The organism is Mesobacillus boroniphilus JCM 21738, from assembly GCF_000517385.1.
Lineage (GTDB): Bacteria > Bacillota > Bacilli > Bacillales > Cytobacillaceae > Mesobacillus > Mesobacillus boroniphilus.
In genome coordinates this window covers 1-43,018 of sequence record NZ_BAUW01000026.1, presented here as the reverse complement: position 1 = coordinate 43,018, position 43,018 = coordinate 1, and the positions used below count along the sequence as shown (strand labels likewise).

The following is a 43,018-nucleotide window of genomic DNA, read 5'->3' as shown; positions in this document are numbered from 1 at the left end:
GTATCACTTCGGACAAAAGCACCTGCCCAACGCCCGGTTTTGTCCGACTAAGGTATAATATAATGACAACTTGTTAAAATATTTTAGAATAAATACAAGTATCCCTTAGTTCACCTTCAACTGAAACTGAATCATTCTTTAGTATGCCATCGAGAGCAAAGCCTAATTTTTTGGGAATTGCCTTACTTTTGGTATTCAGTGAATCACAGCGAATTTCGATTCTGCGGGCTTTAAGCTCCCGAACGGCAAAGTCTGTGATTCCCTGGACAGCCTCTGTCATATACCCTGCCCACAATATCGAGTGTCGATCCAATAACCGATTTCGAACTTGGGTACGTCCCAGTTAATTCTATGTAAACCAGATGAGGCGACAAATTCCCCGGTGTCTTTCTTGAATACAAGGAGCCTCAAGTCTGACCGATTTAAAAAATTCACATACCCTTGTCTGATCACTACTTCCGTTTCTTCAACCGATTGTTCTTTTTGGGCAAACGGCATCCAGGGCTGGAGTTCTTTTAATGATGCATTGATTGATTCACAAGTTACAGCACCATCACCGGGCAGCGGCATCCTGATCAAAAGCCGGTCCGTTTCAAATTCAGTTGGAAAATCCAATAAAATAGGATTCACCGTCCCTCTCCCCTTCCAACTTTATTTTATTCTCTTTAAATACTGATATCCCTCTTTTGGAAAAATAAAAATGTTAGCATCATAAATACTGCGTAATACACAGCAAGTATTGAAAGGGATATTGGCAATGTTATATCTTCAAGAATCCTATCCTGGAGAGCATAGACTGTCAAATCCAAATGCGGGAAAATCAATAATTTCGCCCAAGTATATTTGTCAGCAAGCATCAGGATAATCCCGCCTAGTGTCGATGAAAAGAACAGGACAAAGATACCTATTCCAACTGCAAGAGCCTGGCTTTTAAACAATGTTGACAGCATAAAAGCAATTGTCATGATGATGAGAAGGCTTGGAATGAAGTAAAGCATTTTCAACAAGAATTGTGTCCCGACAATTGCCACTTTTCTACCTTCCAGCGTGATTTCAAACATCTTCATATTGAAATCACCGCTGCCAAATAGGAGTAATCCAATTATATAGCCAGATACGATTAATGTCAGGACCAATAATAATGCATAAATGATGACAGCTATGTACTTTGACAGGAGGATTCGCCATCTTTGATGAGGACGGATCAAAAGCTGTTTGATCGTTCCATCAGAGAATTCTGCCGCAACATTGGCACTGCCTACAACTACCACGAACAAAGTGACAAGTGAACTGACACCTACAACAACATCATTCATAAAATGCCAGTTTGTTTTCTCATTTGGATTTATGTCCTGATCCAAAAATTGCTGGGTCTGCTCAATTTGGTTTTGAATCATTTTCTTTTCGTCACCGGAAGCAGATGCCATCTGGTTTTTAAGCATGGTAATTTCAGCTTGTGTATCCTGTTTCCAATTTAGGTTAGGGTCTGCGCTGAATTTGGAATAAATAATTCCTGCGATTAAAACTGCGAGTACAATAACAATCATGTATATCCAGCTTGCCATTTTGCCGAAAATTTTCATCAATTCATTTTGTATTAAAGGAATCATACCATTTCCTCCTTTTTGTCTTTATTTGTGATTTCCAAGAAGCGGTCTTCAAGCGTTGCTTTTACATTTAAGATTTCAAAAACATCTATATCATTTTCAACAAATAGCTTATTGATCATTGGAATTTGTTCTTTTCGCACGGATAAGGTCAGACGCGTGCCTTTACTAGAAGTCACATTCACATCGGCCATGTGTTCTGTTAAGAGCTTGGAAGCAAGTGTTGGATTTGATAGTTCCACTTCAATCGTTTTTGCCTTTTTAGCCTCTGAAGTTTCATTATCATGCATGGAAGATATATGGATCAGTTTTCCCGTTTCAATAATCGCAAACCGGTCGCACATTAGCTGCATTTCTGATAATAAGTGCGACGAGACTAACACAGATGTTCCATGGCTTGCCAGCAAGCGTAAATAATCTCGGAATTCACGGATGCCTTGAGGATCAAGTCCGTTTGTTGGCTCATCCAGTATGAGAATAGAAGGCTTATGTAAAATGGCTTGTGCAACCCCCAGGCGTTGGCGCATCCCTAAGGAATATGTACGAACTTTGTCATTTATTGCATTTTCAAGACCTACCAATTCGGTCACTTCCTTAATCCGCCCTTCAGTAATATCGCTTAATGCCATACGAGCGTAATGCCTGAGATTTTTATATCCACTAAGGTATTTATAGAATTCCGGGTTTTCCACAATAGCGCCTAATTCATTCATTGCTTCTGTAAAGGAATCATCCAAATCATATCCATTAATTAGCACAGTTCCTCCTGTGCGATTAATCAGACTAACAATCATTCGGATAATTGTTGTTTTCCCTGCACCATTAGGGCCCAGGAGTCCGAAAATTTCACCCCGTTCCACTTTAAAACTCACATCATCAACAATTGTTTTTTTACCAATTGTCTTTGTTAACGCCTTTACCTCAAGGGCAAATTGCGACATAGAATCTCCTCTTCTCTTTTAAAAATATTTGTATTCTAATTTGCTTTCTCGTAGGTTAATACGATGAATATTGTAAAAAGTTACAAAAAAAGCAAAAAAATTTAATTGCTCCACTCAAGTTCACTGATGTATATTGCTATTTGATAATACAAATGCTAATAGTGATGTTCTTACGAATATCAGACGTTTCAAAAATCCATCCCTGAGGTGATAGTATGAGTTACAAAGATCATTTGGATCCGCACTCAGAACTTTTCCACCACACTTGGACAAGGCGCAAGCGATTAAATTCTCAAGTGAATGGCCAGACTCAGGTCACGAAGAATACCATTCTTGCGAGAGGGAACGCAAAAGCCCACCGCTGGTAAAGGATATTTGTAAACGTAAAAAAGGAAAAGGCACTTAATGCCTTTTCCTTTTCAAACTAAAGAAATATAAAATAAATCAAAGCTGCCAATATGATTCGATAAATCGCAAAAGGCACCAATTTAATTTTGTTGATTAACCTCAAAAAGAATTTAATGAATATCAAAGCAAAGACAAACGCACTAAGGAAACCAACGGTGAAAAACGGCAGTGCGTCCATCGTGAAATATCCCCAATTTTTCAATAGGGAAATGCCGCTGGCGCCAAGCATGATTGGAACCGCCATGATGAAAGTGAAATCGGAAGCGGCCCGGTGGCTCATACCAAGAATAACTCCTCCAGCAATTGTTGAACCAGACCTTGAGAATCCTGGCCATAATCCGAGACACTGGAACAAACCTACTCCTAATGCTTGTTTATAGCTGATTTGATCAACATCTTCAGTCTTAAGTTGTTTTGGTTGAAAGCGGTCTGCGAGAATTAATAGAAATGCACCGACTACTAATCCGATTATGACTGTTTCTACCGAAAATAGGTATTCGTCAATATAGTCCTCAAATAAAACTCCTGTCAACCCGGCGGGAATCAAACCAACAATCACCTTAGGCAAGCTTAGCCTTCCTTTGGAATCTCCGATTGAAACACCTTTTTTCAGCGCCAATAGGTTAATGAATCTTTCCTTAAACACAATGACCACTGCTAATATAGATCCTAATTGAATGACTACTTTAAAGGTATTGGCAACAGGTTCTGTAAATAATTGTTTAGAATGCAATAAGAGGTCATCGACAATAATCATATGACCAGTAGACGAAACAGGCGCAAATTCAGTTAATCCTTCTACTAACCCTAGTATAAATGCCACAAATAATTCCCAAATGTTCATGAAGTGGTCTTGCTCCTTTTAAGTTAAAATTAAATATTGGGTACTTACCATGTTCCGAAAACCTTACAAAAAAAATACACTCATTCATTATTATCTTTATTCGGACACTTAGTCAAGCATTCCCAAAGTGCTAAGCATCCCAGACGGCCAAAAAGGGGTTAGGGCAAAAGCAAGTGCAGTCCCAATCCGAATCAGGCTTTGATCTTTACCATTAATAAAGTGGTCCTTCAAAACCCGGTACATTCCAAGAAAGGCGATAAACCTGGTGATTGCCTGGCTTATTCCATAGGCAATCATCGTTGGAAACCATACATATAACCACACAATCAGGCTGTACTCGGTTCCAAGTGCATTCCTTGGCAGCCCTTAATGATTTGAGGAATCCTGGATTGTAATGATCCGGCAATCTGTCCACTCTCAGCAAGTACCTTATACCATGCCAAATTCGAGTCTAGATTGTCATGAACACGGATATGGGCATCGTCTCCTAAAATAAAATAAGGGGATAGGAAGAGTGATTTCACAATCAGAGAAAACACGATGAATATCGGCTCTTTATCCTGAAAGTAATACAAATCACATTACACCTCAAATTTCATTTTTGCTTAAATAAAATTTACACCTTTTTTTGAAACAATTCCCTTAACTGCCAAACAATCAGCATGTGAGCTATTTACCTTCAAACAAGTTGGTAGATAAAGATCATTAAATAAAAAAAGACAAAGAATATCGAAAGAATAAACGCATTCAAAGGATTCTTACAGTGGAGCCTGAGCATGGTATACATTGTGCTGCAGAAAAATACTTCCCAGCCCATCGACCAGCCGTGTGCGAATTTGATAGCTCCCATTTTAAGTGCAATTGCCTCTATAATGACCGACAAAGAAATCCACTTTAAATAATACAAGAACCTTTTAGTTCTTTCTTCAGGAAAACCGCCCAGGAACAAAACAATCATGCTTGGTAAAAAAAACGTATATAATGTTTCCGTAACGAATAGACTCATGAAGTTCTCGTCAAATTCCCACAGATGTTTGTTTCCGATGTAGGAAATATACTCATAGAAACAGCTAAACAAGGCCCAGAAATAAAAAGCAGGTAAAAACTCCTTCCACCTTTGCCAATTCCCTCTTCCGACAGACAATGCGACCCCACCTGCAATCAATACAACATGGAACAAGCTCTTCCCTCCCTTTATTACACCTCGTCTAAATTCCTATGTTAATCCTGGATATCATCAAATCTATTTTCTGCCAATCATTTTGTTTTTTTGTATCTTGTCGGAAGATCCTAAGTTTTTCCCCCTATAAAAAATGCTGTACTGGATTTAAGCCAGTACAGCATTACTAACCTTCTTCTGTTAAGTTATTCTCTGCTTCAAGGATGAATAGATCTTTTTTTGACTGAAGGAATATGATTAAAGTCAGAGCAACAGCCAGCAAGAGCCCCAGTGCGGAGAATGCGATAGTGACTGTTTGCAGTTTCACTAATTCCGCTAAATAACCTAATAGCAACGTTAAGACGATTTGGATCATTGCCTGAAAGAAGGCAAACGCACTGCTGAACCTTCCCATTAAGTCAACCGGAACATTGTTTTGGAAAAAAGTTGTATATCCCGTAAAAGAAAATGGAGAAAAGAACCCAATAATTATAAAGCCAATGACAGCCAGAGGCACTGTGTCTGCAGAAGCAAGATAAAACAGCAAGTATCCTGTTACAGACAAAAAGGACCCCGCTCCCAGCAGCATTTTTATAGAAAGACGATTCGCCAGAGCTGACACTGCAAATGAACCAGCCACATAACCAGCTCCCGTAAGACTTACCAACAATCCATAATTCTGTTCTGATAAGCCGACAACCTGCTGAATGAAGGTTACCTCCTGTGAATCAAGTGCAAATGAGATTAATGTAATGAACTGAAAAACCAGGAAAACCACCATAAACCCTGCTGCTGTTTTCCCGAAATTGATTACAGCCTTCCAATCGGCAGCAATCATTTTCATCGTAATTCGATCCCTATACTGTTCATTCGCTGCACGTTCATCGACATCAGGCAGGAAGAAAATTGCTACAGCACATAAAAAGAAAGTTACTGCATTAATATAAATACTTGTACTTATGCTTCCATACATGATCAGCAGTCCAGACACACTCGGGCCAACCAGCATTGCCCCGGATGTTGCGAATGAAAAAATTGAATTGAAGCGTTTTCTCTTTTCAGGAGGTACAAGCTTCGTTATGTATGTTTCTGAAGTTGGGCCAAAAAATGCCCCAGCAATATTTGTTAAGAACATAATAATATAAATCGGAACTAAAGAAGTAAATAATGGAATGATCGCAATTAAAATACCCCGAAGAACATCAATGGAAATCATTAACCTTCTCTTATTGACCCAATCTATGACGCTGCCAGCCCAAGTATTAGTCAGGAGAATCGCCAACGGCCTGATGATGAATAATCCTGCAATCGCAGCGGCAGAGCCTGTTAATTTTAATACTAATAAATTTATAGCCACAAAATAAATCCAATTACCAATGTTTGAAACCCCAATTCCCAAAACCAAGAGTATGGGATTTTTCCAGCCCTTCAAAAAGACCCCTCCTGAGTACAGAATATAAATGTCAGAATATTACTTAAGTATTTCTCTCTCCATCCTATCTTTACCTTCCAAAAGTTTCAAGTAGCTATCGTGTTCTTACTTGTATTTTTTTCCATTTTAGATTAATGTCACAATTTGTCCACATGAATTTTCCCAACAACAAATACAGAAAAACATACTCAATACCCGTCATAGCAACATTTCTAAACATCAAGCCTATTAATTTCATTTATTTACCACTGCTAGTCGTACAATTTACCCATTCATAACGTTGATATATTACTTATAATGGTATTTAGAATTGAATTGATAAGGAGCTGAAACTATGAATTCAAATCCGAAGTTTGTTTCTAAGATCCTTCCGCTTTTTGCGGCGTTTATGGTTATAATTACGTTAACAGTGACATTTGTCGTTCAAAATACTGATGATAAAGTATCTGTTCCATTTTCTTCGCTTGTCAAGTCTATTGAGGGCCTGAATGGTGGCGAAGCAACACTTATTGAAAAAATGGATGGAACTCTCGTACTTGAGACAAATGATTCAACATTTGTTTCCCAAGTTCCTCCAGGCAGCCAGATGGTTGAGAAATTAGTAGAGAAATACAATATAAACTATGAGTATACGAACAACAGTAAGTATGGCGCTTGGATCCTTGGTGGAGTGTTATTGCTGTTGATGGCTACTGCGTTCGTGATCCAAAAGAAAACAGGAGGTATAGGCACAGGCAATAGAATGAAAAACAGTCTTTCAAAACCTACCCCCCTGCCTTCCATTACCTTAGCAGATGTAGGTGGATTGCAAGAAGAAATGAAAGAGGAAATCATACAGACTCTATCAATCTTGAAAAATCCAGAAAAATCATCCAAGATGGGCATTAAGCCTCCAAAGGGGATTCTGTTATACGGACCTCCAGGCACAGGTAAAACCCTGCTTGCTCAAGCTATTGCCCGTGAATTGAATGCCAATTTCTTCTCAGCCAGTGGATCTGCATTTAATGAGATGTTCATCGGTGTAGGTGCATCACGTGTCCGCAGCTTATTCCAAAGTGCCCGCAAGCAAGGCCCGGCTGTAATTTTCATCGATGAAGTCGATGCTCTTGCAGGCAAGCGTAAACCCCATGGCGGTGAAGAAGGTGAAAAGACACTGACAGAGCTTCTTGTCCAGCTTGACGGGGGACATTCTAACGATGGCATCCTATTCATTGCTGCTACAAACAGAAAAGACATGCTTGATGATGCATTCCTGCGCCCTGGACGTATCGATTTCTCATTTAACGTCCCTCTTCCAGATACGAAAGGGAGAAGAGAGATCATCGATATTCATATTAAAGGAAAAAACCTTGCTGACAATGTAGTCGCAGCATTGGATGACCTGGCAGAAAGCACTTCTGGATTCTCAGGCGCAGAGCTGCATTCATTGTTTGAAACTGCAAGCAGACGGGCGTTAAGGAATGGACAGGATTTCATTTCGAAGAGTGATATTGATTATGCTCTTGACCGAACAATACTCGGAAGCACGTCCCGCACCCTTCAGGATGCCGACACAAAGCGAAGGGTAGCAATCCATGAGGCAGGACATGCTCTGGTATCAGCTGTTACTAAACCTGGTTCAGTCCGTAAAGCAACGATCATTCCTCGTGGACAGGCACTCGGTTATGTTGCTCCAATTCCTAAAGAGCTTCAATTGTCTACTCACAGCGATTTGATCGACCGGATTGCCATGATTCTTGCTGGCGGTGTCGCTGAAAGGATGATTCTAGGTGAGCACAGTATTGGGGTAAGCGGAGATGTCCAACAGGCTAAACAGATCATTGAGCAAATGGTTGACACCGGATTGCTTCAGGAAGGTTTCTCACTTACATTTAGCAAAGGCTTAAAAGAAACAAAAATGCAGGAGCTTTTCGATAACGCTTTAGAAAAATCCGAAATGATCATAAATGCCAACCGGAATCAATTTGAACGACTAGTAGATGAATTGCTAAAGAAAGAAACACTCGAAGGTTCCGAAGTAGATGAGATTGTCCAGGATAAAAATGGATTTCGTGAGGATCAATATATAATGGCTTAACAAGTGTAAAAGGCTTTCCACACAGTGGAAAGCCTTTTTTACTTTTGCTCAAGAGCCTGGGCCAGGTTTGTTCGAACTTTTGTATCTTTAAAGGAAAGGCCTAGCTGTACGGCTGTCTGGGCAATTTCAGGCCGGATACCAGAAAGAGTTGTGTTCACGCCTATTAGTTTCAATGCATTTAAAAGCTGGAATAACTGGTGGGCAACCATTGTGTCTATCATCGCCACACCGGATAGATCGACAAACAAATGGTGTATCCCTCTTTGACTGCAATGTTTCAGTGTGTTTTCAAGGATCATTTTCGCCCTGGATGTATCAATATCTCCAATTAGAGGCAGCAAGCCTTGATGGTTGCTTAACGAGATAACAGGTGCACTTAATTCGTTGATTGTCTCCTGCTGGGCTTTCAAAACGGTTTGCGAGTATTTATATGTAGCTTCAACAAATCGTAAAATGACTTCATCCATTTCTTTAAGGATGACATCATACCAGACATCAACTTCTTTTCTTGTTATCTCTGGATGTACCTCAGCAAATTTTCGGAGATATTCAAAATACTGATTCCTGACGTTTTTAAATTCCCTGATCACATAATGGATAGGTGTATTAATATGTTCGATATCACTGGCAATTTCGTTAATCCAAGGTTCAAAGTCCTGGAAAAAATCTTTTTCCCCTTTATTAAATAATTCAATAAAATGCAGATGAAAATCATGGTTTTGCTCTTTTAAGGCTTTTATGACATCAGGTTCCTTTGACGCATAAACACCTGCTGTCTTAGTTCTATCAATATTTTGATACCATTCCTCAGTTAAATTGCGGGTGTTTTCTTTTAGATATATATATAACTCTTGATTTCTGTGCATTAAGCTTCCCCCCATCTGGAAATGCACCATTGTGGCTATAGGAAAAGTGCAAGATAGTCTTTTTTTTGAATTATATCAAATATATTCCCCTTTAAGAAATATTAACGTGGTGATCCATTTCAACCATGTAATATTGGATTTATCTATCTGATTTTAATCTAATCCATGTTTTTCCTTCAGCTCAGGAGAAGCCATTTTTATGATCTGTTGAAAAATGATAAGCAGCACGCCTACATCATCTACGATCTATCAGCGTCAAGAAGTCGGGGATGATATCAAACGGCAGGAGAAAATAGCCGATAATCAAACCAACTGAAATTACTTTTTGCTTTACTGGGACCATTTTAGAAGTAAAGAATTCTATTAAAAAAGGAACAAACCTTTTCACTTTAAATATAAGCCTAATTCTTTTGAAGAACTTCTTCATGAAAAAACCTCCTTCGTAATAGTAATACCCTCATTCACTTTTATGGAATCTATAAAAACCTAAACAGACGAAAAAACTGTAACGCTATATCTTTATACGCAGGAAATAGAGTTTTGTTTCAATCGACAATAAAAAAACAGCCAATATCAATTGGCTGCTTCCGAGCTTTATAAAATGATTTACTTTGCTTGCTGATCGCAATAGTAATGTATTGCTTCTTTAAAAAACGCTGCTAGTCCTTGTTGGTATTTGTCTATATTTTTCGTGAACCGTGGGTCATCGACATATAAATCCCCTAGCCCGCGAAATATATCCAGGGTGCAATCATAATAATGATCAGTAATAAACTGGCGCCAATCCGCTACTGCTCGCTGTACTCCTGGGTCTTCTGGACCGAGGTCCATTCCGGCAATGACTCGCTTATAAATTTCATCTGTCTTCTTCTGGATTTCACCCCAGTCTTCAGGAGAATATCCAATAGTTCTCTTCTCTACTTTTTCGACAGTCTCCTTACCGTATCTCTCCTTCGCTTCCTCACTATATTTTTTCTGATGTTCTTCGATTTCCTTCATATCAAAACCTTTGAACATATCATTATTCTTCATTTGATAACCTCCTTCTATTGAATCGATTGTCATTTCCACTGTCCGAATGATCTCATCAAGCCGCTTTTTTTTCGCTAAAAGCAATTCTTTATGCTTTTTAAGATTTTCTTTGCGGTTGAAATCTGGCCGATTAACAATGTCCTTGATTTCTTGAAGAGAAAAATCCATTTCCTTGAAAACTAAAATTTGCTGAAGGCGCTCCAGATTTTCATCTGAATAAAGCCGGTATCCAGAAGAGGACACCCTCTCCGGTTTGAGTAAACCAATACGATCATAGTGATGCAAAGTACGCACACTTACTCCAGTCGTCTCCGCAACTTCTTTTACTTTGTACATATCTCGATCACCTCCACATTTAGAGCGTAAACTATAACACTGCGTCAGAGTCAATATATTTTTGTTAATTTCATATTCAGAAAATCCATGTATAATAGAGAAAATTTTTAAGGAGACATGAAAATGTACACTTTTACTGAGGATTCCGTCGACAACAAAAATTTACGTATTTACACTCTTATACGATTGTTAAAAATTATCACATATGAAATGCTTATATAATAGAAGAAATAGAAATGATATTTTTTCCTGACAGATAAAAATGAAAAATAAAACAAGCCGATGATTATCAGCTTGTTCTAAAGTTTAACATTCGAATTGATACGCTTCCCTTTCAGCAACCTTGTTGGAATCAAACAGAACTTTCCCATCAATCATTGTTAATTCCACTTTCATTTCTTTAATTTTATTTTTCTCTCTTTTCATTATACTAGAATTCAGGACGACTAAATCTGGTATTTCAGAATTTTTAGCTTTTAAAGTTGCTCATTCAATCTAAATCATCGTCATCTGGTGTGCCTTTGCAACTTCTTCATAGACGATTTTTCCATTCAGGACATTGAGCCCTTTATGTAAGGCATCATTTTCTATAAAGGCTCGCTCGTATCCTTTATTGGCGATTTGTAAAATATAAGGAACTGTCACATTGGTCAGGGCTATTGTTGATGTCCTCGGAACTGCGCCCGGCATGTTTCCGACTGCATAGTGGACAACCCCATGTTTTACATAGGTTGGATTGGCATGGGTGGTAACATGGGTGGCAGTTTCAAAGATCCCTCCCTGGTCAATCGCCACATCGACAATCACAGAACCTTCCTGCATCAAGCACACCATTTCTTCCGTTACAAGCTTCGGTGCCTTCGCACCTGGAATAAGGACTGCCCCGATCACAAGGTCCGATTCAGCAACGGTATCCGCAATCGTATATGGGCTAGACATCAAGGTCGTTATGCTGTAGCCAAAAATATCATCGAGTTCCCTGAGCCGTTCAGGGCTTACATCAAGAATGGACACCTGCGCTCCCAGGCCAACTGCGACCTTCGCAGCATTCGTACCGACCACGCCTCCGCCAATAATCGTCACTTTCCCCCTATTGACACCTGGAACCCCGCCAAGCAAAACACCTTTTCCGCCGTGTGTTTTTTCAAGGAATGCTGCTCCAATCTGTGTCGCCATCCTTCCGGCCACCTCGCTCATTGGTGTGAGCAGCGGCAATGTCCGATTCGGGAGCTGAACAGTTTCATAGGCGACAGCCACGACATTCTTTTCAATTAAGGCTTCCGTTAACCGCCGGTCAGCAGCAAGGTGCAAATACGTAAATAAAATCAGGCCATCATAAAAATACTTGTACTCGTCTGGCGTTGGCTCCTTGACCTTGATAACCATCTCACTTTTCCAAACCTCTGAGGCCGTCTCGGCAATCACGGCTCCAGCTTCTATATAAAGCTCATCAATAAACCCGGAATTAACACCTGCTGCTTTTTCAATGACAACCTTATGCTGGTGCTGTGTCAGCTGCATCACCCCTGCTGGCGTGAGGCCAACCCTGTTCTCGTTGTTCTTGACTTCTTTAGGTACACCAATTCTCATCGTCCATCTACCTTTCAAGTAAAATAGTATGTGGAACAAAAAGCGCAAGCGCCTCGTTCAGCCCCGACAAGCGCTGGAGGGCCGACCAGTGAAGTCGTTCTTTGGCTTCATTGTGCGGACCGAAGCGACTCGAGGGGCTAGGCGCTGGAGCTGGATTAAGAAAACCTGGATAGTTATTCACATTGAAAATATTTTATAATTTCCTATTAAAGTACAAAACACCCGCAATTCCCTCTAGCTTCATGGATTACGAGTGTCCTAGATGGTGATTTTACTGAATTGCTTTCAGCTCTTCAGACAGTGTCTGGATGATGAAATCCAAATCTTCAAATTCAATGTTCAGAGGCGGAGCAAGCGTCAGGACATTGTTGTAGCCAGCTACAGTAGCCCCGTTCTTGCCAATGATCAGTCCCTTTTGTTTACACCCGCCAATGACTTTATTCACAAGATCCGTTCCCAGAGGATCCTTTGAAGTTTTATCTTTCACCAGCTCAATCCCGACAAGCAGACCCTTTCCTCTGACATCCCCTACAAAAGGAAGACCTTTAAGCTTTGACGACAGACCTTGCTTTAAATAATCCCCAAGCTCTCTTGAGCGATCAAATAGCTGCTCATTTTCCATGATCTCCAGATTCTTCAACGCCAGGGCACAGGCCGCAGGGTTTCCTCCAAACGTATTGACATGGCGGAAATAATCGTATTCCTCTGAACCTTTAAAAGCTTCGTAGATTTCCTTGCGAACGGCCGTTGCCGACAATGGGAGATAGGCGCTGGTTATTCCCTTGGCCATCGTGATGATATCCGGTTTGACATCGTAATTCATAAAGCCAAATGGCTTTCCTGTGCGACCGAATCCGCAAATAACCTCATCTGCAATCAAGAGGGCTCCATGTTTTTCACAAACCTCTTTTACACCCTTCATATATTGATCAGGAGGGACAATGACTCCACCGCCCGTGATGATCGGCTCCATGATGACACCGGCAATCGTCTCGCTCAGTTCCCAGGTCATCACGCGGTCGATATCCTTGACCGATTGCAGATCAGCACCATTCATATCGGCCTGATCGGCATCCCTGTATAAATCCGGCGGGGCCACATGCAGGAAGCCGGGAGCAAGCGGTTCATACTTGTATTTCCGCTGCGCCTGCCCTGTTGCCGCCAGCGCCCCCATTGAATTACCATGGTATGCCCGGTAGCGGGAAATAAATTTGTACCGTTCTGGCTCTCCGTTTTGCTGATGATATTGTCTTACCAGCTTGAAGGCCGTTTCGTTCGCTTCCGAACCGCTGTTCGAAAAGAAGATCACATAGTCGTCGCCAAGAAGTTCATTTAATTTTTCCGCAAGCTTGATCGCGGGAATGTGACTCTGGCTGAGCGGGAAATAAGCCATTTGCTTCAGCTGCTCATACGCTGCATCCGCAAGTTCAGTCCTTCCGTACCCAACATTCACACACCACAGTCCAGCCATGGCATCCAGATATCTTTTCCCTTTATGGTCTGTCACCCATGAGCCTTCCGCCTTTTCGGCAATCAATGTACTGTCAGGACTGTACGGCTTCATGGAATGCCAGATATAATCCCGGTCTTTTGTGAGGAAATCCTCACCTTGTTTAATTTTAGTCATACCTGCCTTCCTCCTAAGCTCTATTTCATGCTTAATACGTATATTTAATAATCGAAACGGGAAGTGATCATTTTTTTACGAGTAAAGAAATTGACCCCATCCTTGCCATTTACATGAAGGTCTCCATAGAAGGAGTCTTTCCAGCCGGAGAATGGGAAGAAAGCCATGGTTGCCGGTACGCCAACATTGACTCCCAGCATTCCTGCATCTGCTTCTTCTCTGAATTTTCGTATGGCCCTTGCATCCTTTGAATAGATGGTTGCACCATTTCCGAAACGGGATTTTCGAAGATACTCAAGTGCTTCATCCAAATCCTCCGCCCTCAGCAAGCTTAATACCGGTGCGAAAATTTCATCCTTCGCAATCGTCATTTCAGGGGTGACATCGTCAAAAATCGTCGGTCCCAGGAATGTACCTTCCTTCAATTCGTCGAGTGCATTTCGTCCATCCAGCAACAGCGTTGCACCTTCTTCCACACCTTTTTCAATGTAACCCAGCACCTTTTCACGATGTGATTCCCTGATGACCGGAGTCAGAAGAACCTCATCATCCAGACCATTACCAATCACAAGCTCGTCTGCCTTCTGCTTTAAGGCCTGGACGAACTGCTCACCTTCGCCAACAACAACGACAGCACTGCACGCCATGCATCGCTGACCGGCACTTCCATAAGCCGAACTGACAATATGTGTAACGGTCTTTTCCATATCCGCATCCGGCATGACAATGTGGTGATTTTTCGCTCCAGATAATGCCTGGACGCGTTTCCCTTGAGCGGCCGCTCTTTCATAGACATATTTGGCGACTGGCTGTGAGCCAACAAAAGAAATCGCCTTCACATCCTCATGGTCTAGCAGTCCATTCACGACATCATGGGCTCCATGAACGATATTCAAAACTCCCTTCGGCGCACCAGCTTCACTGAACAGCCCAACCAATTCATTCGCTAATAGCGGTGTTCGTTCAGATGGCTTAAGGACAAATGTATTTCCGCATGCAATTGCCAATGGGAACATCCACAGCGGCACCATCATCGGAAAGTTAAACGGCGTGATTCCGCCAACTACACCCAGCGGATAACGAAACATCTCAGAGTCGATATCCTCCGCTATATTTGACAGACTTTCTCCCATCATCAGCGTTGGCGCCCCAGCTGCAAATTCTACACACTCGATGCCCCTCTGCACTTCTCCATGTGCTTCCTTATAGGCTTTACCATTCTCCTGAACGATCAGCTTTGCCAGCTTTTCATGATTTTCTGTCAGAAGGTGATGGTACTTATATAAAATTCTCGCCCTTTTTGGCACCGGAGTATTTTTCCATGTTTTGAAGGCTTCATTCGCAGCGCTTATTGCTAGATCGACATCTGCTTTTGTGGATATCGGCACCCTCGCCAGCACTTCACCTGTTGCCGGATTTGGCACATCGAGCGCTTCTGTGCTTTGCGCATCCACCCATTCTCCATTGATGTAATTCTTCAAGACAGCTGTTTCATTTTTTATGACAGTCATTACTTCTTAACCTCCTTATTTTTTCGAAATATTTAAAAATCTTACCTTATAGTAAATTATCTTTTATTTGATCCATGCTTTCATTAGACATTATGTAAAATATGTAGCTTTAAAGATTGCACATAATGAAAAAAGCATGATCAGTAAATTACGACAATGATTCCTGTTCAACCGGTTTCCCCTGTTTTGACGAAAGCAGGAATTCATAGGAATGGAGCATGAATTCAATGGCAAGCCGTTTTTCATGATTCATAAAATCATCACCAAGCAGCTTTTCCAGCTTTTCAATCCGGTGGTATAAGGTTTGCCGCACGACAAAGAGCCGCTTCGCAGTTTCCTGCTTGGATCCATTACAGGCAAGATAAGTTTTCAATGTTTCCATCAGCTTGCCATTATACTTTTTGTCATAGCAGATAACTGGTTCGAGATATTCCAGGACAATTTCATTCAAATCCAAATGCCGGTTCAAATGCGAAATCAGCCTGTAAATATGAAGATCATCATAAAAATAGCTCATCACCTGCTGGCCGCAACGATTTTGGATCCGAATGGTTTCAATCGCGGTCTGATAACTGAGATTGAGGTTTGTCAAATCCTCTACGTATTTACCTACCCCCAGCTCCAGCTTGGATTTATGCTTGCCAACCTTAAAATCCTGCTGAACGAGCTTTTCAATCCCTTCACGTATCCGCTGCTTCCAGGTGGATGAATTTCTTTTATTCAGAAAGATAAAAATCAGCGAATCTCTTTTCAATTGAACAACGTAAAGCCTGCTGCTCAAAAATCGTCCTCGTGTAAAGCTTGAAATACGTTAAGTCGACGTTTGAATATTTATTGAATGGATCGAGCTTGCAGAGGCAAACGAATGCTCCCTTTGGTTTCATCCCCGGCATGTGATAAGCCAGGTACTCATGAATCGACTCCTCGCTGTATTCACCGTCAAGCCAGCTCATCAGCCATTCCGATTCCTCTGCCCGCTTTTTCTCCTCCACATAGTGCTTCCTTAGAAGAAACTGAGCAAGTGCGGTAGCAGTCCTGTCGAGAATCAGCTGATCAAAATCTGTTATAACCCTGTCTTTGCAATAGATAATCAGCTCGGCTTTGCTGTCTCCGAGAAGCTGAATCGGCATGCTTGCAACAGATGGCGAGGCAGGACCCATAGCGTGTTTTTCAATAATATTCATTAGTTCGTCCTGTTCCTTCTCATTTACTTTTGGGGTGAACTGTATTTCATGGTGACTAAAAATGGTGATGACCTGAATCTTTAGATATTGCTGGATAAAATGGAGGATGTCATTATGATCTTCAATCGTTAAAAGGTTCTTATTCAGCGCCTGAGAATAGCCTTCCAAGTCTGAGATCATTTGATATTGGTGATTGATTAGGAGAGTATGTATATCCTGTGTTATTTCAACAAAAGGCACTTCTTGTTTAAAAAAGTATTATTGGAAATTGCTGCTCGTTAGCCAGCTCAATGATTTCCTCAGGCAAAAAAGTTGTGTATGTACCGATTTCAATACATAGCCCTGAAGCTTGTGATTCGATCAGCTGCTCCACCACCGAAAGGAACATGGCCTTGTCCTCTTTCCAGGCAAGCCCTGTCGATAAAATCAATTCATTCCCGTTCAAAAGATTTCTGATCTTCGTCACATCGACCACATGAACCCATTTCACAAGTCTGGATAATCCTTCTTTGCCGGCAATGACTTCAATATTTTCAAAATGCTTTCTTTGCAAAAGATCTTTTACAGTAAGATAAGAATTCAAAGAAAAACCTCCTTTTCATAGGGTTATCCTTTACTATAAAATAATCTCACCGAAAAATGTGTCGTTTTCTGTTTTTTCAGTATATTCACCTATAAAAAAACAGCTAACCAACCCGAAATTCAGCTGATTAGCTGTTCTTGACTGCAAATTATACTAAATGAATGTCTCGTAATTCACTTAGCATTTCCTCAAATTGTGATTGATCGTAAAAGTCATCAATCTCCCAGTTGTCTAAAATCCAATGGACCACCTCAGTTGAAGAGTTGAACACCTCACCGCTTGAATCGTCTTTCTTAATCATATAACGTCCATTGTCTTCATCAATCGTCACTTCACAGGGAAAGGCATTCCCTCGGCACTTCAATAAATATTCCACTGTTCAACCCTCCTCCTTTTAAACACCTGTTTTTTGCTGTTTCAACAAAAGGACTGAAAAATATTTCCTTGCATCTGGAGTGAGGATTTGCAAGGTTTCACTCTCTCCTTCTTTGTTTTCTAATTCTACAAAGGCCCCACTTAAATTCTCGGTGATATTTTTGATGCTGTAGCCCTGCTGGATCATAAAATCCAGCCGGTCTCTTTCCTGTAAAAATTCCTGGTACTCTGACAATGATTTCACGCTCCCATTAAGTATTGATAGGGTTTGTCGCCTCTGGAACTACAACCGTCTCAACACCTTCTTCTATGCTCCAGTCGCGGCCAACTGTGATACCAAGGTACTTTTCGTCACTTGGATCCTCGATTTCCGCTTGCTTGTATTTCTCGAACCACCAGTATTTCGCCAGTACATAGTAGGCAATCGCGCCGACAGCAAATCCGACAATGAACGAGTAGGATGGCATCATATAAGCAGCCGCTCCGCCTAAGATCCATGCAATCATTCCTGCCATATTGAATCCATTCAAATACCTGAATTGTCCATGCTCCTCATACAGTTCCTGGACATTTACTCGCCTTTTGCGAAGAATATAGTAATCCGTGAAAAGGATGCCTACGATCGCTGATAAAATACCGCCAATGACAAGCAATGCAGGGATGATGATCCCGAACAGACTCCATGGCTGAACAATGATCCCAACGATACCCGCCATGATGACACCTACCAGAAAGGAACCTTTGGTCCGCCGACATTCGAGAAAATCGTTGCAGCCGGGATGACGTTTGCAGAAGTATTTGTTGACCATTGTGCTAATACGATCATTAGTAAAAGCACACCTAAAATAAATCCGTTTGCCGCCTGCTGAAGTCCAACAACAGGATCATAATTCAGGACGGCCACATAGGAGACCGCACCAATAATCACCATGAATGTATTGACGATCGGCATGGCAATGATGCTGCCCGCGATTTGCGCTTTATTTCTCTTGAGCCAATTCCGCTCGTTTTTAGGTGCCTTAAAAAATCTCGATAACGACGGCATATCAGCCGCCAGTGTTGCCCAGAATCCCATATTCGCCATGACAACAACCATGAACGCGGTGAACGCGGCACCGCCGGTCACTGGACTTTCCACCCACACCCAAATGTCTCTTCCCTCTGCCATCGCTTTATCAGACAGCGACACATACATCCAGGAAGAAATGATGATGATGATTGGAGCTGCCAGATCAGCAAAGCGCTCAACCGCTTTGATGCCAAGAGCAGTATTCACAAGCTGTACAGTTGCAAATAATGCGAAGCAGATGAACCAGTTATCAAAACCATACAATAAATTCAGGATTCCATTGATAGCAGTTGCGCCAAAGTAAGTGTTAATCCCAAACCAGCAGGATGCGGTTATTCCGCGCACTAGTGAAGGAATATGAGTCCCGAACGTTCCGAACGGCGCCCGCATATAGACCGGGAACGAGAGCCGTGTTCCACCCCGATATCACCGATAATCGTCATGAAAATCCCGATAGCGACGGAACCAACGAGCGTAGCAACAATCACCCAGCCTAAAGGCAAAGTTTGAATCCCAGATCCGCCAATCGCAAACGCAGCCAGGACTACAGCCATTCCGACCCAGATGACAGCAAAACCGAATGCACTGATTTTCCTGTCACCATGTGAAATTGGCAGTAAATCAGGCGATTTCAAGTAACTTCCTTTTTTACTCATTCAGACACCTCCAGGTAGAATAAACTTAATTTTCTGAATTCAAAAGACGGTAGGAAACAATGAGCACAGGCAAATTCCTAATACTCACCTCCAATAAGTTATCAAAATGAACAAGATTCAGCAGCAAGGGGAAATCCCCCTTGCTGTGGTAAATGGGATTCACTGTCTCGAATTCTTGAAATTGATTGCATGGTGTCCTGGATTTATAAAGTTAGAGTTTCCTTTGTCAGGTTTGCTTTTACCTCGCCATATTTAGCACGCTTGAGGAACTGGCCTGCACCTGGCTTTCCGACAAATGTTTTATCGCGAATGACAAACTCTCCTCGAGATAAAACGGAAACAGGCTCACCTGTGACCTTCATTCCTTCAAACACACTGTAATCAACCGCCATATGGTGGCTCTCCGCAGAAATCGTTCTTTCGACTGTAGGATCAAAAATGACAAGATCGGCATCTGCACCGACAGCGATCGTTCCTTTTTTCGGATATAACCCAAATAACTTGGCAGCCTTTGTGGAAGTAACATCGACAAATTGATTAAGCGAAATCCTTCCCTTTAGGACTCCCTCAGAGAAAAGAATCGAAACGCGGTCTTCAACAATTGGGCCTCCATTTGGAATCTTCGAGAAATCTCCTCGTCCCAGCTCCTTTTGCCCTTTAAAATCAAATGAACATTGGTCCGAGCCTACAGTTTGCAGCTGTCCAGTCTTTAAGGCATTCCACAATACTTCCTGATTCCACTTTTCACGGAGCGGAGGTGACCAGACATATTTTGCACCTTCAAAGTCTGGCTTTTCCAGGTAAGATTGGTCGAGCACCAGATACTGAGGGCAGGTTTCTCCCCACACATCAATGCCTTTATTCCTGGCTTCAGCAATTTTCCTTGCAGCGTCAGCGCAGGATACGTGGACGACATAAAGCTGGGAATTCGCAAGTCCTGTAAATGTCGATGCCCGTTCAGTCGCTTCTCCTTCGATTTCCGCCGGCCTCGTTAAGGCATGATAGATCGGATCCGTATTCCCCTGTGCCAGCGCCTGCTTTGTCAAATACTCAATGACATCGCCGTTTTCGGCATGGACCATGACAAGGGCGCCGAGATCCTTGGCGGCAATCAGTGTTTTGAATAATGTTTCATCATCCGCCTGCAGGACATTTTTATAGGCCATAAAGACCTTAAATGATGTGATCCCCTCCTCATTAATTACTGAAGGAAGCTGGCTGAGTACATCATCATTGATTTCACCGATCATCAAATGGAACCCATAGTCAATTACCGACTTCTCCTTCGACTTCGCATGCCAAGTGTCGATCGCATTTTTCAACGGAGCCCCTTTGTCCGTCAAGCAAAAGTCAATAACGGTCGTCGTCCCGCCAAACGCAGCAGCAATCGTCCCTGTTTCAAAATCATCCTTCGTGACCGTCCCGCCAAATGGCATCTCAAAATGAGTATGCGGGTCCACTCCCCCAGGGAAAAGATAGCAGCCTGTTGCATCCACGACCTCCGCTCCCTGATCGTTAAGATTATCGACAATCATGCTGATGACACCATTTTCAACCAACACATCTGCACGGAACGTATCTGTTGCCGTAACAATCGTTCCATTCTTAATCACTTTTTTCATGCATTCTCCTCCTTTAAAAAGCTGGAAATTTTAGTTCTTTCATTGCTTGCCTGTTCGCAACCGAAAAACAATCACTTAGGTACCGGGTCTACACCGCAAGCCAGGGCTCCAAGCGCTGCCTGGCGTTCATTCCATGTCATCGGCGGCAGCCCGCTCTTGACCTCGACCATATCAATCGCCCCATCAACCGGGCAGACAATCGAGCATAGATTACAGCCAACGCAATCCTCTTCCCTAACCTTCAAATAACTCTTTCCGCTATCATCCTTCAGCATATCGATACATTGGTGCGATGTGTCTTCACAGGCAATATGGCATTTATTGCAGTTAATGCAAGAATCATTATTAATCCGTGCCACAATCTTATAGTTGAGATCCAGGTCGCCCCAGTCAGAGTATTTCTGGACAGACTTGCCGACCAGATCCGAAACCGAAGCAATTCCTTTGGCATCAAGATAATTGTTCAGACCTTCTATCATATCTTCAACAATCCGGAAGCCATGGTGCATCGCGGCGGTACAAACCTGTACGCCTGTTGCGCCCATCAGCATAAATTCAACAGCATTCTGCCAGTTGGAGATGCCGCCAATACCGGAAATCGGTACATGGATTCGCGGATTTCTGGCACACTCGCCGACCATGTGCAGGGCAATCGGCTTCACCGCTGGGCCGCAATAACCGCCGTGTGCCCCTTTCCCGCCAACATGCGGCACGGTATCCCAAGTATCAATATCGACCGCCGCGAGGCTGTTAATCGTATTGATCATACTGATGGCATCCGCTCCGCCTTCGACCGCTGCCTCAGCCGTCAAAGTGATATCCGTGATATTCGGAGTCAACTTCACGATGACTGGAGTTTTGGCGACTTCCTTTACCCAGTAAGTCTGCTTTTGTACAAGCTCAGGCACCTGGCCGGATGCCGCACCCATTCCGCGTTCAGCCATACCGTGAGGACAGCCGAAATTCAATTCAAGTCCATCGACGCGACATCCTCCACACGCTTCACAATCTCATGCCACTTTTCCTGCTTCGGCTCGACCATCAGGGAAGCGATGATAGCATGATTTGGGAATTTCTTCTTTGTTTCATAAATTTCTTTTAAATTCACCTCGAGCGGCCGGTCGGTAATCAATTCAATATTATTGAAGCCAGCCACTTTCTGGCCGTTGAAACTGACAGCAGCAAAACGGGATGAGACATTCAAAATCGGATCGCCAAGCGTCTTCCAGACAGCGCCGCCCCATCCCGCTTCAAAGGCACGCTGAACCTGGTAGCCCGAGTTCGTTGGCGGAGCAGAAGCCAGCCAAAACGGATTCGGCGACTGGATTCCTGCCAAATTGATACGTAAATCTGCCATGCACTTACCTCCCTTTGTTTATTACGCTGTTTCTGGAACCGGCTTCGACGACAGCTGATGAATCGCGTAGGCAGTGTCCTTGCCCTGCTGAGCTGCAGAAACAACCATCGCTTCTCCCTGTCCTTTGCCAAAAATGACGTCGCCACACGCGAACACTTTCTGATTTGAGGTCTGATACGTTTCGGGATCAATCTTTACGACACCGCCCCGGTGCTCAAGTCCAAATGCTTCCAGCAATCCGACATATCGTGATTGGCCAATCGCCTTAATTACTGCATCAACTTCCAAAAGGAACTCTGAGCCATCCAACGGTACCGGTCGCCGGCGGCCATCCTCACCTGGTTCACCCAGCACCATCTTCACGCACTCAATCGCCTTGACCTTTCCGGTTTCATCCCCAATAATCCTCACAGGTGCCGTCAGCCAGCGGAATTCTACACCATCCTGCTTGGCAAAATCATATTCAAAATCGTAGGCCGTCATTTCTTCAACCGTGCGGCGATAGAGGATCTTAACGTTTTCTGCCCCAAGCCTTACAGAACATGTCGCACCATCAATCGCTGTATTCCCAGCTCCGATGACCACAACCTTTTTGCCTAACAATTGGTAGTCGATCGGTTTCGTTTTTGTCGCCTTGACAAATTCAATAGCGTCATAGACACCCTCTAGATCTTCCCCATCGATGCCAAGCTCTGGCACCTTTGACATCCCGACAGCCAAGATAACAATGTCATGCTGGTCCATGATTTCCTCAACGGATATATCGACTCCGACTCTTGTATTGGTACGGATTTTAACATCAAGGCTCTCAACCTGCTGTACTTCCCAGAAAGAGATGGCCTGCGGAAGCCGGAATGATACGATTCCGTAAGTATTCAGCCCGCCTGCCTTATCCTCCGCTTCGTAAATCGTTACATCATAACCGAGCAATGCAAGCTCCCTTGCTGCTGATAAACCAGCAGGGCCGCTGCCTACGATGCTACAGCCTTTCCATTCTTTTCGCCAGCATGGAAAAGGACCTGTTCATTCCTGATCGCCCAATCTGTTGCATAGCGCTGCAGATTTCCAATCATGATTGGCTTGGTTGAATGGTTCAGAACACACGCACCCTCACACAGCTCTTCAGTAGGACAGACACGCGAGCAGCTTGCCCCAATCGGATTTGCGGTCATGATCGTTTTCGCTGAGCCCTTCAGATTTCCAGAAGCAATCTTTTTTATAAAAGCAGGGATATCAATTCCCGTTGGACATGCCTGGATGCATGGCGCATCATAGCAGTACAGACAGCGATTGGATTCCTCGACTGCTTCCTGATTCGTCAGTCCTGGATGGACTTCCTGAAAGTTCACTTGCAGATCTTCATATGAAATTTTCGAGATATTCCCTTTACTCAAGCAAACAACCTCCCCTTTTTAAAAGAACGGACAGAAAGAGGCTTTACATCCGCCTACTGTAAAGCCTTCCTGGTCTGATGGTGGTTATGGTAAAAGTGCTGTCATATCTTCATACGTTTCCGGTCGTCTGTCACGATAGAACTGCCAAGTATCACGGACTTCCCTTATCAACTTCTTATTCATTTCACCGATAATGACTTCATCTTTATCACGCTTCCCATCGCAATAAAATTGCCGCGAGGATCAACCAGATAAGATTGGCCATAGAACTCGCCCATATTCCATGGACCTTCCACGCCAACGCGGTTGATAGCCCCAACATAATAGCCATTCGCGACAGCATGGGCAGGCTGCTCCAGCTTCCACAAGTATTCAGACAAACCGGCAACTGTTGCGGACGGATTCAATACAATCTCCGCTCCCTTTAATCCTAGTAATCTGGCACCTTCAGGGAAATGACGATCATAGCAAATATAAACACCTATCTTCGCAAAAGCCGTATCGAACACCGGATAACCGAGGTTGCCTGGTTTGAAATAGTATTTCTCCCAGAAGCCGCAGCCTGATCCCCCACACCAACATGCGGGATATGCTGCTTTCGGTATTTTCCTAGATACGACCCATCGGCATCAATTACCGCCGCAGTATTATAGTAGGTTGCAATCCCCTCTCTCTCATAAATAGGCAGTACAATGACAACGCCCAGTTCCTTCGCCAGCTCCTGGAACAGCTTCGTCGTCGGCCCATTCGGAATTTCCTCAGCGGCGTCATACCATTTTGGATTCTGTTCCGAGCAAAAATACGGACCATAGAAAATCTCCTGGAGGCAGATGACCTGTGCTCCTTTATCCTTCGTTTCTCTTACCAGCCTGATATGCTTCTCGATCGCCTTCTGCTTATGAACCTCCACCGGCTCATGACCATCTACATCATTAGATGCCTGGATCAGCCCTATTTTTACAGTATCCGACATTCTGATTCCCCCTGATATATAGTTTGTCGTCGCATTTTGTAAGCGTTTACACATTTCCTTAGTAAACGACAAATCTCTTGGTGTTTGACATGGTATGTACTACTATAACCCCCTCTTTTTGTTTTCAGAATAATTAGAAACTTATGTTCATTTTACAGTTTACCAATTTTGTTTGCACTATACATAATGTTAAAAGATGTACAGCGTGTACTGTTCATTTTGTAAGATACATAAGAAAATACCAGAAGGATTAGGTATCTTTCTGGTATTTTTGTTTATTCCATATTCAGAAAATTCATGTATAATAGAGAAAACTTTTAAGGAGACATGAAAATGTACACTTTTACCAAAGATTCCGTCGCTGGTTATAACAACCGGCCTGTACCATTTCAGCTTATCAAACAAAATAAGCAAACAGGTTCTCTAGCTGTGATGCTACCTGGTAGAGGATATACTGTCCAGGGTCCGCTATTCCATTATTCTACCGGAGTTTTTTTAAATAAAGGTTTTGATGTCCTTCATGTTAACTATGATTATAATACTGTTCAATCGGGATCTTTAACCTTGGAAGAAGAAATACAGCAAATAACCGAAGATGTCAATTCAGTTCTTGATCAAATTCTTAAGGACCAACCATACGGAGATTATACTTTGATTGGGAAATCATTAGGAACCATTGCACTGTCTTCAATAGTAAATCGAAAAGGTTTCGAAGACGCCAAGATAGTCTGGCTTACTCCGCTTTTGCAGTTGGATTATGTTATGGATAAGATGCTTTCATCCACACAAATTGGGTTATGCATCATCGGCGATGAAGATCCATATTTTATAGCTGAAAAATTTGAGAAACTTAAAGATAAGGTAAATATGCAGACACTATTAATACCTGGAACAGAGCACAGTCTCAACTATTCAAATCGGCCGGTTGATTCGATTGATGTACTGAAAAAGGTAATAACTGAAATTAGCAACTTTTAAAGAATAAGCAAAAAGACCAATAATGACAATTGGTCTTTTAACTATTCATATGGAATTTCTTCCTGATATGCCTTTTTGTATTTGTTCAGCATTTCTTCTTTATGTGCTTCACTTTCAATCATAATGTCTCCGTAAACCGGAACAACTGTATGCCAGTTCTGTTCCTCATTCTTCCCGGATACAAATAAATAGCTTTCTCCTTCTTCAAGCAACTGGTCATTCTCCACCAGTATCAAACTTTCCCCTTCATAGCCCCCCTGCTGATTGACTGTTACCTCACCTTGCAATTCACCCTTAATATTCTCAGCAACCTCCACTTTGAACTGTGTTTCTAGCATTCCATATTTATCTGAAGTTCCTGACATCTCAACTACTTTTCCAACGAACACATTGTCAGCCCATCCAACAAGCCTTTGAGGGTCAGTAACATCAAAAGTTTCCTGAACTACATCCAAGGCGTCATTCTGGTTTTTCACATATATAAAAGCCATTCTGTAAAGATCCTGCTCATATTGCTGGAAAAGCTCCAGAGAGGCTTTGTCATTTCCCTTCTGTGCTTTTTTAATTAATTTCAACAACATATGACCCCCTTGTGTGCGTTCTTAATCATTAGACGGAAGTTTCGCCAGTTTGGCTTTATTTTCCTTTGAAAATAAGAAACTTTTTTTATACAAAAAAATATCCTGCAATAAGCAGGATGGAACCCTATTTAACCGTAAAGCTTTTCCATACATCGGGCAGAAGAGACTGATATTTGCGCTGTAAATATCGATCATCTATTAATAAAATCGTGCCTGTATCTTCTTCTGACCGTATGAGTCTCCCGCCAGCCTGAAGCACTTTGTTCATGCCTGGATAAACATAGGCGTAATCATAGCCATTTTTGCCTGTAGAGGAAAAATGGTGCTTGATTAGATCGCGTTCAAAACCTATCTGGGGAAGACCTACACCCACGACAATTACTCCATTCAGTCGGTCACCCTTTAAATCTACTCCTTCTGAAAATACACCTCCGAGGACGGCAAACCCTACTAATGAACCTGATCCATCTGCTTTAAAGGAGTCCAGGAATGTTTCACGTTCGGCATCTGTCATTCCTGTACCCTGTACAATTGTAGGAATGCCGTGATTGCCAAGATTCCATTCTTCCAATACCGAATTAAGATATTGGTAGGATGGAAAGAAGATTAAATAGTTTCCTGGGTTAGTCTGAATTGTCTCAGACAGTGTTTTGACTATTGGCTTAATCGAGTTTTCTCTATCTTTGTATCTTGTCGATAAGGGCTGAATAATTACATTGGATTGATCACTTGAAAACGGGGAAGGAATACGGAGAACATAATCATCTTCGTCTCCACCCAACATATCCATGTAATAACCAATTGGACTCAAAGTCGCCGAAAAGTAGACACGGGACTTAAAGTTTTTACCTGCATTTTTGATGAGATATGAGGGATCAAGGCAAAATTGCTTTAATTTAACTTCATTCCTTTGAACCTCTGCATATAAAATGAACCTTTCGTCAAATAGCTTGCTGATTCTTTGCCAGTTCTGCGCCGCGAAATAGGTTTCAAGCAAAAGCTCCGAATCCCGTGGACTCTCTCTTAGCAATTCTTTTTCAGCATGGTCAATGAATTCCAACACTAACTGATTAAACTCCGAAAGTGATTCCTTGAACTCAACCGTTTTAGACGGTTCAGCCTGCTTTCTTATTCTAATAAAGAAATCGTTTAACTGCTTGCAATTTCCATGGATATTTTCGTTTCTCCCTTTGAACTCCCTTTTAAGCTGCAAAAACGGCGCCTTATCCAAAGTTGAGGAAAACATATCCCTGCCTCTGTCAACCAGGTTGTGGGCCTCATCGACAAGAAGCACAGTTTCCTTCTTGTGATCATCAAATAAACGTTTTAAAGATACTTTCGGGTCAAAGATATAATTATAATCACAAATGACTGTATCAGCCGCATATGCAAGGTCCAGAGAAAATTCGAATGGGCAGACTCTATGCTTGACGGCGTATTTTTCAATACAAAGCCTGTCTAAAGAGTTTTCATTATGCAGAATATCGAGTATTGCTTCGTTTATTCTGTCATAATAGCCATTTGCAAACTCACAATGCTCCTTGTTGCATATCCCTTGTTCAGTAAAACAGACTTTGTCCTTTGCCGTTATCGTTACTACATTCATATGAAGGCCTTTGCGGAACAGGTGACTGAAAGCTTCCTCTGCTGTTTGCCTTGTCGTTGTTTTGGCAGTCAAGTAAAAAAACTTTTTCAGGTGGTTTTTTCCGATTGCTTTGACGGACGGAAAAATTGTTGATATTGTCTTACCGATTCCTGTAGGAGCACTGGCGAAAATAGTCTTTTCTTCCTGGATTGTTTTATACACTGAACCAGCAAGCTGCCGCTGCCCCTTTCGGTATTGAGTAAAAGGGAATTCCAGATCTTTTATGCTCTGGTTTCTTTTCAATTCATGCCCTAAACGTAATTTAGCATAAGGAGCAAATACAGAAACCATGTTCATTATGGCTTCTTTTAGCTCACTATTGTTCCGGGTTCTTATGAATCTTTTCTTTTCGCCAGAGGATTTCTGTACATATGTAAGCTGGATATCGATACAATCAAGTTCATGTTCCTGCAGATACATATAGCCATAGCATTCTGCCTGGGCCCAGTGAGCAGGATTAGTATCCTCATCGATAAGGTCAAGGCTTAACGAGGTTGATTTTATTTCATCAATGGTAGTACGTCCGTCATTTGAAAGTACACCGTCACATCGTCCTTCTATAATAAAACATAGACCTTCATGCTCTATTTCAGTCTTTAAAAAACTTCACTTTGATCATGTTCGTTATATGTATTTTGGACCTCACGATGGATTCGTGAGCCTTCAGTAAAAGATGAAGCAGTCCTGAACCCAGATACGATACTCCCGCTTCTATGTACATACTCAGCCAAAGTTCTTACCGGTATCTTGATTTGATTCTTCATCCACTCACCTGGCCCATTAGTTAAATTATAATTTAATTATAGTACATACGTTCCTCTATATCCAATCATATAAAAATCCGCCCCAGTAAATCCTGGAACGGATTAATATCTTTTACCAATGGCGTGTATTTTCAAGTAAGCGGTCAATTTCAATTTGGTTCAGTGTAAAACTTAGTTCCGTTTCAGCAATTTCCGTTGTCTCATCCAATAGCTCGTCAATGTCCATGCTAATTGTTCCCATACCGAACCTCCTCATATATTTCAGCTAGACTGAATGTATGTCCGTCTTCGTGAAATAGTTCGTTTATTATATGAGGGTTCTGGGGGTAAATTAACATCATGAAAATTTTCCCAAGTTGTTGTTAATTTGAAAAGGACCACTTTTTATGGAATCATAAAAAGTTATAAAGTTCTTGTCATCATAATCTGCTATAAAAACAAAAAGGCCTAATTAGGCCTTTTTGTTAGCTACTCATGCTGGAGGTAAAATTGGTGGCATGCCCGCTACTAATACTCCTAGTGCCATAGCACTTGTCATTAATGCTGTTAAAATCTTTTTCATACGAATTTCCTCCTTAATTGATTTTTTCTATATATTTTACTGCTTGATCAAACCTTCCCATCTGTCGATAGTGATTTGATAGCATTTTGTAAAACCAAATTAATTCTTCACTTTTACCATCCATTTCTTCAAGAAATGGTATTACTTTGGTTTCTGAGTAGTCTAACGATTTTTCTGGAGAGTCCAAAGTCATTAAATAATAATTTGCTAACATTCTATACTTTCGGTTTTCTAGATTCTTAGATAATTCGTATACTTCCTCAAAGGATTCCCTTGCTTTTTCTTGATTTTGCAACTCGTATTGGATTTCTCCAATTGAATATAGAGTAATGAGATAGTGTTGTGTTCCTTTTGTTTGTAAAGATAGGCTTTTCTCAAAAAAGAAAATGGCTTCTCGATAGTTCTTAAGCTTTTTTTGAAGGTAACCCATATTGTGATATATTTCGGGTAATAATTTTTTTTCCTGTAATATCTCTGCGTTTCTGATGAGATTTTTATAGCAATCCTGCGCTTCTTCATAAATCTTAGAATTAGTATAGTTAATTCCAAGCAACATCAACACATGTAGGATTCTTTTAAAATTGTGGTGTTCCATAAATTCTTGCAGTGCCATCTTCCCATAATAAATGGCATAACCTAAATCTTCTGGAGAAGTTTTAGCCAAAGCACGATGATATAGTAATTCTCCATCGGGTATGTCGAACTTTGATCCCCTGCCAATGGTGTCTAAGATCTCATCTGCTTTCTTATACATTCTCTTCTTTAATAACATTACAGCATGAAGATAGGAAAATAAAGCCATTTGAGGTTGGGAAAATATTTTCTTTTGTTTCTTTAATAATTCATATTGTTCTTGGGCTTCGGTGAATTTGTGTTTGAAAATTAAATACCTAAATTTGGTAAGTTCATATGTATGTAGATTTGTAGTAAAAGGAATAATTCCTTCAAATTCTATTAGCATTTCCATTGCTTTATCTGCTTCTTCATCTTGGATAAAATCAATTTTTTCATTAAGTTCTTTAATAAGCTGCTTAATCTGCCCTTCATTTTCCGTGATGGATGAAAGGTTGACGCCGAGTCTCTCGAGCAACAGGCCCATTGTTTCTTCATTGGCTTCCTTCGAATTGCTCTCGATTTTGCTTAAATGGGGAACTGAACATATGCTATTAGCCAGTTCCTTTTGAGTTAAGCCTTTCTGGATCCTATAAAATTTTATGAGTGGTCCGAATTGCATACGTTCACCTACCGTTTTTCTTTTAATCTACCATCTTTTCTAACATTTTAAACAGACCAAAAGTACTATTTTCTAAAAATTCTATATTTTATAAATTGTTTCTTCTTATATTACAACAAATCATTAAATAAAGCCACCCGGATCAATCAACCCGGATGGCTGGCAAAGTTGTCAGCTTATATTATTTTACGCGTGGGAAACCGAAACCAGATGCATAATCATCTCCAGTTGCTGTTCCTGTTCCACCTTTGATGTCATAAAGCTTAGCGCGTCTTTGGATTTCAGAACGAAGTTGCGAGTTGCTCCAGTATTTGTTAGAAGACCAAAGCTTCGCTGCGAGACCTGCAATATGCGGAGTTGCCATTGAAGTACCACTCATTGTCGTGTAGTTTCCGTCAACTGCAGTTGAGTAAATGCCTCCGCCAGGAGCAGAAACTTCAACATCTTTTTCCTGGATAAAGTAGTCGCCGTCAGTGTTAGGGTTTCCGCGAGAAGAGAAATTGGATACTCGATGGGTACCGTTAACGAATGCGTTGTCAAGTGAAGCAACTGCGATGGCATTTGTCAATGCACCAGGGTAGCCAATTGTGTTTGCATATGGACCGCTGTTCCCAGCTGCTGCCACTACCAGTGCACCTTTGCTGTATGCATAGTCAACAGCGCTTGCAATCATTGAATCCTTTCCGCTTGATCCAAGTGACATATTGATGACTACTTTTGATCCAGTACGAACTCCCTCATCAGCCGCATGGCGAATTGCACCCGCGATGTCATCTGAGTAACCTGAACCGTTGTCGCCTAGAACTTTATAGCCCCAAAGTTCAGCTTGTGGTGCCACACCATAGATACCTGCTCCGTCATAACCGCCATTGGCGACAGCTGATCCGGCAACATGCGTTCCGTGTCCCTGACGGTCGGTACATGTTCCGTTAACCAAAGGTGAACTTTGTGTAAAGTCTTTACATTGTTCGACATTATCAGTTAAGTCAATGTGATTGCGATAAATGCCAGTATCAAGGACAGCAACCTTGATACCGTCTCCGCCGGTTGTGTACTGGATGTTATTGTCGTTATAGATTGCCTGGATTCCCCATGGTGTTTGGTCAGATGGGTAGGAAGCCTGAATTGTGTAATCTCCCTTGCCATTTCCTTTTCCATTGCTTTCAACACGGGCATCAATTGAGTGTTTTTCCACTTTTGATACCTTAAGGTTCTTGTTATTCAACAAAGCCTGGTACTGTTTGCCGTTAACTTCAGCAGTAAACCCTTGATTCCCGAAATCCCAACGCTTTCCATACTGATCTTGCACTTTCGCTTTCTCGGCACTCGGACCCTGAATCAAAACTCGATAAGTATCCTGGCTTTCTGATGTTGTGGCACCAAAAGCCCCTGTAGCAAACATGGAAACACCCATTGCCAAACTAAGTACTGCAGATCCGAGTATTCTCTTTTTCTTCTTCATTCTTTTGCTCCTCTCACCTTCGAAAAATTTTACAGCTTACCGGCTGCAAAAATAAGTATATTTTAAATTTTCAGCCAATATCAACTGTTAACAGAGCCATTCTGTTTGGGAAAAATGCGACACAAAAACAGAGAATTGGCGCTGATTTGGAAGTGCATTACCATTTGCATTTCCAATTCGAAAACACATTTCCTTCATGATAGCTAATTTCTGATCAATATGTTTCTTCTTTATATACATTTAAATTTAATCCGCTATACTATTACAAAATGACAAAAAATAACTGGTAAATCATGATCCAAACACATTGGGAAACCGCTTGCTTTAGAAAGCATTTATAGAAAAAAAGACCCATAAAACAAGCCCTAATTCAACTCATTTCTCGGTACAAAAATAAAAAACACTCCGATAATTTATCGAAGTGTAAATTCTGTTGATTTGTTAAATGCTTTGCTGAGACTAATTAGGAACGGAACATCCGGAACTGTTTTTGAATTATTAAGATAAAGTGCATGATTCGGCTTAATTCCAATAACACTCGCTGAAGGCCCATTAACTGCAGTTCCTTAACAAGTGCAACGAAAGCTTCTACTCCTTCGTTTGTTAAATCTCCGACACCATTAGAATCGAGCAGTACTTCTAGATAGTCCCCTTGCTGGGATTTTTCCATTACCCTTTTTTTATTTTGGCTGATCAGTTCCTCATCCAAATTTCCAAACAGAAGCACTAATGCCGAGCTTTTTGTTAACTTAATGAATGGGCAGGAAAGACTTTTAATCCCAATATTGTTTTCATTTTGCCTTGACTTTCCCAATCCACAAGGTCAGGGAACTTATCAACTATTAAAATAATCTCTGAGCTTATTTGGGAAAATCCAAGGATATTAAACTCACGATCTAATAAAAAATAAGGTTGTGGTAAATATTTCATTTCACCCTATTTCCTTTAAAAGACATAGTGCAATTATACATTTCAAGGAGTATCCAATCAATTTGACGACTTTCAATAGAAATAGTATTTCAATATTTATAAAAGGAAGCTCTATTGAATTTTTTCATGAATGGTGACCCTGAGGAATTTGGGTTTTATGAATAACGGTATGTGGACCATGTATAGATGATAAAAAAAGCTGGATGTGAGCCCATCCAGCTTTCGTCTTATTGTCTGGCTACCTTGGCGATTGCTTCGATTGCCTCCTGTATTTGATCTTCTGTTACATCATAATGGGTTACGAACCTAACAAAAGTGGGGCCAAATGTACCGGAGATGACTCCTTCAGAACGCAATCTCTCAACAAAGATGTCAGAAGTGATGTTCAAGCTTTCTACATCTGCGACAACTATATTTGTTTCCGGCTGCCTCGCAAGCTTCATTCCAGGGATTGATTCGATTGCTTCAGCCAAAACCCTCGCATTCCACTGATCTTCTCCAAGTCTATCTTTCATCTTAGTCAATGCAATCATTCCTGGTGCAGCTATGACACCTGCCTGTCTCATACCGCCACCAAGGCGCTTCCTCCATTTGCGTGCTGTTGTGATAAATTCAGCATTCCCAGCTATGATTGAGCCAACCGGAGCTCCTAGTCCCTTTGAAAGGCATATTTGAACAGTATCTGTGTATTTAGCGAATTCTTTCACATCGACACCTGCAGCTGCTGCAGCATTGAACAGTCTTGCCCCATCGAGATGAACAGGCACTTTATTGGCTTGTGCAATACCATAGATTGATTTCATATTTTCGACCGGAATGACTGCTCCTCCAGCGCGGTTGTGAGTATTTTCTAAACAAATCAGCCCTGTTTCAGGGTAATGGATATCCTCAGTTCGTATTGCATTTAAAACATCCTGTGGCTCCATTGCTCCTCTGAACCCTGGAATGGTCCTGGTCTGGACACCGGCAAGGGCAGCTACAGCACCTGATTCATAATAAAAAATATGAGATTCTTCCTCCAATAGCAATTCTTGTCCTGGTCGACAATGCGTTAGAACCGCTATTTGATTCCCTTGTGTACCACTTGTAACAAACAATGCCGCTTCCTTGCCTAATATTTCAGCTGCAGTTTCTTCCAAATCCCTGACTGTTGGATCCTCTTTATAGACATCATCGCCCACCTCAGCAGTGTACATAGCTTTACGCATTTCCTCAGTAGGTTTCGTTACAGTATCACTTCTTAAATCAATCATCACTTTCCCCTCGTTCCTATGTAAATTTCTGATTTACTCATATTTTAACAACTCAACCTGCAAAAAACTAACAGTTTCTGCTTGATATTCCGTGAAATAACCCGCCAGTAAAATCTGGCGGGTTATTTTTATTCAGAGATTTTTCTGAATTCCAGGCCCTTTTGCTTCATCAAATACTTTAAGGCTGCTTGAAAAGTTGAAAATGATTGCGATTCTAATTTTATTCCATCAAGGACCATCCGCTTGACCAACTCTGGATTCATTCCTACAAATAACGCTTTGACGCCCATCAATGAGATAGAAGAAGCCAATTCATGAAGCTCCCTGCCTATTTCTTCAAGGCACACATCTTCAATTCTTTCTCCACTTATATCAGTTAAGTCTATAATTGCCGTTTCTATGTCTTTATTATGGATAAAGTTAAGAACATTTCCACGTATTTTATCAAAACGCTCTGCTCGAATTAACCCTGTAATAGGTATCAGTATAGTCTGAGGAACAATAGAAGGTATGATTGGCGCAGACATTTCCGAAATAATCGTCTCATATTCCTGAATTTTTCTCTCTAGCTCCTCGATTCTATGTGTTTCCAAAATCCGAACCCCCCCCCCCGGTGACGTAGAATTCTTCTCCCTGCTTTTACAATGATACCCTTTCAGGATTTTTTTGTATAGAAAAAACTGCTTCTATTAGCGAAGCAGCAAGTTAAAGGTGACCATATTGATCCTCAGTTTATAACATTAATTAAATGCATGATATCTTCATAAATCTGCTCTTGATATTCATCATCACAACATCTTTTGTAATCATCAATCAAACGTCCGAGTTCTTTTAAAAAGATTAACTTTTCCTCTTCATTAATCATGGCAAAATTCTCCTTAACAGGACAAAAGTCATGTGTGTGGTCTAATTTATCATATTTAACTGATTACAACAACAATAACTTTTTCACAACTGCATTATTATATTTTGTATATGTGGAGATACTATGCATAATGCAGATCAAAAGTTTAGCTTTATTTAAGAAAGGAGCAACCATGTTACATAATATATTCAGGCTTGGTATGCTGTTAATATCTTGGTCAACATTATTGTTATACCCTAAACGTGCAATAAAGCGGTTTCTTCCTGTCACGATATTTGTTACAGCTTTAGTTTCAATTCTATTGGTATTATCACACCCATATAAACTATGGAAAGTCCCCGGAGATATCGGTACCCGACTTTTCAATGATCTTAGTTTTACTCTTGGCCCCTTTTTTGTTACTAACCTCTGGGTGTTCCGCCTGGCATACGGTAGCCTTTGGCAGTACTTAGGAATTAATCTTGTGATAGACTATTTATTAGCATTTCCCATCACAAAGCTTTTTAAGAAAATAGGCATATATCAATTAGAGAAACTGAAACCAATTCATTTTTTCAGTATCATTTATTCATTTGCTATTTTCGCGTACGGCTTTCAGTATTTTTTTCAAAAGTCAAAAAGGTAAATATTGCTCATTTCCGTTCGGCTAAATGATTGAATATCAAAATGCCCTTCCAACAAATTGATGAAAGGGTTTATTCGTCTATTCTTCATCTGTAGTGATATTCTCCATGACCAGTTCGACCCCTTGTGCATTCTCGATATAATTGATTACAGGGTCAATTTCGTTTCTAAGTTTAGGAGTCAAAGGCAATTCGATTTTTTTATCCTCATAAGTGAAAATCACTTTATCAGGTGTTAGCGTACCACCCTCTTTTTTGTTGATTTGTTTCATCTCCGTAATGTCATCCCAAGAATATTCGGTTTGTTCTAATTTCCAGAGCTCATCATAATATAAGCCATTCTTGTCCATATAATAATAATTATCAATACTCAAATAACCGCCTGCAGCCATGATTACCAGAGTAAAAGCGGAGGCAATAAAAACATTGAAAGTTCTCTTTTTGGATTCATCAGTTTTGAAAAGATAAATAGCCATGATAATCAGTAACACGGGTATAATCAAAAACACGGCGACCATCGTTATATAAGATGACATCGGGCTGTCAAAAAACCAGTGCGAACGGTCAAGGTAAACGGAATTATGAATAAAAGATACGATAAAAATCCCAATTGGTACAGATGCAAAGAGCAGGATAACAGCTACTGTTATCAGCAAACTCCCGGCACGGTCAGCATTATGTGCACTCAAAATCTTGTTCCCCTTTTCTATTCTCTATATTTATATAGTATATATTCAACCTCCAGTAAAAATTTCCCTTCTACAATCAGAAAAAAGACCACATTTTTTTGTAGTCTTTAACGAAATTAGTGCTTATCTTATATTTTTTTAAAACTGAATAAGGCTGTTCATGAATAAACGTACCTTTATCGATTAGAACCTTCCCGACTTTAATATAGAATAAATAATCCATAAAAACATTCCGAAAGCAATGATGAACCCTACTTCGATTGCCGGTACGCTTGTCAGTATAGTATTATTGCCAAATGTTGCTCCAACAATCAGACCTAGAACAACAATACTGAAGGCCAGCAGTGTCAAGCTGAAAGAAACCTGGTTGCTGATCCGGTCGAATTTATGCAGGATCCGATTGATTTCCGATAAACTGATTTCAAATTTCAAATCACCTTTGGAAGCTTGATCCAAAACATTTTCAACCTGATTCGGAATATTGGTGAACGTATCTGATAAGTCCTCAGCTTTATTCCAAAGACTTTTGCCCATTTTAATCGGATCGTACCTCTCCCTCATGATCTGTTCTCCATAAGGTTTAGCTAACTCAATCATATCAAGGCCTGGGTCGATCTCAGAAATGATACCTTCAATCGTGATTAGCGCTTTCCCCATCATTGTCATTTCCTTAGGCAGTATAATCCGATGTTCCTGTGCCGCAGCAAATAACTCCTTGACCGTCAAACCTAAACTTAGTCCTTCTTTCGACGACCTTTCAACCGTTTTCCTGATTCCATCTACTCGGTCATAAAAATGCTGTTCATCAATATCAGAAGGCACATAGGCCATCCTGAAAATAGACCTGACAATCTGATGGGTGTCTTCCTGCATGATTCCCATCATCATTGATGCAGAATCATATCTCAAGCTTGCTGACAGACGACCTACCTGCCCGAAGTCTATGAAAATCAGCTGTTGAGTTTCTGTATTATAAAGAATATTGCCAGGATGCGGGTCACCGTGAAAAAAACCTTCTTTTAAAATTTGGGTTATGAATGCACTTACCAATAGATCCGCTATCCTTTGTTTTTCCTTATTTTCAATGACAATAGTCTTCAGTTCGTTGAGCTTGATACCTTGAACCTTTTCCATGGTGAGAATCTGTGGAGTTGAGTATTCAGGAAAGATAACCGGCACTTTTATAGATTCAAAATCTTCAAACTGCATTTGGACCATATCCGTATTCCGGGCTTCCTCTGTGTAATCCAGCTCCCTGCGGATTGATTCAGACAGCTCTTCAACCATGTCAGTGATATTGTAATACCGAGCCCAGTCATATCGCTGCTCAATCAATCTCGCAATATCCCTTAAAATATCAAGGTCAGTAAAGACTGTCTGCTTAATTCCCGGTCGCTGGACCTTCACCATGACTGTCTCCCCTGTTGACAGTACTGCTTCATGAACCTGTCCAATCGACGCTGCTGCTACATAATCCTCATTAAAATAAGTGAATACTTCCTCAACAGGCCTGCCAAATTCGTGGTGAAGCTTGTTCTTTATTTCAGCAACAGGAACTGGGGGAACCTGGTCCTGAAGCAGTTCCAGTTCTTTAACAATTTCTTCAGGTAGCATATCACTCCTGATGCTGAAGAGCTGGCCGAGCTTTATAAAAGCGGGCCCCAATTCCTCCAACATGCACCTTATACGGTAACCAGTTTCCTTTGCATTTCCATTTTTCACGTCTGTAGCGATCCGGTCCTTCAATGACAGGACATGGAACAGCCCCACCTCTTCCAGCACATATCCAAATCCATATTTCACAAATGATGAAGCTATTTCTCTATATCTATTTAAACGTCTCAATCGACCCGTCAACATTCCATCACCCGCTGCTAATCAATGTCTTTTGAAAATCCAGGCAGAATATTCTCCATTCCGTTTTCCACCTGGTCGATCTCTTTATTTAATCCACTGTTTCGCAGTTGTGAGATTTCATCCTGCAGTAAAACAAGCTGCGCCTGCACAGTGTCTAATTCTTCCCTTGTTACAAAACCAAGCTCAGTCAGCTGGCTTCTAGCCATCTCCTTGAATTCTTTATTCCATTCCCCGCTCTTCGATTCTCCCTTTTTGAAAAAATCATCAAAGATGGTGTCTGCTTCAGCCTGGGTCATATTCCCTTTTTCAACCAGCTTCTTAATGGTTTCATCTGCTTTTTCCTTACCGGCAACCGCTGCTCCCAGTCCAAGCAGAAAGCCGCTCTTCAGAAAATTATTCATCTATGATCCTCCTCTTATAAATTAATTTACTTATTAATACCCCAAAATAACGAACAATCACCTTATTAAATAAAAAAAGCACCTGTTCCTATTAGAAAACAGATGCTTATAACATTAACTTTCAAAATAAATACAAAGGTGGGCAATTAATGAATAAATTCATAGTTTGATAACATCCACTTTATCCAAGTAAGCCCAGTTTTGCGGTGCTTTCAAACTAAGCTGCCAATAGGTTGCGCCATAAAGCTGATATAAATCGATCAATCTGTACTTTTCAATATAGCTTCGAATGTCCTCAAACCATACGATATGTTCTTCGGTGCCTTTCCAATACCTGAACCACGGTGACCTGGCTGCGGTATCATATTGGATGACCGCACCAGTAGAAATAGCAAGATTTTGTGCGTCCAGCACGGAGAGTGCCCGATATTGATTGGTCGAGACGACTTTATCGTGCCCGTAAAGCGGGAGACCGATTTGCAATTTCTCACGGGGAATCAAGGTAATTGAATACCTGACAACGAGTGCAATCCACCATAAAGGAGCAACAGGATCAGGTGGACCCCCGGGGTATCCGTAATCAATGGTCATAACGGCAACAATGTCAGCAATCTCCCCTATTGTTTTATAATCATACGCTCCGATTATTGGATTTGTCGGGATATCTTCTGTCTTTGCATGAACATTTACATGTAAAATTAGGTTTCCCATCGCCTCCTTCAGTTCACGGAGGAAAGCATTGAAATCTTCCCTCTGCGGCGGCGGAATAAATTCCAGGTCGACACTTATGCCGCCATAGCCTATTTGATTTGCTAAATTCACGAGACTGGCAACAAGGTTCCTTCGGTAAGTCGGCGAAGACAGTACATTGCCTGCCAGTTCTTTGCTGAATCCGGTTGCCGTGGTGTTTTGGATCATTAATAATGGGATGACATTCAATTCTTTGCTTTTACGAACAATAGGGACATCATTGCCTGCCACATAGGCATATCCTTCTGCTGTAAAGGTAAAGGCCGCAACAGCAACGAATGTAAGATTGGTGGCCATTCTTTCGAAATCAGTTAGAAAGGTTTGAGAGGCGCCAGGTACGATGAATCCAAGTGTGGAAAACTGTGCTTAACAGGTGAAGGAATATTTATATTCTGGCCAATATACAATCTGTTGGGATCCAGTCCCGGATTTGCACTGACAATGCTGCTGACACTCGTCCTGAACTGTAAAGCAAGCCTCCATAATGTATCGCCAGCCTTGATTTGATAATAGCGAATAATTGGCTGTTGATCTGGAATATAGAGTGCCAGCCCGGGAATGATTAAGCTAGTGGAAGGAAGTCCGTTGACATCGACAATACTTTTGATCGATACACCATATGTTTTGGCGATTGACCAAAGGTTCTCTCCTGACCTAACTACGTGGACAGCCATCTGATCACACCTTTTTATTTTTTCCTTCTATAATCATATGGGGATTGAGCTGTTATATACTTCTGTCGTAAGAAAAGCGCAAGCCCCTTGGTCAGCCCAGATAAGCGCTGGAGGGCTGACCAGTGAAGTCGTTCTTTGACTTCATTGGCAGGACCGAAATAGAAAAGTATAGCCGACTGTCCAGAAACGCAGAAACTGGACACTCCGACAAAGAAGCGTTTTTTGCTTCTGCCGGCGGAGTTGAAGTTTCGGAGTTTCTAGGAGGCGACACTGGACAAACGACTCGAGCTGCTCAAAGCTACCGCTTCTCGCAAGATACTCGGAGAAGCAATCTCTGGGATGAAAACTGGCTAGGCGCTGGAGCTGGACACTAATCGAAGTATAATACTTTCATATAAAATTAAAAGAAAGCAGAGCTTCCAAATGAAAGCCCTGCTTACAGTGGATTACCTCCAATGGTCTCTGTTGTCCACCTTTTTTCTGTTTCTGGCTGAATAGCAGGAATCACAAATCTGGTAAGGGGATTCAACATGGATCCCTTTTCCGCAATGCCTGCACTTCTTTTTATAATTTTTCACTTCTGACTTTAAAAATTCGTGAACATCGTCGCTTAAGCCTGTACGAACTCTTTCCCAGTAAACAGCCTCAGTTTTTCTTCCAAGCTTATATAAAAACAACAAATGCAGACCGATTGCTTTATAGGAAAGCTCCAGTTCCTCCAGGGAGGCAGTTTTGACTGGCGGCTCCGGAAGCTCTGCATCTGCGACAATTGCTCTGATTGTTTCAAGCCATTGTTCAATAAGGGCAGGTTCTCTTGATGAGAAAGGAAGATGAAGAAATCCATACAGCTCCATCATTGGGAGTCTTGCTTCAATTTCAGTATCCCTGATGTACTCATAAAGCTCTCTTTCTTCAGACAGTGAAGCTTTGTTCGTCCCTTTAGGGCTTTCGAACTTATCCCATAATTCAAAGAAAACAGCAAGTGAACGGTGGTAATTTTGGAACCTTTCAAAAATACCAGATGTCGGAGCAATGGAAAACGTCTCTACAGGTTTGTCCTCTTTCTCAAGAAGCTTTGTCATCAAGCTGATATCTGATGTGAACGCTACACGGCCGACATTGTAAATTCCTTTTCTGCCGGCACGCCCCGCAATTTGCTTTATCTCCTGAGAAGTAAGCCTTCTTCTCCTCGTACCATCAAATTTTTCATTTTCCAAAAAACAATTCTCCTGATTGGCAAATTCAACCCCATGCCAATAGCGTCGGTCGCCACTACCACACTTGTTTCTCCTTTGATGAATCGGTCGATTTGCTTTTTCCTCGTTTCTGGCGGCATGCTTCCATAAATCACGCTTACCTGGCGACCGTTATTCTGCAGTTTCGATGCATTCTCAAGCACTTGTTTTCTTGAGAAGCAAACAAGTGCATCGCCTTTCTTGGTATCCTTCAGGCTGAATTCTTTATTCTCTACCTGAAGAGGAATATCACGAGTATATTCATATATTTCCGCCACCCCATCATCCAGCAGGCCCATCATCATTTCCTTGATATTCTTGCTCCCGATGATGTGGACTTCCTCTGCATTTGCTTTTGTAATAGCTTTAAACCAGGAGAACCCTCTATCCTTATCAGCGATCATCTGTGATTCATCTATGACGACTACTTCATAAAATTCTTTTTCGTGAAACATTTCTACTGTACAGGAAATATGGTTTGCTCCTTCCACAGGCTTTTCTTCCTCGCCTGTTTTAAGCGAGCAAGGAACGCCCTCAGCATTGAGCTTTTCATAAACCTCAAGAGCCAACAGGCGAAGGGGAGCCAAATACAAACCAGTTCTAGCTTCCTTCATTCTTTCGAGAGCGTGGTGAGTTTTTCCTGTATTAGTTTCACCGATGTGCAGAATATATCTAACATTTCTTCTCAGTGAAGGATTGTATTCTCTTCCGAAAATGTCCTCAAGCATGCGAGCTTCTTCTTCCCTTTTCCTTTCAAGCTCGGCCAGCTCTTCTGCCTTTCTGCGCTCCCTCTCTGCAAGGTCTTTTTCATAGATCTTATGATGCGCCCGTTCTTCAAACTCTAATTCAGCTAGAGCTAATAAGTCTGTTACATACTCTTCCTGAAGCTTGAAAAGAAAACCATCTAAATAAACATCAGCCAAGTCGTTAATAATTCTTTTTATCTCGGCGACTGAAAGCTTGTCCGCGAATACTTCCTCATATTCGCTGAGAATATGCTGGTCAAGATGATTCATTACCTCTTCAGCTGCTATCACTGTAAAATACTTTAAAACACTGTTCTCAAAATAATACTGGTAGGTTTCATATTCAAAATAAAAACGCCCCCAGCTAGCGGTTTGATGGATCTGTCCCGTCAATTCATCAAAAAAGTCAGCCATGGTCCTGTAATCATCAGGGTTGAAAGAGCCAATAACGGTCAATCTTTCCTCCAGCATGTATGTGTCGATATCCTTGTATTTCTGATTTTCATTTAAAATTTTCTTTAATTCCTTTGCCATCTCATGCCGGATTCTTAGATATGCAGACTCCTGGAAGTCACTTAAAACAGAGTGGCCAACCTGGTAAATTTTCTCTTTTATGCCTGCCTTTTTCTCAAGGAGCTTGTCTTCCTCAGCTTTTTTGAGGAACTTCTTTCTCGCACGGTTATAATGTTCTTCCCAGTTGTACTCAACGATTTCAGACTTGATCCATTCCCTTGTATTAAAGGGTTTATAGTCTCTCATTTCATTCCTGAAAAGCTTATTGATTAACTTCCGGTCGACACCTTCTACAACATATCCCCGCTCACTCAAAAAAGCTTTTTATCACGTTTTGAGAAATCATTTGTAGACTTGGTCAGCCACACATTCAGCCAGATCTGCTGATATAAATGCTTCTTTTATCCAGGTACTCCTTGAATTCCGGAAGAGTTTCCAGTTCACCAAGAAAAGTCTCGATATCATCCATTATCTTTGTTTTTGTGTTCTCCACTGCCTGCTGATGGATCAATTCAATTTGTTTCATATCTGAACCCCTTAAAATCTGTAAAATATGAGTTTAAAAACTGAAAGCTGCTAAAGTTACAAAAAGAACCTGAACAAAAAGCGCAAG

At 41.3% G+C, this 43,018-nt stretch carries 34 protein-coding genes and 9 pseudogenes; 4 read left to right on the top strand and 39 right to left on the bottom strand.

Annotated elements, in window-relative coordinates:
* Positions 1-73: 73 nt before the first annotated feature.
* From JCM21738_RS09660 to JCM21738_RS09650, 3 genes and pseudogenes are all read right to left on the bottom strand, one after another.
* Positions 74-630, bottom strand: a pseudogene (locus JCM21738_RS09660) (GNAT family N-acetyltransferase).
* 35 nt (positions 631-665) lie between these two features.
* Positions 666-1,610, bottom strand: a complete 945-nt coding sequence (locus JCM21738_RS09655; RefSeq protein ID WP_023614043.1) for an ABC transporter permease — start codon at positions 1,608-1,610, stop codon at positions 666-668.
* Positions 1,607-2,548, bottom strand: coding sequence for an ABC transporter ATP-binding protein (locus JCM21738_RS09650; protein WP_023614042.1), 942 nt, complete (start codon positions 2,546-2,548; stop codon positions 1,607-1,609). Before JCM21738_RS09650 ends, JCM21738_RS09655 begins: the two co-directional genes overlap by 4 nt.
* Positions 2,549-2,763: 215 nt before the next feature.
* On the opposite strand from JCM21738_RS09650, the gene JCM21738_RS23255 reads away from it, so the two are divergent.
* On the top strand, positions 2,764-2,916 hold the full coding sequence (locus tag JCM21738_RS23255) for a YpzG family protein (RefSeq protein ID WP_081742094.1): 153 nt from the start codon (positions 2,764-2,766) through the stop codon (positions 2,914-2,916).
* A 56-nt stretch (positions 2,917-2,972) separates the two neighbouring features.
* On the opposite strand, the gene JCM21738_RS09645 is transcribed toward JCM21738_RS23255, so the two are convergent.
* From JCM21738_RS09645 to JCM21738_RS09625, 4 genes and pseudogenes are all read right to left on the bottom strand, one after another.
* Positions 2,973-3,800: an undecaprenyl-diphosphate phosphatase gene (locus tag JCM21738_RS09645; RefSeq protein ID WP_023614041.1), complete on the bottom strand. Its 828-nt coding sequence runs from the start codon at positions 3,798-3,800 to the stop codon at positions 2,973-2,975.
* Positions 3,801-3,920: 120 nt separating this feature from the next.
* A pseudogene (locus JCM21738_RS25695) lies at positions 3,921-4,375 on the bottom strand (DUF6044 family protein); the annotation flags it as partial.
* A gap of 104 nt (positions 4,376-4,479) precedes the next feature.
* A complete protein-coding gene (locus JCM21738_RS09630) occupies positions 4,480-4,980 on the bottom strand; it encodes a CBO0543 family protein (protein WP_023614038.1) in 501 nt (166 codons plus the stop codon).
* Between the two features lie 166 nt (positions 4,981-5,146).
* On the bottom strand, positions 5,147-6,391 hold the full coding sequence (locus tag JCM21738_RS09625; protein ID WP_035209271.1) for an MFS transporter: 1,245 nt from the start codon (positions 6,389-6,391) through the stop codon (positions 5,147-5,149).
* A 334-nt stretch (positions 6,392-6,725) separates the two neighbouring features.
* Between JCM21738_RS09625 and JCM21738_RS09620 the strand changes: the two genes are divergently transcribed.
* Positions 6,726-8,468 carry an AAA family ATPase gene (locus JCM21738_RS09620; protein WP_023614036.1) on the top strand — a complete coding sequence of 581 codons (1,743 nt, stop codon included), beginning with the start codon at positions 6,726-6,728 and terminating at the stop codon, positions 8,466-8,468.
* A 38-nt stretch (positions 8,469-8,506) separates the two neighbouring features.
* Here JCM21738_RS09620 and JCM21738_RS09615 read toward each other — a convergent pair whose 3' ends face one another.
* The 14 genes and pseudogenes from JCM21738_RS09615 to JCM21738_RS09550 form a co-directional block, all read right to left on the bottom strand.
* On the bottom strand, positions 8,507-9,334 hold the full coding sequence (locus JCM21738_RS09615; protein WP_023614035.1) for an STAS domain-containing protein: 828 nt from the start codon (positions 9,332-9,334) through the stop codon (positions 8,507-8,509).
* A gap of 153 nt (positions 9,335-9,487) precedes the next feature.
* Positions 9,488-9,761, bottom strand: a pseudogene (locus tag JCM21738_RS09610) (YkvA family protein).
* A gap of 179 nt (positions 9,762-9,940) precedes the next feature.
* Complete coding sequence (locus JCM21738_RS09605) at positions 9,941-10,702, bottom strand: MerR family transcriptional regulator (protein WP_023614033.1); 762 nt, start codon at positions 10,700-10,702, stop codon at positions 9,941-9,943.
* Between the two features lie 495 nt (positions 10,703-11,197).
* Positions 11,198-12,292, bottom strand: coding sequence for an alanine dehydrogenase (ald, locus tag JCM21738_RS09600; RefSeq protein WP_023614031.1), 1,095 nt, complete (start codon positions 12,290-12,292; stop codon positions 11,198-11,200).
* Positions 12,293-12,563: 271 nt separating this feature from the next.
* Entirely contained in the window at positions 12,564-13,919 is a 1,356-nt protein-coding gene (locus JCM21738_RS09595; protein ID WP_023614030.1) for an aspartate aminotransferase family protein, read from the bottom strand.
* Between the two features lie 44 nt (positions 13,920-13,963).
* Positions 13,964-15,430: a CoA-acylating methylmalonate-semialdehyde dehydrogenase gene (locus JCM21738_RS09590; RefSeq protein WP_023614029.1), complete on the bottom strand. Its 1,467-nt coding sequence runs from the start codon at positions 15,428-15,430 to the stop codon at positions 13,964-13,966.
* A 148-nt stretch (positions 15,431-15,578) separates the two neighbouring features.
* Positions 15,579-17,197 (bottom strand): annotated as a pseudogene (locus JCM21738_RS09585) (PucR family transcriptional regulator).
* A gap of 148 nt (positions 17,198-17,345) precedes the next feature.
* On the bottom strand, positions 17,346-17,573 hold the full coding sequence (locus JCM21738_RS09580; protein WP_023614027.1) for a hypothetical protein: 228 nt from the start codon (positions 17,571-17,573) through the stop codon (positions 17,346-17,348).
* Between the two features lie 18 nt (positions 17,574-17,591).
* Entirely contained in the window at positions 17,592-17,807 is a 216-nt protein-coding gene (locus tag JCM21738_RS09575) for a hypothetical protein (RefSeq protein WP_023614026.1), read from the bottom strand.
* A gap of 16 nt (positions 17,808-17,823) precedes the next feature.
* Positions 17,824-19,297 (bottom strand): annotated as a pseudogene (locus JCM21738_RS09570) (NCS1 family transporter).
* A gap of 203 nt (positions 19,298-19,500) precedes the next feature.
* Positions 19,501-20,919, bottom strand: coding sequence for a dihydropyrimidinase (gene hydA / locus JCM21738_RS09565; RefSeq protein WP_023614023.1), 1,419 nt, complete (start codon positions 20,917-20,919; stop codon positions 19,501-19,503).
* A gap of 71 nt (positions 20,920-20,990) precedes the next feature.
* Positions 20,991-22,276: pseudogene (gene preA, locus JCM21738_RS09560) on the bottom strand (NAD-dependent dihydropyrimidine dehydrogenase subunit PreA).
* Positions 22,277-22,297: 21 nt separating this feature from the next.
* Positions 22,298-23,646 (bottom strand): annotated as a pseudogene (locus JCM21738_RS09555) (NAD(P)-dependent oxidoreductase).
* 108 nt (positions 23,647-23,754) lie between these two features.
* Positions 23,755-24,643, bottom strand: a pseudogene (locus JCM21738_RS09550) (nitrilase-related carbon-nitrogen hydrolase).
* A gap of 327 nt (positions 24,644-24,970) precedes the next feature.
* On the opposite strand from JCM21738_RS09550, the gene JCM21738_RS09545 reads away from it, so the two are divergent.
* On the top strand, positions 24,971-25,621 hold the full coding sequence (locus tag JCM21738_RS09545) for an alpha/beta family hydrolase (protein WP_148296086.1): 651 nt from the start codon (positions 24,971-24,973) through the stop codon (positions 25,619-25,621).
* 41 nt (positions 25,622-25,662) lie between these two features.
* Here JCM21738_RS09545 and JCM21738_RS25690 read toward each other — a convergent pair whose 3' ends face one another.
* The 15 genes and pseudogenes from JCM21738_RS25690 to JCM21738_RS25685 form a co-directional block, all read right to left on the bottom strand.
* Positions 25,663-26,202: a hypothetical protein gene (locus JCM21738_RS25690; RefSeq protein WP_232215858.1), complete on the bottom strand. Its 540-nt coding sequence runs from the start codon at positions 26,200-26,202 to the stop codon at positions 25,663-25,665.
* A 124-nt stretch (positions 26,203-26,326) separates the two neighbouring features.
* A pseudogene (locus tag JCM21738_RS09535) lies at positions 26,327-28,611 on the bottom strand (ATP-dependent DNA helicase).
* Between the two features lie 112 nt (positions 28,612-28,723).
* The gene (locus tag JCM21738_RS26720) at positions 28,724-28,852 is read right to left on the bottom strand and encodes a hypothetical protein (RefSeq protein ID WP_023614016.1); all 129 of its coding nucleotides are present in this window, start codon (positions 28,850-28,852) and stop codon (positions 28,724-28,726) included.
* Positions 28,853-29,186: 334 nt separating this feature from the next.
* Positions 29,187-30,407 (bottom strand): helix-turn-helix domain-containing protein, encoded by a 1,221-nt coding sequence (locus tag JCM21738_RS09530; RefSeq protein ID WP_023614014.1) that lies wholly within the window; start codon positions 30,405-30,407, stop codon positions 29,187-29,189.
* A gap of 181 nt (positions 30,408-30,588) precedes the next feature.
* Positions 30,589-31,869 (bottom strand): S8 family peptidase, encoded by a 1,281-nt coding sequence (locus tag JCM21738_RS09525; protein WP_023614013.1) that lies wholly within the window; start codon positions 31,867-31,869, stop codon positions 30,589-30,591.
* 463 nt (positions 31,870-32,332) lie between these two features.
* On the bottom strand, positions 32,333-32,596 hold the full coding sequence (locus JCM21738_RS09520; RefSeq protein WP_148296085.1) for an STAS domain-containing protein: 264 nt from the start codon (positions 32,594-32,596) through the stop codon (positions 32,333-32,335).
* 17 nt (positions 32,597-32,613) lie between these two features.
* Entirely contained in the window at positions 32,614-32,799 is a 186-nt protein-coding gene (locus JCM21738_RS23850; RefSeq protein ID WP_023614011.1) for a hypothetical protein, read from the bottom strand.
* 227 nt (positions 32,800-33,026) lie between these two features.
* The gene (ltaE, locus tag JCM21738_RS09515) at positions 33,027-34,052 is read right to left on the bottom strand and encodes a low-specificity L-threonine aldolase (protein ID WP_023614010.1); all 1,026 of its coding nucleotides are present in this window, start codon (positions 34,050-34,052) and stop codon (positions 33,027-33,029) included.
* Positions 34,053-34,180: 128 nt separating this feature from the next.
* Positions 34,181-34,645 carry an STAS domain-containing protein gene (locus JCM21738_RS09510; RefSeq protein ID WP_023614009.1) on the bottom strand — a complete coding sequence of 155 codons (465 nt, stop codon included), beginning with the start codon at positions 34,643-34,645 and terminating at the stop codon, positions 34,181-34,183.
* A 134-nt stretch (positions 34,646-34,779) separates the two neighbouring features.
* On the bottom strand, positions 34,780-34,917 hold the full coding sequence (locus JCM21738_RS24750) for a hypothetical protein (RefSeq protein WP_023614008.1): 138 nt from the start codon (positions 34,915-34,917) through the stop codon (positions 34,780-34,782).
* A gap of 703 nt (positions 34,918-35,620) precedes the next feature.
* Complete coding sequence (locus tag JCM21738_RS09500) at positions 35,621-36,229, bottom strand: hypothetical protein (protein WP_023614006.1); 609 nt, start codon at positions 36,227-36,229, stop codon at positions 35,621-35,623.
* Positions 36,230-36,412: 183 nt separating this feature from the next.
* Positions 36,413-38,089, bottom strand: coding sequence for an ABC1 kinase family protein (locus tag JCM21738_RS09495; protein WP_023614005.1), 1,677 nt, complete (start codon positions 38,087-38,089; stop codon positions 36,413-36,415).
* Between the two features lie 14 nt (positions 38,090-38,103).
* The gene (locus JCM21738_RS09490; protein ID WP_023614004.1) at positions 38,104-38,487 is read right to left on the bottom strand and encodes a phasin family protein; all 384 of its coding nucleotides are present in this window, start codon (positions 38,485-38,487) and stop codon (positions 38,104-38,106) included.
* A gap of 159 nt (positions 38,488-38,646) precedes the next feature.
* Positions 38,647-39,534 carry a glycosyl hydrolase family 18 protein gene (locus JCM21738_RS09485; protein ID WP_243462970.1) on the bottom strand — a complete coding sequence of 296 codons (888 nt, stop codon included), beginning with the start codon at positions 39,532-39,534 and terminating at the stop codon, positions 38,647-38,649.
* 14 nt (positions 39,535-39,548) lie between these two features.
* The gene (locus tag JCM21738_RS25685) at positions 39,549-39,911 is read right to left on the bottom strand and encodes a LysM peptidoglycan-binding domain-containing protein (protein ID WP_243462969.1); all 363 of its coding nucleotides are present in this window, start codon (positions 39,909-39,911) and stop codon (positions 39,549-39,551) included.
* Between the two features lie 122 nt (positions 39,912-40,033).
* Here JCM21738_RS25685 and JCM21738_RS09480 point away from each other — a divergent pair, with 122 nt between their 5' ends.
* Complete coding sequence (locus JCM21738_RS09480; RefSeq protein ID WP_023614002.1) at positions 40,034-40,285, top strand: hypothetical protein; 252 nt, start codon at positions 40,034-40,036, stop codon at positions 40,283-40,285.
* 72 nt (positions 40,286-40,357) lie between these two features.
* On the opposite strand, the gene JCM21738_RS27300 is transcribed toward JCM21738_RS09480, so the two are convergent.
* Genes JCM21738_RS27300 through JCM21738_RS27290 form a run of 3 tightly spaced genes read right to left on the bottom strand, consistent with a single transcriptional unit; the run spans position 40,358 to position 42,931 of the window.
* Positions 40,358-41,128 (bottom strand): hypothetical protein, encoded by a 771-nt coding sequence (locus JCM21738_RS27300; protein WP_369385702.1) that lies wholly within the window; start codon positions 41,126-41,128, stop codon positions 40,358-40,360.
* Positions 41,071-42,720, bottom strand: coding sequence for a helicase-related protein (locus JCM21738_RS27295; protein ID WP_369385701.1), 1,650 nt, complete (start codon positions 42,718-42,720; stop codon positions 41,071-41,073). The genes JCM21738_RS27300 and JCM21738_RS27295 overlap by 58 nt, the downstream gene beginning before the upstream one ends.
* Positions 42,721-42,775: 55 nt before the next feature.
* Positions 42,776-42,931, bottom strand: a complete 156-nt coding sequence (locus JCM21738_RS27290) for a hypothetical protein (RefSeq protein WP_369385700.1) — start codon at positions 42,929-42,931, stop codon at positions 42,776-42,778.
* Positions 42,932-43,018: the final 87 nt, after the last annotated feature.

Excerpts from the sequence above, each read along its gene's own strand:
- JCM21738_RS09655 (WP_023614043.1), bottom strand. The coding sequence starts at position 1,610 with ATGATTCCTTTAATACAAAATGAATTGATGAAAATTTTCGGCAAAATG.
- JCM21738_RS09650 (WP_023614042.1), bottom strand. The coding sequence starts at position 2,548 with ATGTCGCAATTTGCCCTTGAGGTAAAGGCGTTAACAAAGACAATTGGT.
- JCM21738_RS23255 (WP_081742094.1), top strand. The coding sequence starts at position 2,764 with ATGAGTTACAAAGATCATTTGGATCCGCACTCAGAACTTTTCCACCAC.
- JCM21738_RS09645 (WP_023614041.1), bottom strand. The coding sequence starts at position 3,800 with ATGAACATTTGGGAATTATTTGTGGCATTTATACTAGGGTTAGTAGAA.
- JCM21738_RS09620 (WP_023614036.1), top strand. The coding sequence starts at position 6,726 with ATGAATTCAAATCCGAAGTTTGTTTCTAAGATCCTTCCGCTTTTTGCG.
- JCM21738_RS09615 (WP_023614035.1), bottom strand. The coding sequence starts at position 9,334 with ATGCACAGAAATCAAGAGTTATATATATATCTAAAAGAAAACACCCGC.
- JCM21738_RS09605 (WP_023614033.1), bottom strand. The coding sequence starts at position 10,702 with ATGTACAAAGTAAAAGAAGTTGCGGAGACGACTGGAGTAAGTGTGCGT.
- ald (WP_023614031.1), bottom strand. The coding sequence starts at position 12,292 with ATGAGAATTGGTGTACCTAAAGAAGTCAAGAACAACGAGAACAGGGTT.
- JCM21738_RS09595 (WP_023614030.1), bottom strand. The coding sequence starts at position 13,919 with ATGACTAAAATTAAACAAGGTGAGGATTTCCTCACAAAAGACCGGGAT.
- JCM21738_RS09590 (WP_023614029.1), bottom strand. The coding sequence starts at position 15,430 with ATGACTGTCATAAAAAATGAAACAGCTGTCTTGAAGAATTACATCAAT.
- hydA (WP_023614023.1), bottom strand. The coding sequence starts at position 20,919 with ATGAAAAAAGTGATTAAGAATGGAACGATTGTTACGGCAACAGATACG.
- JCM21738_RS09545 (WP_148296086.1), top strand. The coding sequence starts at position 24,971 with ATGAAAATGTACACTTTTACCAAAGATTCCGTCGCTGGTTATAACAAC.
- JCM21738_RS25690 (WP_232215858.1), bottom strand. The coding sequence starts at position 26,202 with ATGTTGTTGAAATTAATTAAAAAAGCACAGAAGGGAAATGACAAAGCC.
- JCM21738_RS26720 (WP_023614016.1), bottom strand. The coding sequence starts at position 28,852 with ATGGGAACAATTAGCATGGACATTGACGAGCTATTGGATGAGACAACG.
- JCM21738_RS09530 (WP_023614014.1), bottom strand. The coding sequence starts at position 30,407 with ATGCAATTCGGACCACTCATAAAATTTTATAGGATCCAGAAAGGCTTA.
- JCM21738_RS09525 (WP_023614013.1), bottom strand. The coding sequence starts at position 31,869 with ATGAAGAAGAAAAAGAGAATACTCGGATCTGCAGTACTTAGTTTGGCA.
- JCM21738_RS23850 (WP_023614011.1), bottom strand. The coding sequence starts at position 32,799 with ATGAAATATTTACCACAACCTTATTTTTTATTAGATCGTGAGTTTAAT.
- ltaE (WP_023614010.1), bottom strand. The coding sequence starts at position 34,052 with ATGATTGATTTAAGAAGTGATACTGTAACGAAACCTACTGAGGAAATG.
- JCM21738_RS24750 (WP_023614008.1), bottom strand. The coding sequence starts at position 34,917 with ATGATTAATGAAGAGGAAAAGTTAATCTTTTTAAAAGAACTCGGACGT.
- JCM21738_RS09495 (WP_023614005.1), bottom strand. The coding sequence starts at position 38,089 with ATGTTGACGGGTCGATTGAGACGTTTAAATAGATATAGAGAAATAGCT.
- JCM21738_RS09490 (WP_023614004.1), bottom strand. The coding sequence starts at position 38,487 with ATGAATAATTTTCTGAAGAGCGGCTTTCTGCTTGGACTGGGAGCAGCG.
- JCM21738_RS09485 (WP_243462970.1), bottom strand. The coding sequence starts at position 39,534 with ATGGCCACCAATCTTACATTCGTTGCTGTTGCGGCCTTTACCTTTACA.
- JCM21738_RS25685 (WP_243462969.1), bottom strand. The coding sequence starts at position 39,911 with ATGGCTGTCCACGTAGTTAGGTCAGGAGAGAACCTTTGGTCAATCGCC.
- JCM21738_RS27290 (WP_369385700.1), bottom strand. The coding sequence starts at position 42,931 with ATGAAACAAATTGAATTGATCCATCAGCAGGCAGTGGAGAACACAAAA.